43 protein-coding genes and 11 pseudogenes (2 of these 54 only partly in view) are annotated in these 57,191 nt (G+C 68.7%); 27 read left to right on the top strand and 27 right to left on the bottom strand.

The genetic code is table 11. The features are described from left to right. Positions 1–849 (bottom strand): annotated as a pseudogene (pobA, locus tag ABFB10_RS11080) (4-hydroxybenzoate 3-monooxygenase) (it extends 317 nt beyond the left edge of the window). A 53-nt stretch (positions 850–902) separates the two neighbouring features. On the opposite strand from pobA, the pseudogene pcaQ reads away from it, so the two are divergent. Together pcaQ and ABFB10_RS11065 are read left to right on the top strand one after the other, a co-directional pair. Next, a pseudogene (pcaQ, locus tag ABFB10_RS24100) lies at positions 903–1,863 on the top strand (pca operon transcription factor PcaQ). 183 nt (positions 1,864–2,046) lie between these two features. Continuing rightward, on the top strand, positions 2,047–2,547 hold the full coding sequence (locus ABFB10_RS11065; protein WP_023851179.1) for a type III secretion system chaperone family protein: 501 nt from the start codon (positions 2,047–2,049) through the stop codon (positions 2,545–2,547). A 298-nt stretch (positions 2,548–2,845) separates the two neighbouring features. Here ABFB10_RS11065 and ABFB10_RS11060 read toward each other — a convergent pair whose 3' ends face one another. Then, entirely contained in the window at positions 2,846–4,285 is a 1,440-nt protein-coding gene (locus ABFB10_RS11060; RefSeq protein ID WP_347167998.1) for a D-alanyl-D-alanine carboxypeptidase family protein, read from the bottom strand. 319 nt (positions 4,286–4,604) lie between these two features. Continuing rightward, positions 4,605–5,303: pseudogene (locus ABFB10_RS11055) on the bottom strand (HAD family hydrolase). A 140-nt stretch (positions 5,304–5,443) separates the two neighbouring features. On the opposite strand from ABFB10_RS11055, the gene clpS reads away from it, so the two are divergent. The 4 genes and pseudogenes from clpS to hemF all read left to right on the top strand — a co-directional run bounded on the left by clpS (position 5,444) and on the right by hemF (position 8,512). Beyond that, positions 5,444–5,764: an ATP-dependent Clp protease adapter ClpS gene (gene clpS, locus ABFB10_RS11050; protein WP_023851182.1), complete on the top strand. Its 321-nt coding sequence runs from the start codon at positions 5,444–5,446 to the stop codon at positions 5,762–5,764. A 22-nt stretch (positions 5,765–5,786) separates the two neighbouring features. After that, a pseudogene (locus ABFB10_RS24095) lies at positions 5,787–6,771 on the top strand (class I SAM-dependent methyltransferase). Positions 6,772–6,799: 28 nt separating this feature from the next. Beyond that, a complete protein-coding gene (locus ABFB10_RS11030) occupies positions 6,800–7,606 on the top strand; it encodes an SDR family oxidoreductase (protein ID WP_206563120.1) in 807 nt (268 codons plus the stop codon). 26 nt (positions 7,607–7,632) lie between these two features. Next, a pseudogene (hemF, locus tag ABFB10_RS11025) lies at positions 7,633–8,512 on the top strand (oxygen-dependent coproporphyrinogen oxidase). A gap of 224 nt (positions 8,513–8,736) precedes the next feature. On the opposite strand, the gene ABFB10_RS11020 reads toward hemF, so the two are convergent. Next, complete coding sequence (locus tag ABFB10_RS11020; RefSeq protein ID WP_347166567.1) at positions 8,737–9,282, bottom strand: pseudouridine synthase; 546 nt, start codon at positions 9,280–9,282, stop codon at positions 8,737–8,739. Further along, complete coding sequence (locus ABFB10_RS11015; protein ID WP_347166566.1) at positions 9,279–9,728, bottom strand: nucleoside deaminase; 450 nt, start codon at positions 9,726–9,728, stop codon at positions 9,279–9,281. The genes ABFB10_RS11020 and ABFB10_RS11015 overlap by 4 nt, the downstream gene beginning before the upstream one ends. Before the next feature lie 405 nt (positions 9,729–10,133). Between ABFB10_RS11015 and ABFB10_RS11010 the strand changes: the two genes are divergently transcribed. The 7 genes and pseudogenes from ABFB10_RS11010 (at position 10,134) to ABFB10_RS10980 (ending at position 16,964) form a co-directional block, all read left to right on the top strand. After that, a complete protein-coding gene (locus ABFB10_RS11010; protein ID WP_347166565.1) occupies positions 10,134–10,979 on the top strand; it encodes a pseudouridine synthase in 846 nt (281 codons plus the stop codon). Positions 10,980–11,072: 93 nt separating this feature from the next. Further along, a complete protein-coding gene (locus tag ABFB10_RS11005; RefSeq protein WP_347166564.1) occupies positions 11,073–11,273 on the top strand; it encodes a hypothetical protein in 201 nt (66 codons plus the stop codon). After that, positions 11,270–12,115, top strand: a complete 846-nt coding sequence (locus ABFB10_RS11000) for a hypothetical protein (protein WP_347166563.1) — start codon at positions 11,270–11,272, stop codon at positions 12,113–12,115. Before ABFB10_RS11005 ends, ABFB10_RS11000 begins: the two co-directional genes overlap by 4 nt. A 178-nt stretch (positions 12,116–12,293) precedes the next feature. Next, positions 12,294–13,190 (top strand): 5-bromo-4-chloroindolyl phosphate hydrolysis family protein, encoded by an 897-nt coding sequence (locus ABFB10_RS10995; RefSeq protein WP_347166562.1) that lies wholly within the window; start codon positions 12,294–12,296, stop codon positions 13,188–13,190. Between the two features lie 26 nt (positions 13,191–13,216). Beyond that, a complete protein-coding gene (locus tag ABFB10_RS10990; RefSeq protein ID WP_347166561.1) occupies positions 13,217–14,413 on the top strand; it encodes a toxic anion resistance protein in 1,197 nt (398 codons plus the stop codon). Positions 14,414–14,415: 2 nt separating this feature from the next. Then, positions 14,416–15,417 carry a DUF2927 domain-containing protein gene (locus ABFB10_RS10985; RefSeq protein ID WP_347166560.1) on the top strand — a complete coding sequence of 334 codons (1,002 nt, stop codon included), beginning with the start codon at positions 14,416–14,418 and terminating at the stop codon, positions 15,415–15,417. Positions 15,418–15,840: 423 nt separating this feature from the next. After that, positions 15,841–16,964 (top strand): annotated as a pseudogene (locus ABFB10_RS10980) (SPFH domain-containing protein). A 251-nt stretch (positions 16,965–17,215) separates the two neighbouring features. Here ABFB10_RS10980 and ABFB10_RS10975 read toward each other — a convergent pair. Further along, the gene (locus tag ABFB10_RS10975) at positions 17,216–17,464 is read right to left on the bottom strand and encodes a hypothetical protein (protein WP_347166559.1); all 249 of its coding nucleotides are present in this window, start codon (positions 17,462–17,464) and stop codon (positions 17,216–17,218) included. Between the two features lie 50 nt (positions 17,465–17,514). After that, positions 17,515–17,748 carry a hypothetical protein gene (locus tag ABFB10_RS10970; protein WP_347166558.1) on the bottom strand — a complete coding sequence of 78 codons (234 nt, stop codon included), beginning with the start codon at positions 17,746–17,748 and terminating at the stop codon, positions 17,515–17,517. A 141-nt stretch (positions 17,749–17,889) separates the two neighbouring features. On the opposite strand from ABFB10_RS10970, the gene ABFB10_RS10965 reads away from it, so the two are divergent. The 3 genes and pseudogenes from ABFB10_RS10965 to dtd all read left to right on the top strand — a co-directional run bounded on the left by ABFB10_RS10965 (position 17,890) and on the right by dtd (position 20,408). Then, positions 17,890–19,011: a TFIIB-type zinc finger domain-containing protein gene (locus ABFB10_RS10965; RefSeq protein ID WP_347166557.1), complete on the top strand. Its 1,122-nt coding sequence runs from the start codon at positions 17,890–17,892 to the stop codon at positions 19,009–19,011. 58 nt (positions 19,012–19,069) lie between these two features. Further along, positions 19,070–19,951 (top strand): annotated as a pseudogene (locus tag ABFB10_RS10960) (carbohydrate kinase family protein); the annotation flags it as partial. Positions 19,952–19,964: 13 nt separating this feature from the next. After that, complete coding sequence (dtd, locus tag ABFB10_RS10955) at positions 19,965–20,408, top strand: D-aminoacyl-tRNA deacylase (RefSeq protein WP_347167997.1); 444 nt, start codon at positions 19,965–19,967, stop codon at positions 20,406–20,408. 404 nt (positions 20,409–20,812) lie between these two features. Here dtd and ABFB10_RS10950 read toward each other — a convergent pair whose 3' ends face one another. Next, on the bottom strand, positions 20,813–21,784 hold the full coding sequence (locus ABFB10_RS10950) for an MBL fold metallo-hydrolase (RefSeq protein WP_347166556.1): 972 nt from the start codon (positions 21,782–21,784) through the stop codon (positions 20,813–20,815). Beyond that, positions 21,672–23,555: an acyl-CoA dehydrogenase family protein gene (locus ABFB10_RS10945; protein ID WP_347166555.1), complete on the bottom strand. Its 1,884-nt coding sequence runs from the start codon at positions 23,553–23,555 to the stop codon at positions 21,672–21,674. The genes ABFB10_RS10950 and ABFB10_RS10945 overlap by 113 nt, the downstream gene beginning before the upstream one ends. Before the next feature lie 109 nt (positions 23,556–23,664). On the opposite strand from ABFB10_RS10945, the pseudogene ABFB10_RS10940 reads away from it, so the two are divergent. Further along, positions 23,665–24,613: pseudogene (locus ABFB10_RS10940) on the top strand (L-threonylcarbamoyladenylate synthase). 120 nt (positions 24,614–24,733) lie between these two features. Here ABFB10_RS10940 and ABFB10_RS10935 read toward each other — a convergent pair. Beyond that, positions 24,734–25,342, bottom strand: a complete 609-nt coding sequence (locus ABFB10_RS10935; RefSeq protein ID WP_347166554.1) for a YqgE/AlgH family protein — start codon at positions 25,340–25,342, stop codon at positions 24,734–24,736. A 132-nt stretch (positions 25,343–25,474) separates the two neighbouring features. On the opposite strand from ABFB10_RS10935, the gene ABFB10_RS10930 reads away from it, so the two are divergent. Beyond that, positions 25,475–26,284 (top strand): protein-disulfide reductase DsbD domain-containing protein, encoded by an 810-nt coding sequence (locus tag ABFB10_RS10930; RefSeq protein WP_347166553.1) that lies wholly within the window; start codon positions 25,475–25,477, stop codon positions 26,282–26,284. Positions 26,285–26,436: 152 nt separating this feature from the next. Here the strand turns inward: ABFB10_RS10930 and ABFB10_RS10925 are convergent, their stop codons facing one another. The 4 genes from ABFB10_RS10925 to ABFB10_RS10910 all read right to left on the bottom strand — a co-directional run bounded on the left by ABFB10_RS10925 (position 26,437) and on the right by ABFB10_RS10910 (position 32,888). Then, positions 26,437–29,835 carry an efflux RND transporter permease subunit gene (locus ABFB10_RS10925; RefSeq protein ID WP_347166552.1) on the bottom strand — a complete coding sequence of 1,133 codons (3,399 nt, stop codon included), beginning with the start codon at positions 29,833–29,835 and terminating at the stop codon, positions 26,437–26,439. Positions 29,836–29,838: 3 nt separating this feature from the next. Beyond that, positions 29,839–31,293, bottom strand: a complete 1,455-nt coding sequence (locus ABFB10_RS10920) for an efflux RND transporter periplasmic adaptor subunit (RefSeq protein WP_347166551.1) — start codon at positions 31,291–31,293, stop codon at positions 29,839–29,841. A gap of 73 nt (positions 31,294–31,366) precedes the next feature. Continuing rightward, positions 31,367–31,909 (bottom strand): molybdenum cofactor biosynthesis protein B, encoded by a 543-nt coding sequence (gene moaB, locus ABFB10_RS10915; RefSeq protein ID WP_347166550.1) that lies wholly within the window; start codon positions 31,907–31,909, stop codon positions 31,367–31,369. 178 nt (positions 31,910–32,087) lie between these two features. Continuing rightward, positions 32,088–32,888, bottom strand: a complete 801-nt coding sequence (locus ABFB10_RS10910; protein ID WP_347166549.1) for a uracil-DNA glycosylase — start codon at positions 32,886–32,888, stop codon at positions 32,088–32,090. A 251-nt stretch (positions 32,889–33,139) separates the two neighbouring features. Between ABFB10_RS10910 and ABFB10_RS10905 the strand changes: the two genes are divergently transcribed. From ABFB10_RS10905 to plsY, 4 genes are all read left to right on the top strand, one after another. Further along, a complete protein-coding gene (locus tag ABFB10_RS10905) occupies positions 33,140–34,090 on the top strand; it encodes an aspartate carbamoyltransferase catalytic subunit (protein WP_347166548.1) in 951 nt (316 codons plus the stop codon). Between the two features lie 94 nt (positions 34,091–34,184). Then, positions 34,185–34,727, top strand: coding sequence for an aspartate carbamoyltransferase catalytic subunit (locus ABFB10_RS10900; RefSeq protein ID WP_347166547.1), 543 nt, complete (start codon positions 34,185–34,187; stop codon positions 34,725–34,727). Between the two features lie 487 nt (positions 34,728–35,214). Beyond that, positions 35,215–36,534 carry a dihydroorotase gene (gene pyrC, locus ABFB10_RS10895; RefSeq protein WP_347166545.1) on the top strand — a complete coding sequence of 440 codons (1,320 nt, stop codon included), beginning with the start codon at positions 35,215–35,217 and terminating at the stop codon, positions 36,532–36,534. A 19-nt stretch (positions 36,535–36,553) separates the two neighbouring features. Then, positions 36,554–37,156: a glycerol-3-phosphate 1-O-acyltransferase PlsY gene (gene plsY, locus ABFB10_RS10890; protein ID WP_347166544.1), complete on the top strand. Its 603-nt coding sequence runs from the start codon at positions 36,554–36,556 to the stop codon at positions 37,154–37,156. Between the two features lie 361 nt (positions 37,157–37,517). On the opposite strand, the gene ABFB10_RS10885 is transcribed toward plsY, so the two are convergent. Beyond that, positions 37,518–38,318 carry an alpha/beta fold hydrolase gene (locus tag ABFB10_RS10885; protein WP_347166543.1) on the bottom strand — a complete coding sequence of 267 codons (801 nt, stop codon included), beginning with the start codon at positions 38,316–38,318 and terminating at the stop codon, positions 37,518–37,520. Continuing rightward, positions 38,319–38,918 carry a 2-hydroxychromene-2-carboxylate isomerase gene (locus ABFB10_RS10880; protein WP_347166542.1) on the bottom strand — a complete coding sequence of 200 codons (600 nt, stop codon included), beginning with the start codon at positions 38,916–38,918 and terminating at the stop codon, positions 38,319–38,321. A 95-nt stretch (positions 38,919–39,013) separates the two neighbouring features. On the opposite strand from ABFB10_RS10880, the gene ABFB10_RS10875 reads away from it, so the two are divergent. Together ABFB10_RS10875 and ABFB10_RS10870 are read left to right on the top strand one after the other, a co-directional pair. Beyond that, positions 39,014–40,021, top strand: a complete 1,008-nt coding sequence (locus ABFB10_RS10875) for a ribose-phosphate pyrophosphokinase (RefSeq protein ID WP_347166541.1) — start codon at positions 39,014–39,016, stop codon at positions 40,019–40,021. After that, on the top strand, positions 40,018–40,404 hold the full coding sequence (locus ABFB10_RS10870; RefSeq protein ID WP_347166540.1) for a VOC family protein: 387 nt from the start codon (positions 40,018–40,020) through the stop codon (positions 40,402–40,404). The genes ABFB10_RS10875 and ABFB10_RS10870 overlap by 4 nt, the downstream gene beginning before the upstream one ends. A gap of 125 nt (positions 40,405–40,529) precedes the next feature. On the opposite strand, the gene ABFB10_RS10865 is transcribed toward ABFB10_RS10870, so the two are convergent. The 8 genes and pseudogenes from ABFB10_RS10865 to ABFB10_RS10830 form a co-directional block, all read right to left on the bottom strand. Next, positions 40,530–40,880, bottom strand: coding sequence for an H-type lectin domain-containing protein (locus ABFB10_RS10865; protein ID WP_347166539.1), 351 nt, complete (start codon positions 40,878–40,880; stop codon positions 40,530–40,532). Positions 40,881–41,001: 121 nt separating this feature from the next. Beyond that, on the bottom strand, positions 41,002–41,646 hold the full coding sequence (locus ABFB10_RS10860; RefSeq protein WP_347166538.1) for a MarC family protein: 645 nt from the start codon (positions 41,644–41,646) through the stop codon (positions 41,002–41,004). A gap of 286 nt (positions 41,647–41,932) precedes the next feature. Beyond that, on the bottom strand, positions 41,933–42,367 hold the full coding sequence (locus tag ABFB10_RS10855) for a F0F1 ATP synthase subunit epsilon (protein ID WP_347166537.1): 435 nt from the start codon (positions 42,365–42,367) through the stop codon (positions 41,933–41,935). A gap of 92 nt (positions 42,368–42,459) precedes the next feature. Continuing rightward, positions 42,460–43,882 (bottom strand): annotated as a pseudogene (gene atpD, locus ABFB10_RS10850) (F0F1 ATP synthase subunit beta). Between the two features lie 19 nt (positions 43,883–43,901). Then, positions 43,902–44,783 carry a F0F1 ATP synthase subunit gamma gene (locus ABFB10_RS10845; RefSeq protein ID WP_206563085.1) on the bottom strand — a complete coding sequence of 294 codons (882 nt, stop codon included), beginning with the start codon at positions 44,781–44,783 and terminating at the stop codon, positions 43,902–43,904. An 11-nt stretch (positions 44,784–44,794) separates the two neighbouring features. Continuing rightward, positions 44,795–46,333, bottom strand: coding sequence for a F0F1 ATP synthase subunit alpha (atpA, locus tag ABFB10_RS10840; RefSeq protein WP_347166536.1), 1,539 nt, complete (start codon positions 46,331–46,333; stop codon positions 44,795–44,797). Continuing rightward, complete coding sequence (locus ABFB10_RS10835; protein WP_347167996.1) at positions 46,334–46,900, bottom strand: F0F1 ATP synthase subunit delta; 567 nt, start codon at positions 46,898–46,900, stop codon at positions 46,334–46,336. A 368-nt stretch (positions 46,901–47,268) separates the two neighbouring features. Further along, positions 47,269–48,021, bottom strand: coding sequence for a class I SAM-dependent methyltransferase (locus ABFB10_RS10830; RefSeq protein WP_347166535.1), 753 nt, complete (start codon positions 48,019–48,021; stop codon positions 47,269–47,271). 62 nt (positions 48,022–48,083) lie between these two features. On the opposite strand from ABFB10_RS10830, the gene gloB reads away from it, so the two are divergent. Beyond that, positions 48,084–48,845, top strand: a complete 762-nt coding sequence (gene gloB, locus ABFB10_RS10825) for a hydroxyacylglutathione hydrolase (protein WP_347166534.1) — start codon at positions 48,084–48,086, stop codon at positions 48,843–48,845. Between the two features lie 149 nt (positions 48,846–48,994). After that, positions 48,995–51,326: pseudogene (clpA, locus tag ABFB10_RS10820) on the top strand (ATP-dependent Clp protease ATP-binding subunit ClpA). A gap of 198 nt (positions 51,327–51,524) precedes the next feature. Here the strand turns inward: clpA and ABFB10_RS24090 are convergent. From ABFB10_RS24090 to ABFB10_RS10800, 3 genes and pseudogenes are all read right to left on the bottom strand, one after another. Beyond that, positions 51,525–52,075 (bottom strand): annotated as a pseudogene (locus ABFB10_RS24090) (OmpA family protein); the annotation flags it as partial. A 2,275-nt stretch (positions 52,076–54,350) separates the two neighbouring features. Next, positions 54,351–55,526, bottom strand: coding sequence for a biopolymer transporter ExbB (locus ABFB10_RS10805; RefSeq protein WP_347166531.1), 1,176 nt, complete (start codon positions 55,524–55,526; stop codon positions 54,351–54,353). Between the two features lie 130 nt (positions 55,527–55,656). Beyond that, the gene (locus ABFB10_RS10800; RefSeq protein WP_347166530.1) at positions 55,657–56,190 is read right to left on the bottom strand and encodes a gamma-glutamylcyclotransferase; all 534 of its coding nucleotides are present in this window, start codon (positions 56,188–56,190) and stop codon (positions 55,657–55,659) included. A 65-nt stretch (positions 56,191–56,255) separates the two neighbouring features. On the opposite strand from ABFB10_RS10800, the gene ABFB10_RS10795 reads away from it, so the two are divergent. Then, a protein-coding gene (locus tag ABFB10_RS10795) for a DUF2125 domain-containing protein (protein WP_347166529.1) crosses the window boundary here: on the top strand, positions 56,256–57,191 show its 5' portion. It continues 33 nt past the right edge of the window; only the first 936 of its 969 coding nucleotides appear in the window; it begins with the start codon at positions 56,256–56,258; its stop codon lies beyond the right edge, outside the window.

The raw sequence follows: 57,191 nt of genomic DNA, 5'->3' as shown, positions 1-57,191 counted from the left end.
CGCAGAGGAACAGGCGCCCCCAGCGCATCGGTTCGGTCACGAAAGACCGCAGCGGCGCGATGCTTTTCTCGATGGTGGGGCCGGTGACCAGCGCCTCGGCGTGTTCCCCGGGGATGCGGCGCTTCAGTTCCTGCCAGAAGGCGGCATCGGTCCAGTCGGAGGGGCTGTCGGACAGCGAACACTGGATATAGTAGCGGCTGAGGTTGGCATTGCGCATGGAACACAGCGCGAAACCGCGCTCTGACCCGGCGTAGATCAGTTCCTCGTGCACGGGGGCGTTTCCGACAGCACGCCCAGCCAGCCGAAGGGGTAGATCTTTTCGTATTCGCGCCGGGTGCTCAATGGGATCGCCTGACGGCTGACGCCATGGAAACCGTCGCAGCCGGCGATGAAATCGCAGTCGATCCGGTGCTCGGTCCCGTCCTTCACATAGGTCACATGGGCCGCGTCGCTGTCGGCGCCGTGGATCGTGACGCCCTCGGCCTCGTAGACAATCGGCGCTCCGACCGCTTCGCGCGCCTCGTAGAGGTCGCGGGTCATCTCTGTCTGGCCGTAGACCACGACATGGCTGCCGGTGTGCTCGGTGAAGTCGATGCGGAACTGGTCGTCGCCGTAGGAGATCACCGTGCCGTCATGGACAAAGCACTCGCGGTCCATGCGCGCGCCGACACCGGCCTCGCGCATCAGCCCGACGGTGCCGCGTTCGAGGATGCCCGCGCGGATGCGACCGAGGACATAGTCCTTGGTCTTGCGTTCAAGGATGACCGTCTCGATGCCCTGACGGTGCAGAAGCTGGCCCAGAAGCAGCCCGGACGGCCCTCCGCCGATGATACAGACCTGCGTGCGCATGAAGATCTCCTTCCCTTTGCGCCAGTAGATACTGTCTGGAATGCAGATGTAAAATGAGATATCAGGCCACTTACTTAACCAAAATGGAAAGTCAGATGATAGACCGGCGGATCAAGCTGCGGCATGTGGAGTGCTTTCTGGCCATCGCGCGGCTGGGCAGCCTGAAGGCCGCTTGCGCCGAGCTGAACCTGACGCAGCCCGCCGTCTCGAAGACGCTGAAGGAACTGGAGGACCTGCTGGGCGCCGCGCTGATGACCCGGGACCGGGGCGGCGTGCGGCTGACGGCGGAAGGCCGCGTCTTCCATGAGTTCGCCGGGCAGAGCCTTGCCGCCCTGCGGCGCGGGCTGGACGGGGTTGCGGAACTGCGCCGTGGCGGCGGCGAGGCCCTGCGCGTGGGCGCCCTGCCCTCGGTCGCGGCGCGGCTGATGCCCGAGGCGGTGCTGCGGTTCCGCGCCCTGTCGCCCGACACCCGGCTGCACCTGCGCGACGGCGCGCACGGGGCCCTGACCGCGGACCTGCGGGAGGGGCGGCTGGACATGGTGATCGGGCGCATGGGCGCCGCCGAGACGATGCAGGGCGTCTCTTTCATGCAGCTGCACCAGGAGCGGGTGGTGCTGGTCGCGCGCGCGGGCCATCCACTGGAGGGCGCCCCTGACCGCCGAGGCGCTGACCCGCTGGCCGGTGCTTTACCCGCCCGAGGGCGCCGCGATCCTGCCGCTGGTGGACCGCTGGTGCATGGCGCAGGGGCTGACCAGCTTCGCCGACCGGATCGACTGCGTGTCCGGCGCCTTCGGGCGCAGCTACCTGCGCATGACCGACGCGCTGTGGTTCATATCCGAGGGCGTGGTGGCGCAGGACCGCGCCGACGGGCGCCTGACCGCGCTGCCCTTGGACCTTGGCCTGACCGCCGGACCGGTGGGCTTGATGACCCGCCCGGAAGCCGCGCCAAGCCGGTCCCAGCAGCTCTTTGCCCGGGCCCTGAAGGACGCAGCCGAAGCTTTACCCATATCTTGAACACGAATCGGATTGGTCCACAGATTATTGGAGTTATCAACAAAATTTCGCTTTACAGGGCACCTGCGGCACAGGCACCATATCTTGTAAGGGCGCGGGGGAAGCTCCGCAGGCCCTAGAGCAGGCGGCAAGCGCTTGGGGGGTTTGAGCAGCCCTTGCGCTACGAACCAAAGAGGTGAAGGCATGGCCCTGTCCGAGCAGTATCTGACCGAAGACGTGCATCCCATCGACATCGTCGAGCACATCGCCGAGTTCAACGACTGGGAATTCGACCGCATCGCGGACGACCAGATCGCCATGGCGGTCGAGGGGCAGTGGCGCACCTACTCGATCACGCTGGCCTGGTCCGGCGGCGACGAAACCCTGCGCATGATCTGCACCTTCGAGATGGAACCCCCGGTCGAGCGGCTTCCGGCGCTCTACGAGGGGCTGAACGCGGTCAACGACCAGTGCTGGGCCGGTGCCTTCAGCTACTGGGCGGAACCCAAGCTGATGGTCTACAAATACGGGCTGGTGCTGGCGGGCGGCAATATCGCCTCGCCCGAGCAGATCGACACGATGATCAGCGCCGCCGTGATGTCGGCGGAACGCTATTACCCGGCGTTCCAGCTGATGGTCTATACCGACAAGTCGGTGAAGGACGCCCTGCAGATCGCGATCGCCGAGGCCTACGGGCGCGCCTGACGCGGCTTCAGACGGCAGGACGGGGCGCGGCCTGCGTCCCGCCACCCCCGCGCGCAGGCGGATCGATCCTTGCGCCACCGTGACGGGCAGCGCCGCGTTACGCCACCCCCGTGCGCAAGCGGTCCGATCCCAAGAATGCCCCCCCGAGAGGGGCATCCGCCCGACGGCCATGGCCATCCGCCCTACCTGAACGCGGCGACCAGCCCGCTTTACCGGCGCACCATCCCTGATACGCTGACCTGACGCCCGTCGCGGGATCATACCCGCATCAGGCCGCCCTGCCGTTGCACCGGGGGGGTCAGCTCGGCCCGATCATGAAGCAGGTGACCCGGCGCGCCTGAAGCCGTCTGCATGCCAGCTCTGCCGTCTCCCGCGTCAGCCCCATGAAGTTCGCGTCGAAGCCACGGTTGCTATGCACCACTTTGCGCAGCGACCCGTCCAGCGTGGCGGTCTCTGCCAGCGCGGTCTTCAGCAGCACTTTCTCTGCGTGGTAACGGCTGGGGTAGCGGCCAAGGTTGATGCCCCAGTGCCGCCCGCCCGAGGTCGAGACGCGGGTCACCACCTCGGCGGCGCGCGCCGGGGTCGGCGTATCCCGCGGCGGGGGCGCTGCGGCGGCGACCACCGTTTCGGGGCGGCGCACGGGCTTGACCACGCCCATGGGCGCGGCAACGGCGGCCGGAGTCGGGGCCGAGGCCTCTTTTGCCACGACGGCGGCGGTCATGGTGACCTCTTTCAGCACCATGTCGATGTCGTCGCGCACCTCTGCCACCAGAGGCGCCACATCGGCGGCACCGGTCCCGGGGCGCTGTTTCGGGCGCAGGCTGCGCGTCACCGCCGCAGAGGCCACGCGCACCGATTTCGCCCGGGTGCCCGGCGCCGGGTCAGAGTTGTTTGCGACCGCGATGCCCCCGGCCCCGGCGCCACGGCCAAGGTAAGGCGGCTTGCCCGGGGCACGCAGGGCGACCCGGCTGGGCGCCTCGCGGAACCCAAGATCCAGCAGCTCCGCCACCTTGGCATTGCGCGTCGCGGTCGAGCGACCGCCGAAGACCGTGGCGATGACCCGCTGGCTGCCCCGCTCGGCAGAGGCGGTCAGGTTGAAGCCCGCCGCGCTGGTGTAGCCGGTCTTGATGCCGTCGGCGCCCCTGTAGTCCTGCAGCAGCCGACGGTTGGTGTGCGACACGGTGCGCACACCGGCATCCGCGGTCTGGCGGGCGAAGAGGTTGTAATACATCGGGTAGTCGTAGATCACGTGCCGCCCGAGGATCGACATGTCGCGCGCCGTGGACAGGTGCCCCTCTTCGGTCAGGCCGTGGGCATTGCGGAAGGTCGTGCGCGTCATCCCCATGGCCTTGGCCGTGCGGTTCATGCGGCGCGCGAAGGCCGCTTCAGAGCCCTCGATGGCCTCGCCGATGGCGGTGGCGGCATCGTTGGCCGATTTGATCGCCGCAGCCCGCACGAGATAGCGCAACTGGATCTTCTGCCCCTGCTTCAGACCCAGCTTCGACGGCGGCTCTGCCGCAGCATTCTTCGAGATGGTCACATAGGTGTCCATCGACAGCTCGCCGTTCTGCACCGCCTCGAAGGCGATATAGAGCGTCATCATCTTGGTCAGGGAGGCCGGGTGCAGGCGTGTATCCGCGTTCTGCGCGTGCAGGACTTTTCCAGATCGCGCATCCATCACCATGGCCGCATAGGGCGCCGCGAAGGCGCTGAGCGGCAGCATGACCGCAAACCACATGAGCGTGAATAGATAGAGCGCATTGCGCCCGTGCGACTGCCTGCGACGTCCCGTCACGATATTCCGCCTTTCTGCCTCGGACCCCCGGTTTTCCGGGTGGCGTCTTTATTCTCTGCCAGCCGGATCTTCTGCCCAGCTTGGTTCACCGAAGGTTAGCACGACAACGACTTCAAGAGAAGACTGCAATCGGCTGACCAGAAACGGTATTCGCGTAAACTTCGCGTCCAGATGTTGGGCGCTGCCACCCTTCGGGCACCATGGGGGCGAATGTGTCGCGATTGTGTCGAATTGCGGCGAAAATGCGGCGAAGGCCCGCGACTCAGGACAGCGCCTCGACCAGCCCCGGCAAGGCGCCCAGATCGGCGATCTCGCGATAGCGCGGCGCGTCCGGGGCCTCGGCCTCTTCCAGGGCCCAGACCAGCGAAAAGGGCACATGCACGCCCCATGCGCCGACTTCCACCGCGGGCACCACGTCCGATTTCATCGAATTGCCGACCATCATCGCCCCCGTCACCCCGCCGGGCGTGCCGCCGAAGATGCGGGCTTAGGTCTCGGGCCGCTTGTCGGACACGATCTCGACCCCGTCGAAGCGATCCCCGAGGCCAGAGGCCGCCAGCTTGCGCTCCTGGTGCAGCAGGTCGCCCTTGGTGATCAGAACAAGATGGTGGCTTGCGGCCAGCGCCTCGACCGCCTCGGCGGCATGCGGCAAAAGCTCGACCGGATGGTCCAACATCTCGCGCCCGGCGGCGAGGATTTCCGAGATCACGCTGGCGGGCACGCGGCCCCCGGTCACCTCTATGGCGGTCTCGATCATCGACAGGGTGAATCCCTTCACGCCAAATCCATAGCTGCCGATATTGCGCCGCTCTGCCGCGATCAGACGCTCTTGCAGGTGGTCGCCGTCGGCGTGGTCGCGCAGCAGCGACGTGAACAGGGCCTGCGTCATCTCGAAAAACCGCTCGTTGTGCCAGAGCGTATCGTCCGCGTCGAAACCGATTGTCAGGAGTTTGTCCGTCATAATGCCCCCAAAGCCCTTGCCCCCCTTTTCGCCCGGGGCGCATAGGCTATATACTGAGGCCAATTCCGGAAACGCAAAGTGCCAATATCCCCATGACCGATCCACAGACGCCCCGGACCCTATCGTTGACCGTCAGCGCGATGCCGCCCCGCGGCAGCGATGACGACGGGGATGCCTCGATTGCCGTCAAGACCCGCACAAGGACCCAGCGCCCGCCGCTGTACAAGGTGCTGCTGCTGAACGACGACTATACGCCGATGGAATTCGTGGTCCACGTGCTGGAGCGTTTCTTCGGCATGACCCATGCGCAGGCCTTCGAGATCATGCTGACCGTCCACAAGAAGGGCGTCGCTGTGGTCGGCGTCTTCAGCCACGAAATCGCGGAAACCAAGGTGGGGCAGGTGATGGACTTCGCCCGCCGCCACCAGCACCCGCTGCAATGCACGATGGAAAAGGAATAGGCCCCCGCGCCTGCCCTCGGCCATGAGCAGTTCACGCCTCTCCTACGCCGTCGCCTCCGGCGGACTTGTCCTGCCCGACAGCGGCCCGGTCGTTCTGTACGGTGCGCCCGGCGACGCCGACCTGCCGGTCGCGGCAGAGCGCGCCCGGGTCGTGCAGGGCTTCCGCCCCGACGTCGAGGCATGGGAGGCCCGGGGGCTGCCGGCCTCTCCTGCCCTGCCCGACAAGGCCGCCGCCGCCATCGTGACCCTGCCCCGCGCCCGCGATCTGGCAGAGGACCGCATCGCCCGCGCAGCCGCCCTTGCCACCGACCTCGTGGTGGTCGACGGGGCAAAGACCGACGGCATAGAGGCCATCGCGAAGGCCCTGCGCAGCCGGGTGGAAGTGCTGGGTCAGGTCTCCAAGGCCCATGGCAAATGCCTGTGGTTCCGCGCCCCCGGCGCCGCGCAGGCGCTGTCCGGCTGGCGGCGCCCCGACAGGCTCGACACCCCGGACGGCATCACCGCGCCCGGCGTCTTTTCCGCCGACGGGGCCGACCCGGCCTCTGTCGCCCTGGCCGCGGTCCTGCCTGCCACGCTGAAGGGCCGCGTCGCGGATCTTGGCGCGGGCTGGGGCTGGCTCTCGCGCGAGATCCTCGGCCCGGCCCGGCGTCACATCGCTGGACCTTGTCGAGGCCGACCACAGCGCCCTGACCTGCGCCCGGGCCAATGTCACCGATCCGCGCGCGGCCTTCCACTGGGCCGATGCCACCCGCTGGGCGCCCGCCGCGCCGCTGGATGCGGTGATCATGAACCCGCCCTTCCACAGCGGGCGCCGCGCCGACCCGGCCCTCGGCCGCGCCTTCATCGAGGCCGCCGCCCGCGTTCTTGCCCCGCACGGGCAGCTTTGGCTTGTGGCCAACCGCCACCTGCCATACGAGACCGCGCTGGACACGCTGTTCCGTGACACGACCGAGATCGGCGGCGACGCCCGCTTCAAGATCCTGCACGCAGCGCGCAAGCGGCGCTGACCCACCCTAGCGGCGAAAGGCCCCTCGCATGAGCTTCTCCATCGCAGGCAAGACCGCCATCATCACCGGCGCGGCCAATGGCGTCGGCCTCGCCATCGCGCGGCACTTCGCGAACAAGGGCGCCAACGTCATGCTGGCGGACATCGACGAAGAGCGCCTGTCGCAGGAATGCGACAATGCGGACGAAGACAGCCAGATCCGCTATTACGCCGGCGACCTGCGCGAAAAGCTGACCATGGCGAACCTGCTGTCGGCGACGCTGGACGCCTTTGACCGGGTCGACATCCTGGTCAACGGCTCGCGGCAGATGCTGCCCTCGGACCCGCTGGACTGCAGCGACGACACGGTGATGCAGCTGCTGAACCAGAACCTGATGACCGCCTACCGCATGTCGCAGCTGGTGGCCCGGCGGATGATCAAGCAGGCCGAGAAACAGGACGGCGACGACGGTCAGCTCGGCGCCATCGTCAACCTGTCGTCCATCGCCGCGCGGCGCACGCACCCCGACCTGCTGGGCTACTCGGTCAGCTGCGCGGCGCTGGACCAGATGACACGCTCCATGGCCGTGGCGCTGGCGCCGGAACGCATCCGGGTGAACGCCGTGGCCTTCGGCTCGGTCATGTCGGCCAGCCTCAAGGATTCCCTGAAGACCCACAAGACCTACCGCTCGGACATCGAGGACCACACGCCGCTGGGCCGCATCGCCGCACCGCGAGAGCTGGCCGAGGCGGTGCAGTTCCTGTCCTGCGACGGGGCGGGCTTCGTCACCGGGCAGATCATCACCGTGGACGGCGGGCGCACCCTGCTCGACCCGGTCGCCGCCCCCGCGCATTGAAGAAGGAGGCGCCCGTGACCGCACCCATGGCAGAGGAAAAGGCCCGCGCAAGCGCGTGGTTCAGCACCCTGCGCGACCAGATCGTCGCCGCCTTCGAGGGGCTGGAGGACAGCCACCACAGGGGCCCGCTCCGCGACCTCGCCCCCGGGCGCTTCGACGTCAGCGAAACCACCCGCCACGCCGACGACGGTGCGGACGCGGGCGGCGGGCTGATGAGCGTCATGCGCGACGGGCGGGTCTTCGAGAAGGTCGGCGTGAACGTCTCGACGGTCTACGGCACGCTGGGCGCGGCGGCGCAGCAGGCCATGGCGGCGCGCGGCGTGCCGGGCATCGCCGAGGACCCGCGCTTCTGGGCCTCGGGCATCAGCCTCGTCGCCCATATGCAGAACCCGCATTGCCCCGCCGTCCACATGAACACGCGGATGTTCTGGACCCCGGGGGCCTGGTGGTTCGGCGGCGGATCCGACCTGAACCCCTGCCTCGAATACGCCGAGGACACCGCGCATTTCCACGCCACGCAAGAGGCGCATCTGGCGCCCCACGGCGCCGACCTCTACCCGCGCCTCAAGGAATGGGCGGACGAATACTTCTACATCCCGCACCGCAAGCGCGCCCGGGGCGTCGGCGGCATCTTCATGGACGACCGCAATTCCGGCGACTGGGAGGCCGACTTCGCCCTGACGCAGGACATCGAGCCGCGCCTTCCTGCCCGCCTTCCTGCCGCTGATCGAGAAACGCCGCCCCCTGCCCTTCGGCAAGCCCGAACGCGAGGCCCAGCTGGTGCACCGCGGCCTCTACGCGGAATACAACCTCGTCTACGACCGCGGCACGAAATTCGGCCTCGCCACCGGCCATGACGCCAACGCCGTCCTCATGAGCCTGCCGCCTCTGGCAAAATGGGTCTGACCCCCGGGCCAGGCGCCTGGGCCCTGCCTCTTCTGTCCGCAAATATCCCGGGGGAGCCGCAGGCGGGGGCAGAGCCCCCCTCTTCGCGGCCCAGCCGCGCCCGGCCCGCCCGCTGCGCGCCACACCCCTGCGCCTGAAACATCCAACCGCGCGGCTGGCGTCACGGACAGCGGCCCCGCTCCCCGGTCTTGCCGGTCACCGCGACAGTCGCAGGCCCCGGCGCCTCAGGCGTCCCGCCATGTCCCCGGCGCCAGCCCCTCCAGCGTCCAGTCGCCGACCGACCAGCGCACCAGCCGCAGGCAGGGCAGGCCGACATGGGCCGTCATCCGCCGCACCTGCCGGTTCCTGCCCTCGCGGATCGTCAGCGACAGCCAGGAATCCGGCACCGTCTTGCGGAAGCGCACCGGCGGATCGCGCTGCCACAGGCCGGGCGGGTCGATCTGCTCGCATGTCGCGGGCAGGGTCTTGCCGTCCTTCAGCACCACCCCCGCCCGCAGGTCCGCCAGCTGGCGGTCGTCCGGGATGCCCTCGACCTGCACGAGGTAGGTCTTGGGCTGCTTGAATTTCGGCGCCGCGATGCGCGCCTGAAGACGCCCGTTGTCGGTCAGAACAAGCAGCCCTTCGGAATCGCGGTCCAGCCGCCCGGCCGGGTAGACGCCCGGCACATCGACAAATCCCGACAGGGTCGGGCGCGGGCTGCCTTCGGTGCCCTTGTCGGTGAACTGCGACAGCACGCCGAAGGGCTTGTTGAACAGGATCACCCGTGTCATCGCCGCGCCTCGAAGAAAGCCTTCAGCAGCCGCGCGGCCTCTTCCGCGCCGATGCCGTCGTAGACCTCGGGGCAGTGATGGGCCTGCGGATGGCTGAAGACCCGCGGCCCCTGCGCGACGCCGCCGGACTTGGGATCGGCGGCGCCGTAGTACAGCCGCCGGATGCGCGCGAAGGAAATCGCGGCGGCGCACATCGGGCAGGGCTCCAGCGTGACGTAAAGGTCATGGTCGGGCAGCCGTTCCGCCCCCGCCACCCGGCAGGCTTCGCGGATGGCGAGGATCTCGGCATGGGCGGTGGGGTCGTTGGTCTCGCGCGTGCGGTTGCCCGCCTGCGCGATCACCGCCCCGGAGGCAGAGACCACGACGGCACCCACCGGCACCTCGCCGCGGGCGGCGGCGGCCCGGGCCTCGGCAAGGGCGGTCTGCATGTGGCTGCGAAAGGTCATGGGCGCTCCGGTCTCGCGTCGCGCCCTGATAGCGGATCCTCTCCGGAACCGGAACAGGCAAGACCGCCGCCCGCCGGGGCCGCTCGGAGAATCCGCAGGCCGGGGCGGCGCAATCGCCGCGCCAGCCCGGCGCGCAGGCATGGGCCTGCCCCGGTCCTGTGCCGGCTTGCCGGGTTTCCTGCGCCCCGCCGAAGATCGCGGCCATGCGGTGACATCGATGCCCCAGAGCTGCCCTCTTTGCAATTTCGCGGGGTGAAGGCCGGGTTCTTTCGCGCAATCTGCACCGTCTCACCGGAATCGCGAAGGCGGTCGGGCGAGGCAGCGCCGCAAATACCGTGGCGCCTGCGCGCGCCGGGTCGCGTTGCCCTGTTCCCACGCCCCGCACAATCGGCTATGGCCGGGGCCATGAGCACCAAACCCACCCCCGAGGGCGACCGCATCGCCAAGGTCATCGCCCGCGCCGGACTTGCCAGCCGCCGCGAGGCAGAGCGCATGATCGAAGAGGGCCGCGTCGCGGTCAACGGGGCGGTCATCGACCGCGCCGCCCTCAACGTGACCGATCGCGACCGGATCGAGGTGGACGGCAAGCCGCTCGACGCGCCCGAAGCCGCGCGGATCTGGCTGTATCACAAGCCCGCGGGCCTTGTGACGACCACGAAGGACGAGCAGGGCCGCCCGACGATCTTCGACGACCTGCCGGACGACCTGCCCCGGGTCATGAGCGTGGGACGGCTGGACCTCAACTCGGAAGGGCTGTTGCTGCTGACCAACGACGGTGCCGTGAAGCGCAAGCTGGAGCTGCCCTCGACCGGCTGGCTGCGGCGCTACCGGGTGCGCGTCAATGGCCGCCCCACGGACGCCATGCTGACGCCGCTGCGCGAGGGCCTGACCATCGACGGCCAGACCTTCCAGCCGATGACCGTAGCCATCGACCGCCAGCAAGGCGCCAACGCCTGGCTGACGGTCAGCCTGCGCGAGGGCAAGAACCGCGAGGTCCGGCGGGCGATGGCCGACATCGGGCTGACCGTGAACCGCCTGATTCGCCTGTCCTACGGGCCGTTCCAGCTGGGCCAGATGAAGCCCGGCGAGGTGCAGGAGGTGCGTGGCCGGATCGTGCGCGACCAGCTGGGCCTGCCCTCGCCCGCGCAGGAGACGCCGGCACGCCCCGGACCTTCGGGCAAGGCAGGCAAGGGCAAGGCGGGCAAACCCGGCCCCGCCAAGCCCCGGAACGTGACGCGCAAGCGGCGCTGAGGGGCCCCGCGCCTTTTACCCAGCGTTAAGCCTTCCCGAAAATTCCCGCTGCTTGCCGCGATTTCGCCCCGTTCCGGCGGAATCCTCGCAGGCATGATGATCACGCTCATTGCCTTTTCCATCCTGGCCGGCTCCGCCCTTGTCGCGGTGGGCAGCCTGCGCATGGTCACCCGGGACACGCTGTCGGTGGTGACCGGCTGCACCACCCGCGCCCGCGCCTCGGGAACGCTTCACAGGCGGCTGGCCTTCGTCGCCCTCTGGTTCCTGATCTTCGGCCTCAGCTACACGGTATGACGACGATGACCCGCCCGGACCACAACCTTCCCAGCGGCTTCTCCGACCTCCGGCCCCTCGATTCCGGCCTGAGCATCCTGTTTCTTGCCGCCCTGCCGTTGCTGCTGTGGGTCTTCCAGGGGTCGTTTACCGGGATCGCCACCGGCCTTGCGATGATCTGGCTGCTGTCGGTGGCCCTGCGGCTGATCGCGGTAGGGCAACGCATCCACCGCGATTACGACCTTGCCCGCGATGCCCGCAGCCCCCGCCTGCCGCGCAAGATCCTCGGCTCTGCCCTGCTGGGCCTCGTGGCCTTCGTCCTTGCCGGGCACCGATTCGACGCCCTGCTTCTGCCGATTGCCTGCGGGGTTCTGGCGACCGCCCTCAGCCTGATCGCCTTCGGCACGGACCCGCTGATCGACAAGGCCAGTCCCGGTGCCGAACCCTCGCGGGACGACACCGAGACACGTCAGGCGCAGACCCTCGACGACCGCCTGCTCGCCGTCTCGGACCTGCTTGACCCGCTGGCCGACGCCGAGCTGCTGCGCCGCGCAGAGGCCCTGCGCCTGTCCGTGGCCCGGCAGCTGGCCGCCGCATTCGGGCAGGAGCACCGCTTCGACCGGGTTCTGGCGCTTTCCGACCGGATCGCCGTGCTGCTCGAAACCGAGACCCCGCGCCTGCTGACCGCGCAGGGCGGCCCCGGCTACAGCTTTGCCCGCCGCCGTTTCCTCGCGAAGGTCGAGACGCTCTCCGAAACCTTCGACAGCCGCGCCCTGAAGCTGGCCGGCCCCTCCCGCACCGATGCCTTCGACGAAGAAGCCCGGCGCCTGCTGGACCGGATGCCCCGCGAATCCGCCGCCTGAGCGAAAGCCCGCCTGCTTCCCCCTAGCAAGCGCAGCATTTTGCCCTTAAGTTCCAACCGGAAGGGTAAAGGGACAGGGGTCCGTCATGTCCGCAAACGCCTTGCAGAAGGTCTGTTACGTCCTCTTGATCGTGCTTCTGTTCGGAGTGGCGACCGGCTGGCTCGGGGGGCTCTGAGCCATGGCGCAGCGCTTTGGCGGCAAGTACAGCCCCGACGGATCATCCGACCCGCAGACGCCCGACTGCACCCCCGCCTACAAGGGCGCGCAGGTGACGCCGGTGGGCGCCCGCTCGAACGTCATGTTCATCCCCGGCATCGTGCTGGCCGCCCTGTCGCTGGGCGGCGGTGCCCTTGGGCTGGCCATGGGACTGGCCGGGGCCGGGATGCTCATCCTCGGGGCCTGGCTGCTGCGCGACGGGCTGAAGGCGCAGGCCGCCTATGACGCCCGCAAGATCGCCCGCCGCCCCGCCATCCCGCGCAAGCTCTTCGCCGCCGTGGCCTGTGGCATCGGCACCGCGATCGCCGCCTGGACCTCGGAGCCCGGCCTTCTGGCGCCGCTGATCTTCGGCACCGCCGCCGGGGTTCTGCACATCGGCGCCTTTGGCATCGATCCGATGAAGAACAAGGGCATGGAGGGCGTCGACACCTTCCAGCAGGATCGCGTCGCCCGCGTCGTGGACGAGGCCGAAAAATACCTCGCCGCGATGAAAGACGCCGTGCGCCGCGCCGACGACCGGCAGGTCGAGGCCCGGGTCGAACGCTTCACCGTCAAGGTGCGCGAGATGATCCGCACGGTCGAGGAAGACCCCCGCGACCTGACCGCCGCCAAGAAATTCCTCGGCGTCTACCTGATGGGCGCCCGCGACGCGGCGGTGAAGTTCTCGGACATCAACGCCCGCAAACCCGACCGGGCCGCCAAGAGCGACTTCATGATGCTGCTCACCGATCTCGAAGAGACCTTCGACAAGAAGATCGACAAGCTGCTTCTGGACAACAACGCCGACCTTTCCGTGGAAATCGAGGTCCTGCGCGACCGTTTGCGGCGCGAAGGCGTGCATCTCGACACCACGGGTTAAGACTTTCCAAAAGGGATACCGAAATCATGTCTGAACAGACCCGCCAGGAAGCCGAGAAGACCGTTGCCTTGGTCGACGAGGTCAACGCCGTTGTCCTGCCCGACCCGCAAGAGGCCAGTGCCGTGGTGCCGCTGAAACAGGCCGACCCGGCGCTGTCCGAGGAAATCCGCACCCGGATGGAAGAGCTGGACATGTCCGACACGAATTCCATCGTGTCCTTCGGCTCTGCCGCGCAGGCGGAATTGCAGACGATTTCCCAGGCGATGCTGACGGATGTGCGCAACAAGGACGTGGGCCCGGCGGGCGATTCCCTGCGCAACATCGTCACCACGATCCGCGGCTTTTCGGTGTCCGAGCTGGACGTGCGCCGCGAACGCTCGTGGTGGGAAAAGCTCTTGGGCCGCGCCGCGCCCTTCGCCAAGTTCACCGCGCGTTTCGAGGATGTGCAGGGCCAGATCGACCGGATCACCGACGATCTGCTGAAGCACGAGCACACGCTGCTGAAGGACATCAAGTCGCTCGATATGCTCTATGAAAAGACGCTGCAGTTCTACGACGAGCTGGCGCTTTACATCTCGGCGGGCGAGGAAAAGCTCGAAGAGCTGGACACCGTGACGATCCCCGCCAAAGAGGCCGAGGTCGGCGCCGCCCCCGAAGGCGATCAGGTGATGAAGGCGCAGGAGCTGCGCGACCTGCGCGCCGCCCGCGACGATCTGGAACGCCGCGTGCACGACCTGAAGCTGACGCGGCAGGTGACGATGCAATCCCTGCCCTCCATCCGGCTGGTGCAGGAAAACGACAAGAGCCTGGTGACCAAGATCAACTCGACGCTTGTGAACACCGTGCCCCTATGGGAAACGCAGCTTGCGCAGGCGGTGACGATTCAGCGGTCCGAGGCGGCGGCGGCGGCGGTGCGCGACGCCAACGACCTGACCAACGAATTGTTGACGTCGAACGCGGCGAATTTGCGGGAAAGCAACAAGGTGATCCGCGAAGAGATGGAGCGGGGCGTGTTCGACATCGAGGCCGTCAAGCAGGCCAACGCCGACCTGATCGGCACGATCCAGGAAAGCCTCCAGATCGCGGACGAAGGCAAGGCGCGGCGCGCCAGGGCCGAAGAGGAACTGAAGAAGATGGAAACGGAACTGCGCGACACCCTGGCCTCTGCGAAGGCCCGCCGCGACGGCACCGGCGAGAATGCCGGCGGCTCGGTTCCGGCCTGATCATGGCAAAGCGGGGCCTGTGGACAGCCGCCACGGCGGCGCTGGTCGGACTCGTTGGCCTTGCGGCCTGCGACAGCAATGCGCTTGCCCCGCGGGCCTCTGCGGTCAAACCCGCTGCCCGGCCCGACTCTGTCGGGCCGAAGCCCGAGACGGTGACCCCTGCGGCGATGCCCGCCCCCACGCCCAGTGCCCCCTCCGAGAACAGCCTCGCCCTGCAACGCTACTACGGCAAGGTGCAGCGCGACCTGCTGGCGCGCGGGCTTCTGCGCACCGACGGCGGCGGCGAGGACACCCCCCTCACAGACACCATGCTGGTGCGCAATTTCGTCAAGATCGCCCTCGAAGAGGAATACGTGCGCGGCGAAGGGCTGCGCCCCTCCGCGGGCGGCGCCAGCGCGATCAAGAAATGGACCCAGCCGGTGCGCATGGCGGTCGAGTTCGGCCCCAATGTGCCGCGCGACCAGATCGACTGGGACCGCGCGCAGGTCAAATCCTACGCGGCGCGGCTGGCGCGGGTTTCCGGCCATCCGATCCAGATGGTCGACAGCGGCGCGAACTTCCACGTGCTGTTCATGAGCGAGGACGACACCGACCTCATCGCGCCGCGCATCCGCCAGCTGGTGCCCGACGTGAACCCCTCGTCCCTGCGTCTGTTCAACTCCCTGCCGCGCAGCATCCACTGCCTTGTCGTGGCCTTCTCTGACACGCCCGGAGGCTACAACTACGGCACCGCCATCGCGGTGATCCGCTCGGAACACCCCGATCTCCTGCGCCAGTCCTGCATCCACGAAGAGGTGGCGCAGGGCATGGGGCTGGGCAACGACGATCCGCGCGCCCGCCCCTCGATCTTCAACGACGACGACGAATTCGCCCTGCTGACGCGCCAGGACGAGATGCTGCTGAAGATCCTCTACGACCCGGCCCTGACCCCCGGCATGACCGCCCGCGAGGCCCTGCCCGTGGTCCAGAAGCGCGCCGGCGAAATGCTCGGCGGGCCGTCCTGACAACCGGACATCCTTGGGCCCGTGAAGACGGGCCCCGGATCGCGCCCCTGCCCGATCGCCTCAAGCCCCGCTGCACCGCGCCGGAGGGGACCGGGCGACCCGCACAACAGGCCGCATAGCACGCCCCGCTCTTCTTCTGTCTGAAAATATCCCGGTGGGGTCCGGGGAGGCAGAGCCTCCCCGGTCGGTCGCCTGCCCGGGCAGGCGAAACCCGACCGCCACTGCCCCCGCCCCCGCCGCCCGGCGCCCGGCGATGCATGCCGCCCCCTTTTCCCCCTGCCACCGGGGCGATTGCACCCTTGGCCTGCGCGAGCATCGTTGTTACCTCTTTTGGCAATCAGCCTGCCGGATACCCCGGACCACGCGGGCCGCCGCAAGGCCCCGCGCGTCCGGACCGGCAGGCATCCGGCCAAGGAGGGCGCCATGGGCATTTGGGATTTTCTCAGCGGACAATTCATCGACGTCATCCACTGGACCGACGACACCCGCGACACGCTGGTCTACAGGTTCGAGCGTGAGGGCCACGAGATCAAATACGGGGCCAAGCTGACGGTACGCGAGGGGCAGGCCGCCGTCTTCGTTCACGAGGGCCAGCTGGCGGATGTCTTCACCCCCGGTCTCTACATGCTCGAGACCAACAACATGCCGATCATGACCTCGCTGCAGCACTGGGACCACGCCTTCCAGTCGCCCTTCAAATCCGAGATCTACTTCGTCAACACCAACCGCTTCACCAATCTGAAGTGGGGCACCAAGAACCCGATCATGCTGCGCGACCCGGAATTCGGGCCGACCCGCATCCGCGCCTTCGGCACCTATTCGATCAAGGTGGTGGACCCGGCGCTCTTCATGTCGGAAATCGTCGGCACCGACGGCGAGTTCACCATGGACGAGATCTCTTTCCAGATCCGCAACATCATTGTGCAGGAGTTTTCCAAGGACATCGCCAGGTCGGGCATCCCGGTTCTGGACATGGCCGCCAATACCGGCGAGGTCGGCGCGCTGATCGCCAAGGCCATCGACCCGGTGATCGCACAATATGGCCTGTCCCTGCCCGAGCTTTACATCGAGAACATCTCGCTGCCGCCGGCGGTGGAAAAGGCGCTGGACGCGCGCACCTCGCGCGGGCTGGCGGGCAATCTCGACGATCACATGAAGTGGAAGGCCGCCGAGGCCATGGGTCAGGGCGGCGCGATGGACCAGTCCATGGGCATGGGCTTCGGCGCCGGGATGGGCATGCAGATGGCCAATGCCATGGGCCAGCAGGGGCCCCGGGGGCCGCACCCGCGCAACCCGCCCCCGCCGCCGCGCCCATGGCCCCGCCGCCGCCGCCCCCGGTAGAACATGTCTGGCACATCGCCAAGGACGGCCAGACCTCCGGCCCCTTCAGCCGCGCCGACCTTGGCAAGATGGTCGCGACACAGGAGTTGACCCGCGAGACCCACGTCTGGACGCAGGGGCAGGACGGCTGGAAGAAGGCGGGCGCGGTGGTCGAACTGGCGCAGCTTTTCACCGTCATGCCGCCGCCCCCGCCGCCGGGCGTCTGATAAGCGCCCCTATCCGGCGATCGACCCTATTGAGCGCCTTCGGCGCGCATTCCATCCCGGGGGCTGCGCCCCGGACCCCCATTTCGGGGCTCTGCCCCGAGCCCCGGGATATTTTCCGGACAGAAGAAGGGGGGCCGGGCGCACTCATGGCCGGGCGGGCGCGGCAGCTGAGGGTCTGTGCGCTTGGCGGTGCGGTCGTTTTGCCACCGGTTTTGCCGCAATCCACTCCGTCGGGTCGCGGACGGACCGGGTCAGTCTGCCAGCAGGCTGAGCAGGTCCGGGCCGCGGCAGGCATCGCGCGGGAAGTCGAACCCCGGGGCGGGAGAGACCGGGAAGGGCCGGTAGGGGTCGACCTGGCTTTCGACGATCAGCGCGCCGTCCAGGCAGATGTCCTGCGCCGCGTTGCCGATATTGAAGCCGAAGCCCCCTGCGCCGCAGTCGGTGCCGAAGCCGTCCATGTTCCAGGCCTGCGGCATGTCGACGCCTTCGCCCTCGACCACGAAGGCCGGGCGGGCGGGATCGAAGGTCAGCCTCCACGAGGTGTCCTCTGTCAGGTCGCCCGGGGCCCAGCGGTACCGATGGGGTCGCCGTCCTTCAGCCCCTCGATGACAAAGCAGGTCAGTTCATCCTCGCGCAGGATCTCGCCGGTGCCGAAAAACGCGTCGTAGGACAGGGCGCCGCGCAGCGCATAGCCGCCTGCGCCCTGCCAGTGGAAGCTGTAGCTCAGTTCGGAGGCCTGCACCGGGGCGGCGAGGCAGAGGGCGAGGATGGTGGCGCGGATCATGCGGGCGCTCCTGTTGCTGCGCTGCGGAAGATAGCGGCGCGGGCGCGGGTCTCAAGTGGGGAAAACCCGCCGGACCGCCTGCCTTGACCCCGGATGGCGCAGCGGGAACACTCGCGCCGAAGCGACCCGAGGGAGAACCGCATGACCACTCTGCCCCCGCCCCCGGCGGCCACGGACCCCGAGGAAGAGCACCGCTTTCCCTGCGACAACTGCGGGTCCGACCTGCGCTTCGACCCGGATGTGGGCAAGCTGGTCTGCGATCACTGCGGCAATACCGAGGAGATGGTTCAGGCAGGTCCCCGGGACGGCGGTGTCAGGGAACTGGATTTCCGCGCGGCGATCGACAACCTGCTGCCCCTGCAGGAGATGGAAGAGACCCGCGTCGCGCAATGCCCCAATTGCGGCGCGCAGGTGGAGTTCGACCCCGACGTCCATGCCTCGGAATGCCCCTTCTGCGCCACGCCCGTGGTCACCGACACCGGCACACACCGCCATATCAAGCCGCGCGGCCTTCTGCCCTTCGCCATGGACGAGGCGCAGGCGCGCGCCGCCATGGTCGACTGGCTGGGCAAGCTCTGGTTCGCGCCGAACGGGTTGCAGGACTATGCCCGCAAGGGGCGCAAGCTGACCGGGATCTACGTGCCCTACTGGACCTTCGACGCCGATACGACCTCGGATTATCGCGGCGAGCGCGGCACCATCTACTACGAGACCCGCACCGTGATGCGCGACGGAAAACCCACGCAGCAGCAGGTGCAGAAGATCCGCTGGCGCGGGGTCTCGGGGCGGGTGACGCGCTTCTTCGACGATGTGCTGGTGCTGGCCTCGAAGGCGCTGCCCAAGCGTTATACCGACGCGCTGGAGCCACGGGACCTGTCCGCGATGGAGCCCTACCGCCCCGAGTTCCTGGCCGGGTTCCGGGCCGAGGGCTATCAGGTCGATCTGGACGAGGGCTTTCAGGAGGCACGGGTCAAGATGGACCGCGTCATCCAGCGCGACGTGAAGTTCGACATCGGCGGCGACCGCCAGCGCATCCACCACGTCGAGACCGAGTTGCGCGACGTGACCTTCAAGCATGTGCTGCTGCCGGTCTGGATGGCCGCCTACAAGTATCGCGACAAGAGCTATCGTTTCGTCGTCAACGGGCGCACGGGCCGCGTGCAGGGGGAACGCCCGTGGTCGGCGGCGAAGATCGCCATTGCCGTGGTGCTGGGCCTGATCCTGGCGGGCGGGCTTGGCTACCTGATCGCGCAGAACCAGTGAGGATTGCCTTTGCCGGGCAGCTAGCGCAAACACGGGGCCACCAGAGGGAGGTCCGGCCATGATCCTGTGTTGCGGCGAAGCGCTGATCGACATGTTGCCGCGCGAGAGCGCCGGTGGAGAGCCGGCCTTCGCGCCCTACGCGGGGGGCGCGGTCTTCAACACCGCCATCGCGCTGGGGCGGCTGGGGGCGCCCTCGGGCTATTTCGGCGGGCTGTCCTCGGACCTCTTCGGGCGGATGCTGGTCGCCGAGCTGGAGGCCTCCGGCGTCGACCACCACTTCTGCCCGCGCTCGGCCCGACCCACGACGCTGGCCTTCGTGACGCTGACGGGCGGCCATGCGCAATATGCCTTTTACGACGAGAACACGGCGGGGCGGATGCTGACCGAGGCAGAGCTGCCGCTGCAGGCCCCGGGCATCGATGCGCTGTTCTTCGGGGGGATTTCCCCGGTGTCCGAGCCGCAGGCCGAAAGCTACGCGGCCTTCTGCGCGCAGGCCGGGGATCGCCCGGTGATGATCGACCCGAACATCCGCCCCGGCTTCATCACCGACGAGGCGCGCTATCGCGCCCGGCTGGAAGGCATGCTGGGACGGGCCGATATCGTCAAGGTCTCCGACGAGGACATGGACTGGCTGGGCACCGCGCCCGAGGCGCTGCTGACCGGCGGCGCGGCGCTGGTGGCGGTGACGCGTGGCGCCGAGGGCGTGGACCTTGTCACGCGCGCCGGCACGCGGCGGGTCGCGGCACGCCGGGTGACGGTGGTCGATACGGTCGGCGCGGGCGATACCTTCAACGCCGGTCTCCTGGCAGGGCTGCACAAGGCAGGGCTGTTGTCGCGGCAGGCTCTGGCTTCGGCACCGCTGGACGCGCTGGAGGCGGCGGCAGAGCTGGGCGTCGCCGCGGCGGCGGTGACGGTTGGCCGCGCGGGCGCCAATCCCCCTGGGCCGACGAGCTGTGAGGGCGCTGATCCAGCGCGTCACGCAGGCGCGGGTCGCGGTCGAGGGCGCGGTCATCGGAGAGATCGGGCCGGGGCTGCTGATCCTGATCTGCGCCATGCAGGGCGACACCGAGGCCGAGGCCGAGCGGCTGGCCAGCAAGATTTCCAAGCTGCGGATCTTCCGCGACGAGGAGGGGCGGATGAACCGTTCGGTGCTCGATGTCGGCGGAGCCGCGCTGGTGGTGAGCCAGTTCACCTTGGCGGCGGATACCGCGCGCGGGAACCGGCCCGGGTTTTCCACCGCCGCGCCCCCGGCAGAGGGCGAGCGGCTGTACGAATACTTTGCCGCGCAGATGCAGGCGCAGGGGCTGGCCGTCGCCACCGGGCGGTTCGGCGCGGATATGGCGGTGTCTCTGGTCAATGACGGGCCGGTGACGATCTGGATGGACACCGCCGATTAAGCGCAGGCGCTGCGGCGGCGGCTGCCTGGCTCCGGGATATTTGAACCAAGAAGAAGCGCGGAGGCTGCGCCCCGGGGGCAACGCGGGGTGCGATGGTGCGACGCCGCCCTGCCGCGGGCGGAATGGTCGTGGCCACGGCGTGCAGAGGTATTTGGACCAAGAAGAAACACAAGGGGAGCGCCCCGGGGGCGGCGTGGGGTGCCTTGTGCGACGCCACCCTACCGCAGGCGGCGTGGTCGTGGCGGCGGGGGCGCAGCGGTGTTTGGACCAGGAAGAGGCACAGGGGGCTGCGCGAGGGGCAGGCCGTGATGTGACCGCGCCCTGTTTCCGACCGGGTGGTGGCAGAGAGGGTGCGCCGGGGTATTGGGGCCCCGGGCGCCGCGCGGGGGCCTGGGGGCTGGGCCCTAGCGGGCGCGGAAGAGCCAGGCGCCGTCGGCGCGTCTTTCGCGGCTGGCGCGGCCCTGGTGCCAGAGGTGCAGGCAATGCGCCATGGCCTCGACCAGCGCGAGGCCGTATTCGCCCGCGCCGATCTTGCGCTTGAAGAGCGGCGGGAAGCAGTCTCCGGCGGTTCTGGGCGTGTCGAGGAAGCCATGCAGGCGGTCGAGCGCGCCGTGGTGGTTGTCGATCAGCTGCGCCATGCGGGCGGGCAGGCCGGTGAAGGGCAGCTTGTGGCCGCCCAGCACGAGGTGATCGGCACGGGCCAGTGTGGCGAGCCTTTCACAGGCCTCCAGCCAGTCGCCCACCGGGTCGGCCTCTGGCTCGGTGGCGTAGACGCCCAGGTTGGAGCTGATCGAGGCGATGATCTGGTCGCCGGAGAGCACGAGATTGTCGTCTTGGGACCAGAGCGTCGCATGGTCCGGCGCGTGGCCGTTGCCGATATGGACCGCCCGGGAGCGGCCCGCCGCGCGGATCCTGTCGCCCTGACGGATGCGGGTGAAACCCAGCGGCATCGGCGCCACGCAATCGGCAAAGTTGAAGGGGCGCTCTGCCAGCCGCTGCTCGAGGATCTCGGGCGCCATGCCCGCCGCCTTCCAGTAGGCCACCGTTTCGGGCGCGGGCCGGTCCTGCACGTCCAGCGTCAGCATCCGCGCAAAGAGCCAGGCGGTGCGGGTGGTGACCAGTTCGGCGCCGTGGTCGGTCTGGAACCAGCCGGCAAGGCCGATGTGGTCGGGGTGGTGATGCGTGGCGATGACGCGGCGCACCGGCTTGCCCTTCAGCGGGCCGGCGAGGGCCTGCTGCCAGATCGCGCGGCTCTTGCGGGTGTCAAAGCCGGTGTCGACCAGCGTCCAGCCGTCGCCGTCGTCCAGCGCGTAGACATTGACATGGTCCAGCTTCATCGGCAGCGGCTGGCGCAGCCAGAGCACGCCCTCGGCCACTTCGACGGCCTCGCCCGGCGCCGGAGGCGCATCGAAGGGATAGGCGATGGGAGAGCGGCCGCCGTCCATCACGCCGCCAGATCGTCGTACCGTGATCTGCATGACCGCGTCCGAACCGGCCCGGGCCTCGGACCAGCAGGCCCGTGTGTTCCGGCAGCAGGCGTTCGATGTAGAAGCGGGCCAGCCGCGCGGCGCCGCCCTCGGGCTGGGCCATGGCGGCGCGCAGGTGGAAATAGCCGCCCAGCACCCGGGCGAAACCGCGCAGGTAGGGCACCGCCCCGGCGAAGCGGTCCGCGACCTCGGTCGCCACCAGCGCCTCTGTGGTCTCGCGCAGCGATTCGGCGGCCTCCCAGACCCGGGTGGCAAGCTCGGGCATCTGGCCGCGCGCGGTTTCGGCGAAGCCCTCGATCTCGTCGAGCAGGCGGTAGGCCGCCTCGCCGCCGTCCATCATCTTGCGGCCCACGAGGTCCATGGCCTGAATGCCGTTGGTGCCCTCGTAGATCGCCGTCACCCGGACGTCGCGCAGGAACTGCGCCGCGCCGGTTTCCTCGATGTAGCCCATGCCGCCGTGCACCTGCACGCCCATGTCCGCCACCGCGATGCCGGTGTCGGTGCCGAAGGCCTTGGTGATCGGGGTCAAGAGCGCCGCGCGGGCCTGCCAGTCGGCCTCGCCGGTGGCGCGGCCCATGTCGATGGCCACCGCCTGCGCCAGCGCGATGGCGCGGGCGGCGAAGGTATCGGCGCGCATGGTGGCCAGCATCCGGCGCACGTCGGCGTGGCCGATGATGGTGCCCTCGGGCGTGCGGCCCTGCCTGCGCTCCTGCGCATAGGCCAGCGCCGCCTGCGTCGCGGCCTCTGCGATGGCCACGCCCTGCACGCCCACGCCGAGGCGGGCGTTGTTCATCATGGTGAACATGGCGCGCATGCCCCCGCCCTCTTTGCCGACCAGCCAGCCCCCGGCACCGTCGTATTGCATCACGCAGGTCGGAGAGCCGTGCATCCCCAGCTTGTGTTCGAGGCTGACCACCTTGAGGTCGTTCGCCACACCCGGGTTGCCGTCCGCGTCGGGGATGTTGCGCGGCACGAGGAAGAGCGAGATGCCCTTGGTCCCCGGCACCGCGTCGGGCAGCCGCGCCAGCACCAGATGGCAGACGTTTTCCGTAAAGTCGTTGTCGCCCCAGGTGATGTAGATCTTCTGCCCGGTGATGGCATAGGTGCCATCCTCCAGCGGTTCGGCCCGGGTCGACAGCGCGCCCACGTCCGACCCGGCCTGCGGCTCTGTCAGGTTCATGGTGCCCTGCCATTCGCCGGTCACCAGCTTGGGCAGGTACAGCGCCTTGAGCTCGTCACTGGCGTGGTGCTCCAGCGCCTCGATCTGGCCCTGGGTCATCAGCGGGTTCAGTTGCAGCGCCAGGCAGGCAGAGCCCATCATGTCGTTCACGCAGGTGGTGACCGCCATGGGCAGACCCATGCCGCCGCTTTCGGGTGCGGCGGAGATTGCCACCCAGCCGCCCTCGGCAATCGCCTTGTAGCCCTCGGCAAAGCCCCTGGGCGTGCGCATGCGTCCGTTTTCCAGCCGCGCCGGGTCCAGATCGCCATTGCGGTTCAGCGGCGCCAGCACCTCTTCGCACATCTTCCCGGCCTCGGTCAGGACGGCCTCGACCGTCTCCATCCCGGCCTCGACGTAGAGATCGGTGCCGGAGACCTGCTCGTATCCCACCACATCCGTCAGGATCCGGCGGAAATCCTCCAAAGGCGCGCGATAGGGCATGGGGCCTCCCTTGTTCTTGGCAATGCACTGTGTCTCTTGTAGCAAACCTTTACGAAAGGGTAAGCGCTTGCCGCAACCTGCCCAGCGAAACGCCGCGTCACGAGGGGACATGGTCGAGATCACCACCGAACATCTGAGCGCCAGCGCGCGGGACCTGTCGCGCGCCGCCGACCTGCTGGCACGGGGCGGGCTTGTCGCCTTTCCCACGGAAACCGTCTACGGGCTGGGCGCCGATGCGGGCAACGACCGCGCCGTCGCCCGGATCTTCGAGGCCAAGAGCCGGCCCAGCTTCAACCCGCTGATCGTGCATCTGGCCGATCTGGAAGAGGTCAAGGCGCTGGTGAAGTGGAACCATCTTGCCGAGCGCGTGGCAGAGGCCTTCTGGCCCGGCCCCCTGACGCTGGTGCTGCCGCTGCGGGATGGCGCGCCGGTGTCGAAGCTGGTGACGGCCGGTCTGGATACGCTGGCGGTGCGGATGCCCGCGGCACCCGTTGCGCAGGCGCTGCTGCGCGAGATCGGCGGGCCGGTGGCGGCGCCCTCGGCGAACCTGTCGGGACAGATCAGCCCGACGCGCGCCCGCCATGTGCTGGAGGGGCTGACCGTACCGGATCGAGGCGGTGGTGGATGGCGGCCCCTGTGCGGTCGGGCTGGAATCGACAATCCTCGGACTGGCCGGGCCGCCGACGCTGCTGCGGCCCGGCGGCGTGCCGATGGACGATCTGGCCGAGGTGCTGAACACCCGCGTCGCCACCCGGCGCGAGACCGACCACATCAGCGCCCCCGGGCAGACGCGCTCGCATTACGCGCCGCGTGCGCGGGTGCGGCTGAACGCGGTGGATTTCGAGGAGGGCGAGGCGCGGCTGGGTTTCGGGGACACCGACTGCGACCTGAACCTGTCCGTAACCGAGGACCTGACAGAGGCGGCGGCCAACCTGTTCGAATACCTGCACCGGCTGGACGCGCAGGGCGCACGGGTGATCGCCGTGGCGCCGATCCCGCATCTGGGGCTTGGCGTGGCGATCAACGACCGCCTGAGCCGGGCGGCGGCGGACCGCTAGGGCAGCGGCAGCCGCTGCGCCCGTCGAGAGGGCCGGAACGAGGGGCGCCGCCCCTCGCGCTCCCCGAGGGTATTTGATCCAAGAAGAAGATGGGCGGTCCGGGCGGGGCGCCGTCGCCGGTCAGGCGCGGCCGCCCTCGGAGGACAGCGCCACCGGCGCCACGCCGATGGACTGCAGCGCGGCGGTCCACTTGTCCATGTCACCCGCGTCGAAGACCAGCCCCGTCGAGGCCTCGCAGACCAGCCAGCCGTTCTCGGCGATCTCGCGCTCCAGCTGGCCCGGGCCCCAGCCCGCGTAGCCCAGCAGCATCAGCCATTTGTCCGGGCCGTCGCCGCGGCCCAGATCCTCGAGCACGTCGAGCGTGGCGGTCATGTGGATGTCGTCGCGGACCTCCAGCGTCGTCACCACCGATCTGTAATCCGGCGTGTGCAGCACGAAGCCGCGCCCCATCTCGACCGGGCCGCCGAAATGCACCTGCCGCCCGGCAAGGTCGGCATCGACGGCGATATCCAGCTGCTCCAGCAGGGCCTTCATCTCGATGTCGGTATTGGGCTTGTTCACGATCAGCCCCATCGCGCCCTCGTCAGAGTGGTCGCAGAGAAACACCACGCTCTGTTCGAAACGCGGGTCTCCCATGCCCGGCATGGCGATCAGCATATGCCCGGTCAGGTTGGTCGGCGCCGTTGTCTTCATGGCTGCGCTGCCCCGCGCCTCTTGCAGTCTTGTCATGCTTCAAACATGGCGACCCGCGCGCAGACTGACAAGGGTGGCCGTGTCCGTCATGCCACCGCCCTGCCCGGACACGGCAGCATCGCCAAAGCGTGACTTTTCATTTCAGCCCCGACTCGCCATCTGAAAGGGATGACACGCCTTCTGACCCTTTTCGCAATGCTGCTGAGCCTTGCGGCCATGACCGCCCCGGCGCGGGCCGAAAGTTATGACAACGTCGTGCAGGCCGAGCTGCGCCCCGGCTGGCGCCTGCCGAACGGCGATCACATGGCCGCCCTGCACCTGCGCCTTGCGCCCGGCTGGAAGACCTACTGGCGCAGCCCCGGAGAAGCGGGCATTCCACCGGAATTCCAATGGCGCGGCACCCGCAACACGCGGGCCATCACGCCGCAATGGCCGGCGCCGGTGGTCTTCTGGCAATCCGGCATGCGCTCGATCGGCTACAAGGGAGAGCTGGTGCTGCCCCTGCGCGTCTCGCTGAAGGACGCGCGCGGCGACGCGCGGCTGGGCGGCGTGGTCGATATCGGCATCTGCAAGGATGTCTGCATGCCGCACCGGGTCCGCGTATCCGTCGACCTGCCCGCCAAGGCGACCCGGCCGGACCCGGTGATCGCCGCCGCCCTTGCCAACCTGCCCTTCTCGGGCGCCGAGGCCGGGGTGCGCGGCGTCTCCTGCCGGATTGCCCCGGCGAAGAAGGGCGTGGGTCTGGAGGTCGCCATCGACATGCCGCGCGGCACCGGGCGCGAGGAAACGGTGATCGAAACGCGGGACCCGGCGCTTTGGGTCGCCGACCCGGACACCGGCTGGAGCGGCGGGCGCCTTGTGGCCCGGACCACCGTGCGGCACGCCTCTGGCGGGGCCATCGCGCTGGACCGCTCGGCGCTGCGCATCACCGTTCTGGGCGGCAGCATGCCGGTGGAGATCAAGGGCTGCGCGGGCTGATCCCCGGCGCTCGCGGCGCGGGCCGGGGCGCTGAGGGCCCGGCTTGCGATCCGTCTCTGACCCTTGTTGCAGGCCGCCCGCGCGGGCCCGGCATATCCGCTCCGCCCCTTTGTGCCGACAACCGCGCCCCTGTCCGTGGGGACAATCCAGCCTCAGGCCGCCTTCTGCCGCCGCGGGCGCCCCGAGGCCGGGGCCAGCGCCCCTGCCCCGTAGAGCACCGCCACCAGCGCCGCGACGCCGCCCGCAAAAAGCAAGAGCGCCGCGTTCAGCGCCCCGGCCCCCGCCAGCGCACCGCCCTGCAACATCTGCGGCAGCGCGCCGGTCACCGCCACATGGCCCAGGGTGGCCGCCAGCCAGCCCAGCACCGCCAGCGCCGCAAGCCCCATCAGCGCCCGCACGCGACCGACGCGAAAGCGCAGGCCCCGCCGGGCCGAAGCGCCGAAGCGCGCAAGGTCGTGCTGCACCGCGACCAGCGCGGGCACCACCAGCAGCACCAGCAGCATGCCGAAGCCCAGCCCGTAGACCAGCGTGATCACCGTGGGCTTCAGGAACTGCGCATCGGCAGAGCCTTCGTAGAGCAGCGGCGCCAGCCCCAGCACCGTGGTGGCGGTGGTCAGGAAGACCGGCCTCAGCCGGTCCGCCGCCCCGTCGATGATCGAGGGGATCAGCCCCCTTTCGCGGGCGTATTCGTCGATCTGCGTCACCAGCACGATGGAATCGTTGATGATGATCCCCGTCATGCCCAGCAGGCCTACCACCGTGAACATGCTCATCGGCACGTCCCAGAGATTATGGCCGTAGATGGTGCCCACCAATCCGAAGGGGATGATCGCCATGACCACGAAGGGCCGCGTCCAGCTGGCAAAGACCCAGGCCAGCACGAGGTAGATGCCCAGCAGCACCAGCGTCAGCCCCATGCGCGCGTCGTTCAGGAAGCGGTCTTCCTGCTCGGACAGGCCCGACAGAAGGTAATCCACCTGACGGCGCGCCGCGATGGCGGGCAGGATTTCCTCCTGCAGGGCGGTCATGACCTCGGTCGCGCGGGCCGGATCATCCTCGGAGATGTCGCCGGTGACAGAGATCAGCCGCACGCCGTTCTCGCGCCGCACGGTGGAAAAACCGGTGCGCTGCTGGACGCTGACGATATCGGCCAGCGGCACATAGGCCCCGTCCGGCGTGCGCATCAGCGTGGTTTCGAGGAAATCCGCCTTCAGCTCGTCCTCGGGCAGTTCGACGCGGATCTCGGCGCTGCGTGGCCCGTCGGGATAGGTCGCCGCCTCGATGCCGTTCAGCCGGTTGCGCAGCACGCGGCCCAGACCGTCGGTGTCGAAGCCAAGCGCCTGCCCCTGCGGCGTCAGTTCGAGGATCATCTCGTCCTTGTCGTAGGACAGGTTGTCCTCGACCGCCGAAACCTCGGGAAATCGGGCCATGGCCTCTTTCAGGTCTTCCGAGGCGCGTTTCAGCACCTCTGCCGAGGCGCCGAAGAACTGCACGTCCAGCGCGTCGCCGCCCGGCCCGCCGCGCCAGCCCCGGAAGGAAATCGTCTCGACCATGGGGTGCCGTTCCACCCTCTCCTGCAACTCGCCGACGAAGGCGAAAGAGGAATAGGGGCGCAGGTCCGCCTCGATCAGCTCTATCGAGATGCCGCCCAGCTGCCAGCTTTCCTTGGTGTCGGTCCCGGCCAGCCCGCGACCGGAGTTGCCCCCGATTTCCGCCATGACATAGGTCAGCGGGCTGAGGCCGTAGCGGTCCTGATACTCGGCGGCCAGCTCGTCCGTCGCCTGCTGCAACAGCCGCATCTGGGCAATGGTATCCGCGCGCGTGGCCCCGGGGGCCATGGCGAAGTTGCCCGAGACCGAGGGCTGTTCCGGCGAGTTGAAGAAGCGCCACGGCACGTCGCCCCGGATCAGCAGCGCCGCATTCGCCGCCAGCAGCACCACCGCCCCGGCCAGCACGACGTAACGTCCGGCGATCACCAGCCGCATGAAGGGGCGGAAGAGCGTCTCGCGCACCCGGACGAAACCCCGGTTCACCAGCCGCGAGGGCAGGTCGTACCAATGTTCATGCGCCGAATGCCTGACCGCGTGGGCCATGTGGTTGGGCAGGATCAGGAAGCATTCGACGAGGCTGGCCAGCAGGACCACGATCACCGTGAAGGGGATATCGGCGATCATCTCGCCGAAGCGGCCAGAGATGGCGGTCAGCCCGAAGAAGGCGATCACCGTGGTCAGCGTGGCCGAGAAGACCGGCAGCGCCATGCGCCGGGCCGCCGTTTCCGCCGCGTCGTAGCTGTCCAGCCCCCTGCGGGCGAGGTGGTCGGTGTGCTCGCCCACCACGATGGCGTCGTCCACCACGATGCCCAGCGTGATGATCAGCGCAAAAAGCGAAATCATGTTGATCGTCAGCCCAAAGGCATACATCAGCGCGATCGCCGCCAGCATCGCGGTCGGGATGCCTGCCGCCACCCAGAAGGCGGTCCGCGTGTTCAGGAAGAGAAACAGCAGCACCACCACCAGCAGCAGGCCAGAGGCCGCGTTGTCCAGCAGCGTGTTCAGCCGCCCGGTGATCGCGTCGGCCCGCGTGCGGATCAGGTCAATGGTCACCCCCTCGGGCAGCGAGGCCTGATAGCGGCGCGCGACCTCCTCGACGGTGCGCTGAATGCCGATGGCATCGCCGCGCGCCGAACGGTCGACCCGGATCGAGATGGCCGGATTGTCGCCGACGAAATAGCTGCGGTCGCGGTCGACGCCCTCGACCCGGATATGCGCCACCTCGCCCACGGTCAGCTTGGAGCCGTCCGGGTTCGAGCGCAGCACGATCCCCGCGATGTCGTCGGCAGAGCGTTTCTCGACCCCGGTGCGCACCCGCGCCCCGCCGCCGCCCACGTCGCCCGCCGGATCGGCGTCGACCTCGGCGGCGATGGCGTCGGAAATCTCGGCCAGCGTGACGTCGAAGCCCACGAGGTTCTGCGAGGGCACCTCGACCACCGTGCGCGGCGCCGCAAGGCCCCGGATCGTCGTCTGCGTCACGCCTTCGGCAAACAGCTGCACGATCAGCTCGTCCGAGAAGCGGGCCAGCTGGTCCACCCCCACCGGCCCGGTGATCACCAGATCGGTGACCCGGTCGCTCCAGCCGCCGCGGCTGACGCGCGGATCGTCTGCCTCTTCGGGCAAGGTGGTCAGCGCGTCCACCGCCTGCTGCACGTCGTCCACGGCGCGGGCGATGTCCCAGCCGGGCTCGAACTCCAGCGCCACGCGGGCCGATCCCTCGCGCGAGGTGGCCTCTGACGCCTCGACGCCCTCGACCGCCAGAAGCGCCGGTTCCAGCACCTGCACGATGGCGCTGTCGACATCCTCGGCCCCGGCGCCGTCCCAGCTGACCGAAACCTGCACCTCGTCCACCACCACGTCGGGAAAGAACTGCGCCCGCATGTTGGGGATCGCCATGGCGCCCGAGGTCAGAAGGATCACCAGCAGCAGGTTGGCTAGTGTCGGGTGACGGGTGAAATAGCCGAAGACACCGCCGGCGGCCCGGTTCAGGGGGCGCACCACGGCCTAGCCCCCCATCCGCTGCTCGATGCGCGCCACCGTCTCGGCGGGCACCTCGGGCTGCGCCAGTTGCGCCAGCAGACGGCTGCGCGCCTCTTCGGGCATGCGGCTATTGGCCTCGACGAAGGCCACCAGCCGGGCGCGCCGCTCGTCCGACAGCGCGATCATGGCGGGGGCCTCTGCCACGGCGGCGGCTTCGCCCACCGGCTCTACCCTGATGCCCGCGCCCAGCAGCGGCGTGCGCTCGGCCACCACCTGCCGCCCCTCCAGCGCGGCGGACCGCACCAGCACCGCGTCGCCCTGCCTGCGCACGAGGTCGACGGTCATCGCCTCCAGCCGCGCGCCCTCGCCCAGCACCAGCACCTGACTGGCGGCATTGAGCGCCGTGGCAGGCAGGCGGATCACGTCGCGCACCTCGGGCTCTTCGATGGCGACGGTGACGAAATCGCCGGGCTTGAAACCGCGCGGCGCGTCCAGCGTCGCGAACAGCAGCCGCCCGGTCTGCCCCTCGCCCACCGCCGCCCCATCGCGCGAGACATGGCCCGTCGCCGCCAGATTGGTGCCGAAGACGTCCAGCGTCGCGGTCACCGGCATTTCCTGCACCCGGCCCGCATCGCTCAGAAGCCGCGCATATTGCTGGGTGGACACGCGAAAGGCCACCTCCAGCGCCTGCGGGTCGACCAGCTGCGCCAGCTGCTCGTTGGCCGAAACCAGCCGCCCCGCCACCACCGTCACATCCGACAGCGTTCCGGCGAAGGCCGCGCGCACCTCGGTGTCGTCCAGCGCGCGCTGCGCCTCGGCGACGGCGATCTCGCCGCGCCGCAGGGCCGTCGCGGCCTGATCGATCCGCGCCTCGGCGGTGGCCACCGCCTGCCGCCTTGTCAGCACCGACTGCCGCGCCGAGGACAGCGCCAGTTCCGCATCCTCCACCGTGGCCGCCGTGCCGACGCGCCGGTCCAGCAGGCCCTGCGCCCGCTCCAGCGCCTGCGCCCGCAGGGCCACCTGCTCTTCGGCGGCGGTCAGCTCGTCGCGGGCCAGCACGATGGCGCGCTCGGCCTCGCGCTGCTCGGCGCGGGCGTCCAGCAGGTCGCTTTCGGCCCGGTCCAGCGCCAGCTGCGCGCCGGCCGGATCGATGCGCGCCAGCAGCTGCCCCGCCACGACCTGCCCGCCCTCGACGAAATCCGGCGCTAGATCCACAAGCGCGCCAGAGGCCGCCGCCCGCAGTTCCAGCGTGCGGCGGCTTTGCACCTCGCCGAAGGCCTGCAGGATCGGGCGCAGCGCCTCGGGCCGCGCCTCGACGACATTGACGGTAAAAACCCGCTCGCGGGCGTTGGGCATCCGCGGCTCCTGGGTCATGGCGTGCTGCACCGCGTCGCGCACCAGGACGCCCGCATAGACCAGAAGGCCCAGCGTCAGGGATAGCAGGAACAGCCCGGTCAGGCTCTTTCGCAGAAATCGCATCGGCATCCTCCGCCCGGCCCCCGCCGGGAACCGGACCTCTTCCATAACCTACGCGATGATACGCGCCTGCGGATCATTTCCGTCGCTTGTGTTCCTCAAGCCGCGGCATGATCTCGACGAAGTTGCAGGGCCGGTGGCGATAGTCCAGCTGCAGCGACAGGATCTCGTCCCAGGCGTCCCTGCAGGCCCCGGTAGAGCCGGGCAGCGCAAAGAGATAGGTGCCCCCGGCGACGCCGCCCGTGGCCCGGCTCTGCACCGCGCTGGTGCCGATTTTCTGCATGGAAACATGGGTGAAGACGGTGCCGAAGGCGTCGATCTCCTTCTCGTAGACGTCGCGGTGCGCCTCGACGGTGACATCCCGCCCGGTCAGCCCGGTGCCGCCGGTCGAGATCACCACGTCGATCGCCGGATCGGCGATCCAGCGGCGCAGCACGGCGGCGATCCCGTCGCGCTCGTCCTTCACGATCTCGCGAGCGGCCAGACGATGCCCCGCCGCCTCCAGCCGGTCCACCAGCGTCTGGCCGGACCGGTCCTCCGCCATGGACCGCGTGTCCGACACCGTCAGGACGGCGATCCGGACCGGGATGAACTCTCTCGTTTCGTCGATGCGGGACATGGGGCCTCTCTCGCGGGTGTCACTCGGCAAAGCCTAGCGCCCCGCCCCGCCCCCGGAAAGGGCACAGAGAGCCGCAGAGGTGGCCGCCCCGCCCCCTGTGCCAGCAGGCCTGCGCAGGGGAGGGAACACTGCCACGGCCCGGGGCTCCGCCCGGTCCCACCGCGCGCCGCCCAGGGCGTCAGCCCGGCGCGGACAGGTCGCGCAGCCGCGCCTTCAGCGACAGAAGGTCCGCCCAGCTCTCGCGCTTGGCCAGCGGCTGGCGCAACAGGTAGGCGGGATGAAGCATCGGCAGGGCGGGCCGCCCCTCGGCCTCTGTCCACTGGCCGCGCAGCCGCGTGATGCCGCGCCGCCCCAGCAGCGCCTGGCAGGAAATATTGCCCACGATCACCAGCAGCGCCGGATCGACCAGCGCGATATGCCGCCTGAGGAAGGGCAGCATCATTGCGATCTCCTCGGGGCGCGGGTCGCGATTCTGCGGCGGCCGCCACGGCAAGACATTGGTGATATAGACGCTTTCGGCGCGCGACAGCTGCACCGCCGCCAGCATCCGGTCCAGCAACTGCCCGGCGCGCCCGACAAAGGGCCGCCCCTCGATATCCTCGTCGCGGCCCGGGGCCTCGCCCACCACCATGACCCGCGCCGTGGCCACGCCATCGGCAAAGACCAGCCGCCGCGCGCCGCGCTTCAGCTGGCAATGGTCGAAACCCTCCATCGCCGCCCGCAGTGCCGGCAGATCGACCGCCGCGCGCGCCAGCGCCTCGGCTTCGGCGACCGGATCCACCGCGGCCTGCCGCACCGGCGCCGCGGCCCGCGCCGGGGCCGCCTCGCGCTGCGCCGCAGCCTCGCGCGCCGCCGCCTCGACGGCAAAGCGGTCGACGGGCGCCTCTGCCAGCGCCTCGTCCACCCCCATCTCGAGCTGCCATTCCAGCAAAGCCCGTGCCACGTGCCAGTCCAGCGCCATGCCGTCCTCCGATTCCATGGCCCTTACCCTACGCCCCGCGCCGCCGATGCAAAACCACCCTCGCGCAAATCCCCCGAACCCGCCGCCACATCACGCACCACGCCGCCCTTCTCTTGCCCCCCGTGCTTCTTCTTGGTCCAAGCACCTCTGTGCTCCGCAACCACAGGCGCCCCGCCACCAACCCGCGCGCTCCGCCCGCCGCGCGCACCGCCCTTGCCCCCGGAAGCCCCGCTTCCTATGAAAGCCACAACCGACCCAAGGGGACGCCCATGCGCTTCGACCAACGCCACCTGCTGGGGATCGAACCCCTGCGCCCGGACGAGATCACCACCGTCCTCGACCTTGCCGACCGCTATGCCGCCCATGGCCGCCGCCGCGAGAAACACGGCGCCGCGCTGGCCGGTCTGACCCAGATTAACATGTTCTTCGAGAATTCCACCCGCACGCAGGCCAGTTTCGAACTGGCCGGCAAGCGGCTGGGCGCGGACGTGATGAACATGTCGATGCAGGCCAGCAGCATCAAGAAGGGCGAGACGCTGATCGACACCGCCATGACGCTGAACGCCATGCACCCCGACCTGCTGGTGGTCCGTCATCCGCATTCGGGCGCCGTCGATCTTCTGGCGCAAAAGGTCAACTGCGCGGTGCTGAACGCCGGTGACGGGCGGCACGAACACCCCACGCAGGCGCTGCTGGACGCGCTGACCATCCGCCGTGCCAAGGGTCGCCTGCACCGCCTGAACATCGCGATTTGCGGCGACATCGCGCATTCCCGCGTGGCCCGCTCGAACATCCTGCTGCTGGGCAAGATGGAGAACCGCATCCGCCTCGTCGGCCCCGCCACGCTGATGCCCGCGGGCATCGCCGACTTCGGCGTCGAGGTCTACGACGACATGCGCAAGGGGCTGGAGGGCGTCGATGTGGTCATGATGCTGCGCCTGCAAAAGGAACGTATGGACGGCGGCTTCATCCCCTCGGAGCGCGAGTATTTCTACCGCTACGGGCTGGACGCCGAGAAACTGGCCTGCGCCGCCCCCGACGCCATCGTCATGCACCCCGGGCCGATGAACCGCGGGGTCGAGATCGACGGCACCATCGCCGACGACATCAACCGCTCGGTCATTCAGGACCAGGTGGAAATGGGTGTTGCCGTGCGCATGGCCGCCATGGACCTTCTTGCCCGCAACCTGCGCGCGCATCCCAAAGAGGTCATGGCCTGAGGACGTTTCCGCGCGTCAAGACATGCGCGGGAACCTTTCCCGGTTCTGCCACGATAGTCTACCAAGACCCCTTTCCAATGCCCTGAGGGACCGCATGACACAGGTCGAGATCAACGGCTCGGACACAGAGACCCTGCACCTGTTTCACCTCGACCTGCCACCCGAGGCGGTCGAACGGTTCACCACCATGGCCGGCACCGGCGAATGGCCGCTGAAATACGCGCTGGGGGCCACGGCGCTGCGGCCTGCCTTCGTCGAGACCCTGCGCATCGGCGATCTGGGGCCGATGCCGCTGTCGCGCTACCTGGCAGAGGCGCACAATCTGCCCGAAGAGGCGCTGGCGGCGGATCGTGCGACGCTCGACGCGCTGACCGGGCACGTGGTGATCCTGCCGCCGCAGGCCTTCGACAATACCTCGCAACGCCTGTCGCCCGCCGCACCGCTGTCCCATGTCGGCGCCTATGGCGCGCATCCCGCGCCGGGGCGCGGCGCCCCTCTGCGCAGCGATGCCGCCCGGGGGCAGCTTGCGCAGGGCGCCCCCGACGCCTCGGGCCGGGGCGGCTCGACCCTGCTGAAACTGCTGCTGGCGGGCCTTGGGGTCCTGATCCTGCTGGTCGTCCTGCTGGCGCTGCGATGACACCGCGACCCGGCAGGGGCGGCATCCTAGATCCCGGCGCGACGGTCTGGCAGCGCCGCCCGGACCACGCCCCCGCCTTCCGCCCATAGCGCCCGCGACAGGGCGTCATCCGGGGGATCCTGACGGTTTTCCCGACCCTCCGGCACGAAACGGGCCTATGGACCACCGGCGCCGCCCCCCGGAACGACGCGGGCGGCACAGGGGCGAGCCGCCCGGCTCAAACCCCGCGAAGCCGCCGCAACGGGGCGGCGACAGGGACGGCGCAGGGCAAGCCCACCGCAGGCCCCCTCTGTCCGCGTTGAAGCGGCCTCGCGGCACTCTGGCGGCGACCTGCGCAGGATCCCGCCCCGGCCCGCGCGGGCCACACCGCGGGGCCTTTCCGGCGCGGTGTCCCGCGCGGGTCGTGCGCTGCGGCTTTTCCCGGTCGCCGTTATGCCCTAGAGGAAGGGGGAACCGCGCCGAACCGCAGCCGATTTCCGGACCTCACATGACCCAGACAGCCTTCCTGAATGCCCGCCTGATCGACCCCGAAGCAGATCGCGTGGTCGAGGGGGCGGCGGTGCTTGTCGCCGATGGCGTGATCCGGGAGGTCTTTGCAGAGGCCGCAGCGCTTGAACGCCAGCTCGCCGCCGAGGGCGCGGGCGGACCGCGCGCGGAGCTGATCCGCGTGGACTGTGGCGGCAAGTGCCTTGCCCCGGGGATCGTGGATATCGGCGTCAAGGTCGGAGAGCCCGGCGAGCGCCACAAGGAAAGCTATGGCACCGCCGGGGCCGCTGCGGCGGCGGGTGGGGTCACGACCATCGTGACGCGGCCCGACACCCAGCCCTGCATCGACACCCCCGAGTCGCTGGACTACATCCGCCGCCGCGCGGTGGACGAGGCGCCGGTGCATGTGCTGCCCATGGCCGCCCTGACCAAGGGCCGCGACGGGCGCGAGATGACCGAGCTGGGCTTCCTGATGGACGCGGGCGCCGTGGCCTTCACCGATTGCGACCGGGTGGTGCGCGATACCAAGGTTCTGTCCCGTGCCCTGACCTACGCGCGCTCGCTGGGCGCGCTGGTGATCGGCCACCCGCAGGAGCCGGGGCTGTCTGCCGGGGCGGCGGCGACCTCGGGCAAGTTCGCCTCGCTGCGCGGGCTGCCCGCGGTCTCGCCCATGGCCGAGCGCATGGGGCTGGACCGCGATATCGCGCTGGTCGAGATGACGGGCGTGCGCTACCACGCCGACCAGATCACCACGGTGCGCGCCCTTCCGGCGCTGGAGCGGGCCAAGGCCAACGGCTTCGACGTGACGGCGGGCACCTCGATGCACCACCTGACGCTGAACGAGATGGATCTCGCCGACTACCGGACCTTCTTCAAGGTCACGCCGCCGCTGCGCTCGGAGGACGACCGCAAGGCGGTGGTCGAGGCCCTGCGCACCGGGTTGATCGACATCGTCGGCAGCTTTCACACCCCGCAGGACGAGGAATCCAAGCGCCTGCCCTTCGAAGAGGCGGCCTCGGGCGCGGTGGGGCTGGAGACCATGCTGCCGGTGCTTCTGCGCCTGTATCACGCCGACGAGCTGAGCCTGCCCTGCCTGTTCCGGGCGCTGGCGCTGAACCCGGCGAAGCGGCTGGGGCTGGGCGCCGGGCGGATGGCCGCGGGCGCGCCCGCCGACCTGGTGCTTTTCGACCCGGACAAGCCGGTGGTGCTGGACCGCTTCGCGCTGCGCTCGAAGTCGAGGAACACGCCGTTCGACAATGCCCGCCTGCAGGGCAAGGTGCTGGGGACATGGGTTTCCGGCACCCGCGTCTTCGAAGCCTGAGAAGCCTGAGGAGGGCAGGATGTTCGACACTCCGCTGCTGATCGCCGGAACCTGGGTGGTGCTGGGCTACCTCATGGGGTCGGTGCCCTTCGGCATCCTGATCACCCGGACCATGGGGCTGGGCGACCTGCGCAGCATCGGGTCGGGCAATATCGGCGCAACCAATGTGCTGCGCACCGGAAACAAGGCGGCGGCGGCGGCGACGCTGCTGCTGGACGGGGTCAAGGGCGCGCTGGCGGTGCTGCTGGCAGGCTGGGTGACCGGCGACAGCGGCGCCATGCAGATCGCGGGACTGGCGGCCTTCATCGGCCATTGCTACCCGGTCTGGCTGCGCTTCCGGGGCGGCAAGGGCGTGGCGACCTTCCTTGGCGTCGTGCTGGCGCTGAGCTGGCCCGTCGGACTGGCCTGCTGCGCGATGTGGCTGCTGGCGGCGCTGGTGACGCGGATTTCCTCGGTGGGCGCGCTGGTAGGCGCGGCCTCTTCGACGGTCTGGATGTTTGCCTTCGCGCGCTGGGACCTGCTGCTGACCGGCACCCTCCTGACGGTGCTGGTCTTCTGGCGGCACCGGGAGAACCTGAAGCGGCTGAAGGCCGGGACGGAACCCCGGATCGGACAGAAGTAACGGCTTCGCTGACGGGGCTGGCCGGATGGGCCTGCCCTGTGACGGCCCCTGCGGGGCCATGGCGCGGGGTTTCGCGCGCTGACGCGCGCGACCGGCGCGCCCTTCGCGCGCGGTGACGGGTGTTTCTCCGCCCGGGTGCCCTGCGTGGCGCGGGCGCAGGGGGGCTCTGCCCCCCGGCCTGCGGCCACCCCCCGAGGGTATTTGCCAGACCGAAGAAGGGCGGACGGGGCCTGCCGCACGGGCCGGGCGCCCCGGGGCCTCAGGCGCAGGGCTGTCCCGGCCAAGGGGTTCCGGATTGGACCAGAGGCAGGGATAGCCTTCATCTCGGCGGCGTTCCCGGCGCAGGCTGGTCAGGGACCGGTCAGGAAAACCCCGCCATGCCGGAGATCGCGGCGGCCACGTCTTTCGGGTGGGTCAGGGGCACCATGTGGCCGGCGCCGGGGATCGTGATATCGCGGGCCCTTGGCAGGCGGGAGGCGAGGCCCGCGTGGATCGCGGCGATGACGGGAACGGTCCCGGCGCCGCGGATCAGGGCGACCGGGCAGTTGAGGGCTTCGAGCCGCCCGGGCGCGAGCATGGCCTGGCTGTCCTGCCAGAGGCTGGGCTCTGTCGCGGCGACAAAGGGCATGCGCGCGGCCATGTCCTGCCGCGCCTTCTCGGGGAAGCTGTGCCGGGGCATCCCGCCGCCCCAGAGGTGGTTGAAGCAGCGAGCCGCTTCGATCATGTCACCGCTTGCGAAGGTATCGAGGAAGGCCTGTTCCTGCGCCCGGTGACTGTCGTGCAGCGGGTGGCCCCGGGCCGCGGCGAAGAAGACAGGCTCTATCAGGGTGAGCGAGGCGGGTGGTTCCGGCGCCTCGAGCGCGAGGCGCAGGGCAACGGTGGCGCCGAAGCTGTGCCCGACGAGATGCATGCCCGGCGCCAGAAAGGGCCGCAGGGCCTGCGTGGCGACATCATGCACATCGCGGCCTTCCGGGAAGGCGCCGCTGCGGCCATGGCCCGGCAGGTCCGGGGCGATGAGGGTCGCCAGCGACGCTAGCTCTGCCGCCACGGCTTTCCACATGCCGGACTGCCCGAGACCGCAATGCAGGGCCAGAACCCGCGCCGCACCGCCGTCGAAGCTGCGGTGGAAGATCGGCGGCAGGGCCGCCTCGTCACGCGGCATTCAGAGATCCCCGGAGAGATGCGCGTCGAGATCCGCCAGCCGGTCCTGCCCCCAGAACCGCTGGTCCCTGTCGGTGATGTAGAAGGGCGCGCCGAAGACGCCGCGCTCGACCGCCTCTTCGAGGTTGCGGGCGTAGGTCTCGGCGCCCAGCAGAAGGCCGCTGTCGGCCAGCGCCGGATCGAAGCCGGCACTGGCGAGGCAGGCGCGGATCACCGCATCGTCGGCGGCGTCTTTTTCCTCTGCCCAGCAGGCGCGCAGGATGCCATGCACCAGAGCGCCCATGTCGCCGCCGCCCGCCTGTTGCGCCGCGATCACCGCGTAGGACGAGGGCGCGGCGTTGAAGGGCCAGAAGGCGGGCTTCAGATTGAACGGCATCCCAGTCTTCTTCGCCAGCCGGGTCAGTTCCTGCGCACGATAGTCCATCCGCGAGGGGTGGCGCTGCGCCGGGGGCGTGCCGCCGGTCCGCGCGAAGAGGGCGAGGATATCCAGCGGCTTGTAGGTGACCGTGGCGCCGTGGCGGGCGGCGATCTCTTCCAGACCGGTGCCCGCAAAATAGGTGAACGGCGACAGGGTCGCGAAATAATAGTCGATATGGGCCATCTGTCGCGCGTCCTGCTGTGTTGCTGGTCTGCACGTTAAGGCCATGCTAACGGGGCTGCAACGTCACGAATCCGTCACTCACCGGAGCCCCTCCTATGCCCACCGTCATCGAACCCAAGCTGATTTCCGGCAATGCCAACAAGCCGCTTGCCCAGGCCATCGCGCGGCGGATGTCGCTGTATCGTGGCATGTCCGTGGGTCTGGTGGACGCCCGGGTCGAGCGGTTCAACGACAGCGAGATCTTCGTCGAGGTCTACGAGAACGTGCGCGGCGAGGACATGTTCATCATCCAGCCGACCTCGAACCCCGCCAACGACAACCTGATGGAACTGCTGATCATGGCCGACGCGCTGCGCCGGTCCTCGGCGGCGCGGATCACCGCGGTAATCCCCTACTTCGGCTATGCCCGGCAGGACCGTCGCACCAAGGCGCGCACGCCGATCTCCGCAAAGCTGGTGGCCAACATGATGGTCACCGCCGGGATCGAGCGGGTGCTGACGCTGGACCTGCACGCGGCGCAGATCCAGGGCTTCTTCGATATCCCGGTCGACAACCTATACGCCTCGCCGATCTTCGCGCTGGACGTACAGAAGCAGTTCGACGACCTGTCGGACGTGCTGGTGATCTCGCCCGACGTGGGCGGCGTGGCCCGCGCGCGCGAACTGGCCAAGCGGATCAACGCGCCGCTGGCCATCGTCGACAAGCGCCGCGAGAAGCCGGGCGAAGTGGCCGAGATGACGGTGATCGGCGATGTGACCGGCAAGCGCTGCATCATCGTGGACGACATGTGCGACACGGCGGGCACGCTCTGCAAGGCGGCAGAGGTCATCATGGACCACGGCGCGACCGAGGTGCATGCCTATATCTCGCACGGGGTCATGTCGGGCCCGGCGGTCGAGCGGATCACGAAATCGGTGCTCAAGACGCTGGTGCTGACCGATTCGATCCAGCCCACCGGGCCGGTCTCGGACGCGCCGAACATCCGCGTGCTGCCGACCGCGCCGATGTTCGCGCAGTCGATCCTGAACATCTGGAACGGCACCTCCGTGTCTTCCCTCTTCGAGACGGAAACGCTGGGACCGATCTACGAAGGCATCCTGTGACACCCGGGCTGCGCGTCGCCCGCCCGTCGGCGGATCTGGACGCGCTGCTGCCCTTCTACGTCGAAGGGCTGGGGCTGGAGGTGCTGACGCGCTTCACAGGGCACGACGGCTTTGACGGACTGATGCTGGGGCATGCAAAGGCGCCCCGGCACCTGGAGTTCACCCGCTCGGAGCACCCTGCCCCACGCGTGCCAAGCCGCGACAACCTGCTGGTGCTGTACCTGCCCGATGGGGCCGAATGGCGGGCCGCCGTTGCGCGGATGCGGGCGGCGGGCTTTGCCCCGGTCGCCGCGCTCAACCCCTATTGGGATCGGCAGGGCGCGACCTTCGAAGACCCCGAAGGCTGGCGCGTGGTCTTGCAGAACGATGGCTGGGACCTGTGACCGCGACGCGCGGGCGGGCGGCGGCTTAAGGGGCTTCGGGTCCACCGGGCGGCGCGCAGACCCGGCCCCCGAGCATTCCCGGGGCATCTCCAGTCTAAGAAACGGCGCGCCAGACCTGAGATGCTCTAGTAGAGCGTCCAGTCGTCCTCTGACGCGACTTCCCCGATGGCCAGCCAGTTCATGCGCACCCGGGCGACGCGGGTGTCCGACCAGGTGCGGAAGGCAAGGTCGAATCCGGTTGTGGTGACGTTCTCGGCGGCGATATCGGCGCGCACGTTGGCGCCCTGATCCATGTCCCACAGCGACAGCGCGACCTGCACGGCGGGCGGTGTGCGGAAGGGTTCGGCGAAGCGGATCGCCTTGCGCCGTTCCCGTGCGCCCGAGCCGGTCCACATCTCGCCGCCAGAGGCAAAATCCGAGAACAGTTCCTCGTTGCCCTGTGCGACCCCGATCAGCGCGCCCGTGAATTTCCGCATCTGCCCCTCTTGGCCGTTTTCCTGCCTATAGCCCATGCAACCCGGGCGTGCAGCCCTTAAAGCAGCGGGCCCAGGCCATGGCATCCGGAACCCATATCGCGCTTCGGCTCAGGCCCCGCGGCTACAGCGGCCCGCTGCTGCCGTCGACCGACAGCACGCCCACCGCGTTCAGGCCGCCGAGAATGGCGTCGACCGCGACGGTGGCCAGGATGATGCCCATGACCCGGCTGACAACGCCCGCGCCGGTATTGCCCAGCACGCGCTTCAGCGGCGCGGCGGCCAGCAGCAGCAGCAGCGTCAGGACCAGCACCAGCGTCAGCAGGCCCGCCGTGACCAGTTGCTCGGATACGGAATGGCGGTGGTTGTCGGTCAGCACCACGATGGCCAGCATGGCACCGGGCGAGGCGATCGAGGGCATCGCCAGCGGGAAGACCGCGCCCGAGAGGTGATCGCGTTCCGCCTCTGCCATTTCGCGCTCGGGCTTACTATCGCCGAAGATCATGGTCAGCGCGAAGAGGAACAGGATCACCCCGCCCGCGATCTGGAACGACCCGAAGCGCAGGCCAAGCCCTTCCAGCAGGATCTGCCCCCCGACCAGGAAGGCCATGAGCACGATCCACGCGACGATCACCGCGCGCAGGGCGAACTTCCAGTGCAGCGCCGCCGGGACCGAGGCGGTGGCGAAATAGAACACCGGCAAAGAGCCGATCGGGTCGATGACCACGAACAACGTCACGAGTTCACGCAGAAGGGCAGTGAGGTCCAAGGGCGCAATCCTTGCGTCAGAAGGCCGATTCAGGGGGTGCGTCCGTGGTAACGCGGGACGCCTATGGATGAAATGGGTTATGCTGGCAAAGTTGGCAAGAGCGGCGAAGGGCCGCTGCCGCGCGGGGCGTCTTGCCCCGCAGGGAAACGGCGCGCCTGCCGGTACGCCCCGGTGGGCGTTCCCCGGCGCGGGCCAGCGGGGACCAAGCCGGACACGCCCGCCCGGAACGCGAAAGCCCCGCCGAAGGGGCGGGGCTTTCAGAAAGTCTTGTGGTCCGGCTTAGCCGTCAGATCGACGGCTGTTTCGGATCCAGACCGATGTGCGTGCCGACGGCAACCATGTCCATCAGCAGCTTCACCGCTTCGTCGACGGGGCCCGGCTCGTTCGGGAAGGCCTCTTTGGTCTTCTCGTAGGCGGCGTGGGCCTCGTCCACCATGGACTCGTAGGTGGCCTGATCCACGTCGCCACGCGGCAGGGCGCGTTCGGCGAGAACCGAAAGCGAGTCACCGATCTCGGCGAAACCGCCGGTCACGACGAACTCTTCGGTGCCGTTTTCGGTCTCCACGGTCAGGATGCCCGGACGCAGCGTGGTGATCGTCGGCGCGTGGTTCGGCATGGCGGTCATGTCGCCAGCCGCTCCGGGGATCTGCACCGATTTGACCTGCGCCGAGAGCAGCTTGCGCTCGGGCGAGACGAGGTCGAATTGCATCGTATCTGCCATGTGAACTCCTTGGTCGTGCGCGGCGGGTCAGGCCCGCCCCGCACGGTATGGCAGGCGCGGGACGGGTCCGTGACCCACCCCGCTGCCCGGGTTTACGCGGCTTCGGCGGCCAGCTTCTCGGCCTTGGCCTTCACTTCCTCGATGCCGCCGACCATGTAGAAGGCCGCCTCGGGGAGGTGGTCGTATTCACCGGCCACAACAGCCTTGAACGACGAGATCGTGTCTTCCAGCGGGACCTGAACGCCGTCCGAGCCGGTGAAGACCTTTGCCACGTCGAAGGGCTGCGACAGGAAGCGCTGGATCTTGCGGGCACGGGCCACGGTCAGCTTGTCCTCTTCGGACAGTTCGTCCATCCCGAGGATGGCGATGATGTCCTGAAGCGACTTGTAGCGCTGCAGGATCCCCTGCACGTCGCGCGCCACCTGATAGTGCTCTTCACCGACGATCTGCGGGTCCATGAGACGCGAGGACGAGTCCAGCGGGTCCACGGCCGGGTAGATGCCCAGCTCCGAAATCGCACGCGACAGAACGGTCGTGGCGTCGAGGTGGGCGAAGGTCGTGGCAGGCGCCGGGTCGGTCAGGTCGTCCGCGGGAACGTAGACGGCACTGGATCGAGGTGATCGAGCCGTTCTTCGTCGAGGTGATGCGTTCCTGCATCGCGCCCATGTCGGTGGCCAGCGTCGGCTGGTAGCCCACCGCCGAAGGGATACGGCCCAGAAGTGCGGACACCTCGGAACCGGCCTGCGTGAAGCGGAAGATGTTGTCCACGAAGAACAGAACGTCGGTACCGGACTGGTCGCGGAACTGTTCGGCCAGCGTCAGGCCGGTCAGGGCGACACGGGCACGCGCACCCGGAGGCTCGTTCATCTGACCGTAAACAAGCGCCACCTGGCTCTCCGCCAGGTTGTCGGGCTTGATGACGTTGGATTCGATCATCTCGTGGTAGAGGTCGTTGCCCTCACGGGTCCGTTCACCAACACCGGCGAACACGGAGAAGCCCGAGTGCACCTTTGCGATGTTGTTGATCAGTTCCATGATGAGAACGGTCTTGCCCACGCCGGCACCGCCGAAGAGGCCGATCTTGCCGCCCTTCGAGTAGGGGGCCAGCAGGTCGACGACCTTGATGCCGGTCACGAGGATCTCGGACTCGGTCGACTGCTCCTGGAAGGCGGGGGCAGGTGCGTGGATCGGGCGGTACTCGTCCGCGCTGATCGGCTCGCCCTCGTCCACCGGCTCGCCGATGACGTTGAGAATGCGGCCCAGCGTGGCGTTGCCGACCGGCACCGAGATCGGCGCGCCGGTGTCGACCACTTCCTGACCACGGACCAGACCTTCGGTCGCGTCCATGGCGATGGTGCGGACGGTGTTCTCGCCGAGGTGCTGAGCGACTTCGAGCACCAGCTTCTTGCCGTTGTTCTCGGTGTTCAGCGCGTTGAGGATTTCCGGCAGGTGGTCGTCGAACTGCACGTCGACCACGGCGCCAATCACCTGGGTGATCTTGCCTTGTGCTGTCATGGGTTTCGTCTCCGGTTCCTTAGAGCGCCTCGGCGCCCGAAATGATTTCGATCAGCTCGTTGGTGATGACGGCCTGACGCGAACGGTTGTACTCGATCGTCAGCTTGTCGATCATGTCGCCGGCGTTGCGGGTCGCGTTGTCCATGGCGGACATCCGCGCGCCCTGCTCCGAGGCGGCGTTTTCCAGCAGAGCCGCGAAGATCTGCGTTGCCACTCCGCGCGGCAGCAGGTCCGCGAGGATCGCCTCTTCGTCGGGTTCGTAGTCGTAGAGCGTCGATGCGCCCTCTTCCTCGGAACCGGTCGACTCGTAGGCGGCGGGCACGATCTGCAGGGCCGTCGGGTCCTGGCTGATGACCGAGTTGAACTTGGCGAAGAAGATCGTCGCCACGTCGAACTCACCGGCATCGAAGCGGCCCAGCACGTCGCGCGCGATGTCCTGCGCGTTGTTGTAGCCCAGACGCTTGACCTCGGACAGGTCAACGTGACCCACGAAGAGGTCGCCGTTGTCCCGCTTCAGCTGCTCGCGGCCCTTCTTGCCGACGGTGAGGATCTTCACCGTCTTGCCTTCGCCTTTCAGCTTGGCAATGCGCGCGCGGGCCAGTTTCACGATGTTCGAGTTGAAGCCGCCGCACAGCCCGCGTTCGGCGGTCATGACCACCAGCAGGTGCACGTCGTCCTTGCCGGTCCCCGCCAGAAGGCGGGGCGCCGACGCGCTGTCTCCGACCGAGGCGGCAAGCGACGCCATCACACCGTTGAAGCGTTCCGCGTAGGGGCGGGCCGCTTCGGCCGCATCCTGGGCGCGGCGCAGTTTTGCGGCCGCGACCATCTGCATGGCCTTGGTGATCTTGCGGGTCGACTTGACCGACGCGATCCTGTTTTTCAGGTCCTTGAGGTTGGGCATGTTTCCCCCTCTTACGCGAAGTTCTTGGCGAATTCGTCGATGGCTGCCTTGAGCTTGTCGGCTGCGTCACCCTTGATCTTGGGATCTTCGTTGGTGATCCAGTCCATGATGTCGGACTTGTTGGTGTGCATGAAGCTCAGCAGTTCGGATTCGAAGCGCTTCACGTCCGACAGCGGCAGCTTGTCGAGGAAGCCGTTGGTGCCCGCGAAGATGACCACGACGATCTCGGCGTTGGTCAGCGGCGAGTACTGCGGCTGCTTCATCAGCTCGGTCAGGCGCGAACCACGGGCCAGCAGGCGCTGGGTGGCGGCGTCGAGGTCCGAACCGAACTGGGCGAAGGCCGCCATCTCGCGGTACTGGGCGAGCGACAGTTTCACCGGACCGGCAACCGAGGACATCGCCTTGGTCTGGGCCGAGGAGCCCACGCGCGAAACCGACAGACCGGTGTTCACGGCGGGGCGGATGCCCTGGTAGAACAGTTCGGTTTCAAGGAAGATCTGGCCGTCGGTGATCGAGATCACGTTGGTCGGAATGAAGGCCGACACGTCGCCGCCCTGCGTTTCGATGATCGGCAGGGCCGTCAGCGAGCCCGCACCGTTGTCCTCGTTCAGCTTGGCCGAACGCTCCAGCAGGCGCGAGTGAAGGTAGAAAACGTCGCCCGGGTAGGCTTCGCGGCCCGGCGGGCGGCGCAGCAGCAGGGACATCTGGCGGTAGGACACGGCCTGCTTGGACAGGTCATCGTAGATGATCAGCGCGTGCTTGCCGTTGTCGCGGAAGTACTCGGCCATGGCGGTCGCGGCGTAGGGCGCCGGGAACTGCATGGGGGCCGGGTCCGAGGCGGTTGCCGCCACGACGATCGAGTATTCGATGGCGCCGGTCTCTTCGAGCTTCTTCACCAGCTGCGCCACGGTCGAGCGCTTCTGGCCGATGGCGACATAGACGCAGAACAGCTTCTTGCTTTCGTCGTCGCCGGCGGCATCGTTGTAGGACTTCTGGTTCAGGATGGTGTCCAGCGCCAGCGCGGTCTTGCCGGTCTGACGGTCACCGATGATCAGCTCGCGCTGGCCGCGGCCAACCGGGATCATGGCGTCGACGGCCTTCAGGCCGGTCGCCATGGGCTCGTGCACGGATTTACGCGGGATGATGCCCGGTGCCTTGACGTCGGCGATCCGGCGCTCTTCGAACTGGATCGGGCCCTTGCCGTCCAGCGGGTTGCCCAGACCGTCGACGACGCGACCCAGCAGGCCGGGGCCCGCGGGAACGTCCACGATCGAGTTCGTGCGCTTGACGGTGTCGCCTTCCTTGATGTCCCGGTCGGAGCCGAAGATCACGATACCGACGTTGTCGGTCTCGAGGTTCAGCGCCATCCCCATGATGCCACCCGGGAACTCGACCATTTCACCCGCCTGGATGTTGTCGAGGCCGTGGACGCGGGCGATGCCGTCACCCACCGAGAGCACGCGACCGATCTCGGCGACTTCGGCTTCCTCGCCGAAGTTCTTGATCTGGTCCTTCAGGATCGCGGAGATTTCCGCTGCTTGGATACCCATTTATCCGACCTCTTTCATTGCATTCTGGAGGGAGTTGAGCTTCGAGCGGATCGAGGTGTCGATCATCTTCGAGCCCACCTTGACGACAAGACCGCCGATGAGGCTTTCATCGACGGTCGTATTGATCTTCACGTCCTTGCCGAACTTGGACTTGATGGTGTCGGCCAGCTGCTGGCGCTGCGCGGCGCTCAGCTCGGTCGCCGAGGTCACCTCCGCGGTCACTTCGCCCTTGGCGTCGGCAATCATGGCGCGCAGGCGCGTCACCATATGCGGCACCACGAAGAGGCGGCGCTTGGATGCCATCAGGCCCAGCGTGTTCCGCAGCACGGTGGTCAGGCCCATCTTCTCCGCGACGGCGGTGATGGCGGCCTGCTGCTCGGCGCGCGAGTAAGCGGGGTTGGCCAGCAGATCGCGCAGCTCGGGGCTGTCGGCGATTGCGGCAGAAAGATCGTCGAGATTGGACTCGAGCGCGGCAAGCTCGTTATTTTCTTTCACGATCTCGAAGACGGCAGTGGCATAGCGTTCGGCTATGCCAGAGGAAATCGATGCTGATTCAGACACGTCCACCCTTCCGATATGCGGCCCCCGTGACGCGGGGCGATGCTGCCGGGCGTCCGAGGGCATGTGCTGACCTTGATTGGTGCCAAGGCTTATGGATCGCGGCGGATGTAGCAGAGCCTCCCGAACCTCGCAACATCTTCAAGAACAAATACCGTTGGCGGTAAACGTCCGATTTTCAGGGGGTTGCGGCGGGTGCGACCATCTGCGCCCAAAGTAAAGGCATGAAAAATGTCACTTTTCCGCAGCTTTCCGCGATTCCCCTCTCTGCGGCGGGCCAAAGACGGCCCGATTTGCCCCCGGGCGGGTCGATCCGGCCCCTGCACGGGATCGCCCGCGCGGCCCCCGGAACGCCGGTTTTCGCGCCGTTTCGGCGGTCAGACCGGCTTGGCGCGGCCGGCGGTGGGCTTCGGGGTCAGCACGTCCAGCGGGTTCAGGACGCGGGCGGCCCGTCCGACACCGCGCCGCGTCGGCGGATGCTTCTTCGAGGCCAGCACCATCATCACGCCGCCCGCCATGACCGCCGGGATCGCGCGGCCCACCTTCTCCCAGACCGGGCCGGTCTTCATCCAGAACCGCCGGGTAGAGGGCGGCTGGAACAGCACCGAAACCTGCGCTTCGGGCACGAAGTCGTGGCGCTTCAGCTGCGCTTCGAGCTGGCCCAGCGAATAGGGCCTGCCGTAGCCGAAGGGCGTCCAGTCGGCCCGCGCCCACAGGCCGGTGCGGTTGGGCACGACAAAGACCGCCTCGCCGCCCGGACCCAGCACGCGGTAGGCCTCGTCCAGAAGCTCCGAGGGCCGCTCCGAGGTCTCCAGCCCGTGCATCACCACCAGCCGGTCCACATGCCCGGTTTCCAGCGGCCAGAGCGTTTCCTCGCAGAGCACCGACACGTTCGGCAGACCGGCGGGCCAGGACATGACCCCCTGCGGCGCGGGCATCAACCCGATCACCCGGCGCGATTCCGTCAGGTAGGGGCGCAGCAGCGGCGTGGCGAAACCGTAGCCCACCACCGTGTGCCCCTTTGCCACCGGCCAGAAGGTCTCTAGCTGATCGCGCACGATTTTCTGCGCGGCGCGCCCCAGCGCGCTGCGGTAATAGAAATCGCGCAACACCTGCACATCCAGATGCATTGCTGTCTCCCGGTGGATGCGTCAGTCTGGCCGCATCCTGTCAAAGCCTTGAAGGAAATGCCATGGCCCTCGAGATCGTCACCGTCCCCTGTCTCTCGGACAACTACGCCTATATCGCCAAGGGCCCGGACGGTGTCTGCCTGATCGACGCCCCCGAGGCCGGGCCGATCATCGACGCGCTGGACCGGCGCGGCTGGTCGCTGGGCACGATCCTGATCACCCACCACCACCCCGACCACGTACAGGGCGTCGAGGAGTTGCGCGCCAGATACGGCTGCAAGGTCATGGGTCCGCGCGCCGAAGAACACAAGCTGCCGCCGCTGGACATGGCGCTGGAGGAAGGCATGAACGGCGGCGAGGGCGTGGGCTACACCGAGCCGCTGCACGTGCCCGGCCATACGCTGGGGCACATGGCCTTCCATTTCCCGCGCGCCAAGGCGGTCTTTACCGCCGACAGCCTGATGGCTTTGGGCTGCGGTCGGCTGTTCGAGGGCACGCCCGAAATGATGTGGGACAGCCTGTCCAAGCTGGCCGCCCTGCCGCCCGAGACCATGGTCTACTCGGGCCACGAATACACCACCTCGAACGCGGCCTTCGCGTTGACCATTGAACCCGGCAACAATGCGCTTATCTCTCGTGCAGAGGCGATCGCGAAGGCCCGCGCCAAGGGCGAGCCAACCGCCCAGGTTCCACTGTCCCTTGAACTTGACACGAACCCCTTCCTGCGCGCCGGTCATCCGGACGTCAAAGCCGCCGTCGGCATGCCCGATGCCAGCGACGTTCAGGTGTTTGCCGAAATCCGGAAACGGAAGGACAACTTCTGACCAACCTCACGGCAGGTTGCGGTGCTTTGGTGATTTGTGATGTGGGTCATTCCAGAAAAAACTTGAAGACTGGCCCTAATCGACCAAACCTTAACCCTATGAGGCAATGCTGATCCTCAGGGAACAGCGCAGACAAGAGGAGCACTCCCGTGCCGTCATTTTCGAACACTCTTGAGCAGGCCATTCACTCTGCGCTGGCGCTGGCCAACTCGCGCAGCCACGAATTCGCAACGCTGGAACACCTGCTTCTGGCGCTGATCGACGAACCGGACGCCGCCCGGGTGATGAAGGCCTGTTCCGTCGACACCGAAGAGTTGCGCGGCACCCTCGTCGATTTCATCGACGAAGACCTGTCCAACCTCGTGACCGACATCGAAGGGTCAGAGGCGGTGCCCACCGCCGCCTTCCAGCGCGTCATCCAGCGCGCCGCGATCCACGTGCAGTCCTCTGGCCGGACCGAGGTGACGGGCGCCAATGTGCTGGTCGCCATGTTCGCCGAGCGCGAGTCGAACGCCGCCTACTTCCTTCAGGAACAGGACATGACCCGCTACGACGCGGTGAACTTCATCGCCCACGGCGTGGCCAAGAACCCCGCCTATGGCGAGGCGCGCCCGGTGCAGGGCTCGACCGACGCGGAGGAAGACGCGCAACCGGCAGAGGCCGCGGCCCCCGGCAGCGACAAGGAATCGGCCCCGGGCAAGTACTGCGTGGATCTGAACGCGAAGGCGGAGAAGGGCGAGGTCGATCCGTTGATCGAGCCGCGCGCTCGAGGTCGAGCGCTGCATCCAGGTGCTGTGCCGCCGCCGCAAGAACAACCCGCTTCTGGTGGGCGACCCGGGCGTCGGCAAGACCGCCATCGCCGAGGGGCTGGCCCGCAAGATCGTCACCGGCGAGGTACCCGAGGTGCTGTCGCAGACCACGATCTACTCGCTCGACATGGGCGCGCTGCTGGCTGGCACCCGCTACCGCGGCGATTTCGAAGAGCGGCTGAAGGCCGTGGTGACAGAGCTTGAGGAACACCCCGACGCGGTGCTCTTCATCGACGAGATCCACACCGTGATCGGCGCCGGCGCGACCTCTGGCGGCGCCATGGATGCGTCGAACCTGCTGAAGCCCGCGCTTCAGGGCGGCAAGCTGCGCACCATGGGCTCGACCACCTACAAGGAGTTCCGCCAGCACTTCGAGAAGGACCGCGCCCTGTCGCGCCGTTTCCAGAAGATCGACGTGAACGAGCCGACGGTCGAGGACACGATCAAGATCCTCAAGGGCCTGAAGCCCTATTTCGAGGATCACCACGGCGTGAAATACACCGCCGAGGCGGTGAAGACCGCGGTGGAGCTTTCGGCGCGCTACATCAACGACCGCAAGCTGCCGGACAAGGCCATCGACGTCATCGACGAGGCCGGTGCGGCCCAGCATCTGGTTGTCGAAAGCAAGCGCCGCAAGACCATCGGCACCAAGGAGATCGAGGCCGTCGTGGCCAAGATCGCCCGCATTCCGCCGAAGAACGTGTCCAAGGACGACGCAGAGGTGCTGAAGGATCTCGAGGTCACGCTGAAGCGCGTGGTCTTCGGGCAGGATCCGGCGATCACCGCCCTGTCCAGCGCGATCAAGCTGGCCCGCGCCGGTCTGCGCGAGCCCGAGAAGCCCATCGGCAACTACCTGTTTGCGGGTCCGACCGGCGTCGGCAAGACCGAGGTGGCCAAGCAGCTGGCCTCCACCACGGGGGTTGAACTGCTGCGCTTCGACATGTCCGAGTACATGGAGAAGCACGCCGTCAGCCGCCTGATCGGTGCGCCTCCGGGCTATGTCGGTTTCGACCAGGGCGGCCAGCTGACCGATGGCGTGGACCAGCATCCGCACTGCGTGCTCCTGCTCGACGAGATCGAGAAGGCGCACCCGGACGTGTTCAACATCCTGTTGCAGGTGATGGACCACGGCACGCTGACCGATCACAACGGGCGGTCCGTGGATTTCCGCAACGTGATCCTGATCATGACCTCGAACGCGGGCGCCGCCGACATGGCCAAGGCCGCCATCGGCTTCGGTCGCGACCGCCGCGAGGGCGAGGATACCGCCGCCATCGAGCGGACCTTCACGCCGGAATTCCGCAACCGTCTGGACGCGGTGATCAGCTTCCAGCCGCTGCCCAAGGACACGATCCTGCAGGTGGTCGAGAAGTTCGTGCTGCAACTCGAAGCGCAGCTGATGGACCGCAACGTGACCATCGAACTGACCAAACCGGCGGCCGAATGGCTGGCCGAGCGCGGCTACGACGAGAAGATGGGCGCCCGCCCGCTGGGCCGCGTGATCGAGGAAAACATCAAGAAGCCGCTGGCAGAGGAACTGCTCTTCGGCAAGCTGACCAAGGGCGGCGTCGTCAAGGTTGCCGTCAAGGACGGCGAGCTGGTGCTGAACCTAGAAGGACCGGACAACCCGCGCCTCAGCTCGAAGAAGCCACCGCTGCTGACGGCGGACTGATCCCGACCTTTTCAGAAAGGGGCGCCTTCCGGGGCGCCCCTTTTCCTTTGCGGCGACTTCCTTTGCGGCGACGCTGTCACGCTGCCCGCAGAGGTCCGCGAAACAGGGGCCCCTGCGCCGCGCCCTGCCCTGCCGTGCCCACGCCGCCGCCCTGCCCTGCCCGCCGGCAGGCAAGAACCCGGGCCGGTCCGCGTTCTGTCAGCGTTCTGTCAGCTTCAACTCGATCCTGCGGTTCTGGGCGCGGGCCCCGGCACTGCTGCCCTCGGCCACCGGCTGCCACTGGCCAAAGCCGTTCGCCGCCAGCCGACGCGGGTCGATGCCGTAGCTGTCGATCATGTCGCGCACCACCGACAGGGCGCGCGCCTGCGACAGCTCCCAGTTGTCACTGGAAATCGCCACCGGGGCGCAGGGGAAGGTCGTCCGTATGGCCGTCGACCCGGATCACCCAATCGATGCCCTCGGGGATGTCAGAGGCGATGGCACGCAGGATATTCGCCACCTTGGCAATCTCGCGCCGCCCCGCCGCGGACAGGTCGGCAGAGCCCTGCTCAAACAGCACCTCGGAGGAAAACACGAAGCGGTCGCCACTGGATCTGCAGGCCCTCGCGGTCGCCCACCACCTCGCGCAGCCGCCCGAAGAACTCCGAGCGATAGCGTTCGAGGTCGCGCTTTTCCTCTTCCAGCCGCCGGGCACGTTCCTCTTCCAGCTGGCGGCGGCGGCGCTCTTCCTGTGCGACGCGGGCAATGGCCGCGTTCAGTTCCGACCCGAGGTTCTCCAGCCGCACCTTGGCAGCCGCGTCGCGGGCCTGCGCATCGTCCAGAAGCGCCTGCAACTGGCCAAGCTGGCCGCGCAGTTCCGACACGTTCCGGTTCAGCGCCTCGACCTGCAACTCCGCCTTGGTCGCGCGTTCGGAGGATTGCGCCAGCTTCTCGCGCGCCTCTGCCAGCAACACCTGCCGCGCCTCGGCGCGCTCCAGCCGGTCTTCGGCGGCGACCTCTGCCGCCTTCTGCGCGGCCAGCGCGGCGGTCAGGTCGTCGCGCACGGTCTGGGCATCGGTTTCGGCGGCCAGCCGCGCCGCAAGGGCCGAGGCAAGCTGTTCCTCCAATGACCGGCTGTCGTCGGCATTGGCGCTGGCGCGGGCCTCGGCCTCGGCCAGGCGCTGGCGCAGGTCGGCCACCAGCCCGTCGCGCCGCGCGTCGCGATCGCGCAGGCCGTCGACCTCTTCCTGCAGCTCGGCCAGCCGTGTGCGCGAAGCCTCCAGCGCGGACTTCACCGCCTCCTGTTCCGCCTCGGCGCCCCCCATGCGGGCAAGATCGGTAGAGCAGCGCGTCGTTCTGCGCCTGCAGCCGTTCGATCCGCGCGCCGCGATCCTCGGCCCGCTTCTGCGTGGCGTCGAGCTGCGCGCGCAGACGGGCCGCCTCGCCGCGCAGCGCCTCTATGCGGTCGCTTTGCGCACCCTCGCGGTCGTCACCCGCGGAAAGCTGCGCGGTCAGCCCCGCGATCCTGTCCTGCGCGGTCTCGGCCTCGGCGCGGGCATCGGCCAGCGCGCCGCGCACCACGCCCAACTGGCTGTCCAGCCGGTCGCGCTCTGCCCTCAGGTCCTCCAGCAGGGTGGCGCGGTCAGCGGCCTGTCCCTCGGCGTTCGACAGGCGGGTGACAAGCGCCGCGTTGCGGGCGCGCAAGGCCTCCAGTTCGGTCTCCAGCGCCTCTGCCTCGGCAATCCGCGCCAGGACCTGCGCCAGTTGCGCCGAAAGGTCGGTCAGCCGGGTTTCGCGCGATTCCGCATCGGTGCGCAGGGCGGCCAGATCGCGCTCGGACGCCGCCCGCGCGCGGGTCTCGGCGGCAAGCTCGGCCTCGACGGCGCGCTGTCCGGCGCGGGCCGCTTCCAGTTCCGAGCGCAGGTCCGACATCCGCTCATCCGCCACCGCCCCTTCGGAGCGGGCATCGGCCAGCGTGGCCTCCAGCGTGATGATCCGGGCGGTCGCCCCGTCCAGTTGCGTCTGAAGGTCCTGCGCCTCGGCCTCGCCCTCCTCCAGCGTATCCGCCAGCCGGGCATTGGCCTCGGCCTCGGCACGGCGGGCCTGGGCCAGCTCTGCCTCCAGTGCGTCGATGCGCGATTGCAGGGCGGTGCCCTCCTGCTGGCCCGCCAGAAGCGCGGCGGCCAGCTGCGCATTCAGGTCGTCCTCGGCCTCGCGGGCGGCGGCCAGCAGGGTCAGCGTCTCTTCCGCCCGCGCCCGCTCTTCCTCCAGCGCCATGGTCATGGCGGTCAGTTCGGCATTCGCGTCCTGAAGCCTTGCGCGCAGGGCCTTGGCGGCCTCGGCCTCGGCCAGCCGCTGCGCTTCCTCCTCGGTCAGGTCGGCCTGAAGGTCATCGACCTCTGCACTCAACGCGCCGATGCGGGCCTCGCGGTCGGCGTTCCGGGCGCGCAGGTCGGCAACCAGCGCATCCAGCGCCTTGCGGCGCGCGGCGGCAAGGGCCGCGGCCTCTTCCTGCGCGTCGATTTCCCCCTGTGCCTGCTCCAACGCCGCATTCAGCGAGTCGCGCTCGGTGGCCAGCGCATCGCGGGCGGCGGCGGCATCGGCAAGGTCGGCCTGCGCGCTGTCGCGTTCCACCAGCAGGGCCGCGACGCGGGCCTCGTAGTCGTCGATCCGCGCCGAGGCCGCATCCAGTTCCGCCGCCTGCCGGTCGCGCGTCGCGGTCAGCGCGGCGATCAGGCTTTCGGCCTCGGTCAGCCGCGTGTCGCGGTCGTCCAGCGTCGATTGCAGGCTGCCCAGTTCCGAGCTCAGCGCGGAATTGCGCCGTTCCTGCACGCCCAGCGCCTCTGCCAGAGCGGCCAGTTCGTCGGACAGGGAATTCAGCTCGTTTTCCTGCCCCGAGATCGTCTCGTTCAGGACGAACTGGATCACCATGAAGATCGACAGCACGAAGGTCAGGACCAGCAGCAGCCCTGTCATCGCATCGACGAAGCCCGGCCAGATATTGGCCTGAAAGCGCGCGCCGGTGCGTCGGGACAGGGCCATGGCCTACCCCTCTCCGCGGGGACGCATGTTCCGGGTGACCCCCAGCGCGCGCGTCAGCGCCGCGATGTCGGTGCGCAGTTCGGCCATGCTTTCCTGCCGGTAGGCGCTGATTTCCTCGAGGATGCGCAGCATCTGCACATCGATGGACCGCAGGCGCATGCGGCTTTCCGCATCCAGCCCCTCGGTCGATTCCTTCTCGCGGATGGCATCGGCAAGGTTTTCCTGCCCGTCCGCGATCCGCGCCAGAGAGGCGGCAGAGGGCGCGGTCGCCTCGATCCGCTCGGTCAGGCGCTCGACGCTGTCGGCCAGCTGGGCAAGCCGTTCGTCAACCTCGGCCCGGCCCTGCTGGCTTTCGACGAACAGCGATTGCAGGCGTTCCATCTGCTCGGCCATCTGGTCCAGCACGATGCCCGCCGCGCCAAGATCCGGCCCCTCGGTATCGGACGAAAAGCCCAGCTTGGTGATCGAGGACAGCCATTCCTCCAGCTCGCGGTAGAACCGGTTCTGCCCGTGACCGGCGAACAGTTCCAGAAGGCCCACGACCAGCGAACAGGCAAGGCCCAGCAGCGACGAGGCGAAGGCCACGCCCATGCCGCCAAGCTGGCTTTCCAGCCCGGTCATCAGGCGCCCGAAGACCGCAACGCCGCTTTCGCCCTCTGACGGCGCCAGCGACTGGATGGTTTCGACCAGCGCGGGGACGGTGGTCGCCAGCCCGTAGAAGGTGCCCAGAAGGCCAAGGAAGATCAGCAGCGAGACGATGTAGCGCGTGACGTCGCGCGCCTCGTCGATGCGGGTGGCGACGGAATCGAGGATCGACCGGGTCGAGGTGGTGTTGATCTGCATCCGCTTGTCGCGGCGCCGCCCCAGCAGGGCCGCCAGCGGCGCCAGCATGGTCGGCGCCTCGGCCCGCACGCCCTGATCGCCCTTGGCGGTGAAGCGCTCGATCCAGCGGACCGAATGGATCAGCTGCACGACCTGCCAGAAGCAGGCCAGCACACCCAGGGCGAAGACGAAGAGGATGAAGCCGTTCAGGTAGGGGTTCGCTTCAAAGACCGGCAGCACGCTGGGCAGGGCAAGGAAGGCGCCAAGACCCGACAGCCCGATCACGGCCAGCATCAGGACGACCTGGCGCACGGGTTGGCTGAAATGCGGCGCGGCCTCGCGGTCGGGCAGGTCCATCGCGTCCCTAGTCCTGTGGTTTCGCTGTCTCATCCCTACGGGTTTGGCACCGCAGAGCCAAGGCGTTATGCGGATCTCCGCCCCGCCAGCGGGCAGATGCCGCGAATTTGATACAGCCCCTGCGCGGCGCTCAGCCCGGGGCGGTCAGGGCGCGCACCTCGCGCACCAGCCAGCGCAGGTCGGCATCCGGCACGCCCATCTCTTCCAGGTGCTGCGCGGTGTTGTAGAGGTATTCGGTATTCGGCCCGCGCCCGCCGTGGGCGCGCGCGATCAGCCGCGCCTGTTCCTCCAGCGGCAGATCGCAATATTGCACGTGATGCGGGTCGATCACATAGGCCACCGCCTCGACCCGCCGCCGGTCGTTCAGCGCCAGCGGCACGGTTTGCTCCAGATAGGCCGAGGAAACCAGTTCGCGGTCGCGCAGGTAGGCCAGCGCCTCGGCCTCGGTTCCGGCTTCGGCGCGCAGGGCAAGGCCGTCGCAATGCTCGCCCTCGTGCGGGTCAAGCGCCAGCACCAGGCCCGGCTGGGCCTCCGTGCCCCGGTGGTGGATCGAATACATGCAGAAACTGCGGCGAAAGCCGTGCAGCCGCGCGGGCACGGTCTCGGCCACGGCAAAGCCGGGGTTCCACAAGAGAGAGGCGTATCCGAACACCCAAAGCGTCATGGCTGGTCCTTTCCGGGTGCCGCCTGTAAACACCAGACCGTGCGGCAGCGAAAGGGGCGCAGGGCATGAAACGGCTGATCGGCGCTTGTCTTCTGGCGGCCCTGGGCTGGGCGGGCTTCTGGTTCTGGCAGGCCTCGGCGATCCGCGCCGACCTGCGCGGCTGGTTCGAGGCGCGCGCCGAAGAAGGCTGGCAGGCGGACTACGCCGCGATCCGCGTGCGCGGCTTTCCCAGCCGCCTCGACGTGACCATCGAGGAACCGCGCCTGGGCAACCCCGAAACCGGCTTCGGCTGGCAGGCGCCCTTCCTGCAGATCCTCGGGCTGACCTATCAGCCCGGCCACCACATCCTGGCCTTTGCCGACGAACAGCGCTGGCAGACGCCCGACGGCCCCGTGACGGTGACCTCCCAGGGCCTGCGCGCCTCGGTGATCCACGATCCCGCCGACGGGGCGCTGCTGCGCGCCAATGCCGAGGCCGAGGTGCTGAACATCGCCGGGCCGGAGACGGCGCTTGCGCTGGCCGGGCTGACCGCCGGCCTGCACCGGGCCGAAAGCCCGACGGACCAGCGCCTCGCCATCCAGGTGGAAAGCGTCGCAGGCCGCGACGGCCCGCTCACCGACGGCAGGCTCGAGGCGGTCGCGGTTCAGGCCCTGCTGAACTTCGCAGAGCCGCTGCGGCTGGCCGACCTCGCCGGGCCTGCGCCGATGCCGCGCGCGATCGACCTCGCCCGGGCCGAATACCGGGTCGAGGGGCTCGAACTGCACGCCGCCGGACACGTCACCGTGGACGATGCGGGCCGCCTCGACGGCACCATGACGCTGCGCGCGGTGAACTGGCGCAGCCTCATCGACCGCGCCCGCGCGGCGGGGATGCTGCCCGACAGCTTCACCGATGCCGTCGAGGACGCCCTGTCCCTCGCCGCAGGCCTGTCCGGGCGCCCCGACACGCTCGACATTCCGCTGACCATCGACCGGGGCCAGATGCGCTTCGGCATGATCCCT

This window comes from Ponticoccus litoralis (genome assembly GCF_039769985.1).
Taxonomy (GTDB): domain Bacteria; phylum Pseudomonadota; class Alphaproteobacteria; order Rhodobacterales; family Rhodobacteraceae; genus Ponticoccus; species Ponticoccus litoralis.
This window is presented reverse-complemented; position numbering and strand designations above follow the sequence as displayed.

Bases quoted from the DNA above. Each gene is read 5' to 3' on its own strand.
- gloB (WP_347166534.1), top strand. From the start codon at position 48,084: ATGGCCCTCGAGATCGTCACCGTCCCCTGTCTCTCGGACAACTACGCC.
- ABFB10_RS10800 (WP_347166530.1), bottom strand. From the start codon at position 56,190: ATGACGCTTTGGGTGTTCGGATACGCCTCTCTCTTGTGGAACCCCGGC.
- ABFB10_RS10930 (WP_347166553.1), top strand. From the start codon at position 25,475: ATGACACGCCTTCTGACCCTTTTCGCAATGCTGCTGAGCCTTGCGGCC.
- ABFB10_RS10910 (WP_347166549.1), bottom strand. From the start codon at position 32,888: ATGGAATCGGAGGACGGCATGGCGCTGGACTGGCACGTGGCACGGGCT.
- ABFB10_RS10805 (WP_347166531.1), bottom strand. From the start codon at position 55,526: ATGGACCTGCCCGACCGCGAGGCCGCGCCGCATTTCAGCCAACCCGTG.
- ABFB10_RS11010 (WP_347166565.1), top strand. From the start codon at position 10,134: ATGAGCACCAAACCCACCCCCGAGGGCGACCGCATCGCCAAGGTCATC.
- ABFB10_RS10995 (WP_347166562.1), top strand. From the start codon at position 12,294: ATGGCGCAGCGCTTTGGCGGCAAGTACAGCCCCGACGGATCATCCGAC.
- ABFB10_RS11065 (WP_023851179.1), top strand. From the start codon at position 2,047: ATGGCCCTGTCCGAGCAGTATCTGACCGAAGACGTGCATCCCATCGAC.
- ABFB10_RS11030 (WP_206563120.1), top strand. From the start codon at position 6,800: ATGAGCTTCTCCATCGCAGGCAAGACCGCCATCATCACCGGCGCGGCC.
- ABFB10_RS10865 (WP_347166539.1), bottom strand. From the start codon at position 40,880: ATGCGGAAATTCACGGGCGCGCTGATCGGGGTCGCACAGGGCAACGAG.
- ABFB10_RS10845 (WP_206563085.1), bottom strand. From the start codon at position 44,783: ATGCCCAACCTCAAGGACCTGAAAAACAGGATCGCGTCGGTCAAGTCG.
- ABFB10_RS11060 (WP_347167998.1), bottom strand. From the start codon at position 4,285: ATGTGGTTTGCGGTCATGCTGCCGCTCAGCGCCTTCGCGGCGCCCTAT.
- ABFB10_RS10855 (WP_347166537.1), bottom strand. From the start codon at position 42,367: ATGGCAGATACGATGCAATTCGACCTCGTCTCGCCCGAGCGCAAGCTG.
- ABFB10_RS10885 (WP_347166543.1), bottom strand. From the start codon at position 38,318: ATGCCGCGTGACGAGGCGGCCCTGCCGCCGATCTTCCACCGCAGCTTC.
- ABFB10_RS11015 (WP_347166566.1), bottom strand. From the start codon at position 9,728: ATGACCTTTCGCAGCCACATGCAGACCGCCCTTGCCGAGGCCCGGGCC.
- ABFB10_RS10945 (WP_347166555.1), bottom strand. From the start codon at position 23,555: ATGCCCTATCGCGCGCCTTTGGAGGATTTCCGCCGGATCCTGACGGAT.
- moaB (WP_347166550.1), bottom strand. From the start codon at position 31,909: ATGTCCCGCATCGACGAAACGAGAGAGTTCATCCCGGTCCGGATCGCC.
- ABFB10_RS10900 (WP_347166547.1), top strand. From the start codon at position 34,185: ATGACACAGGTCGAGATCAACGGCTCGGACACAGAGACCCTGCACCTG.
- ABFB10_RS10875 (WP_347166541.1), top strand. From the start codon at position 39,014: ATGCCCACCGTCATCGAACCCAAGCTGATTTCCGGCAATGCCAACAAG.
- ABFB10_RS10935 (WP_347166554.1), bottom strand. From the start codon at position 25,342: ATGACAAGACTGCAAGAGGCGCGGGGCAGCGCAGCCATGAAGACAACG.
- ABFB10_RS10920 (WP_347166551.1), bottom strand. From the start codon at position 31,293: ATGCGATTTCTGCGAAAGAGCCTGACCGGGCTGTTCCTGCTATCCCTG.
- ABFB10_RS10985 (WP_347166560.1), top strand. From the start codon at position 14,416: ATGGCAAAGCGGGGCCTGTGGACAGCCGCCACGGCGGCGCTGGTCGGA.
- ABFB10_RS10990 (WP_347166561.1), top strand. From the start codon at position 13,217: ATGTCTGAACAGACCCGCCAGGAAGCCGAGAAGACCGTTGCCTTGGTC.
- clpS (WP_023851182.1), top strand. From the start codon at position 5,444: ATGCCGCCCCGCGGCAGCGATGACGACGGGGATGCCTCGATTGCCGTC.
- pyrC (WP_347166545.1), top strand. From the start codon at position 35,215: ATGACCCAGACAGCCTTCCTGAATGCCCGCCTGATCGACCCCGAAGCA.
- ABFB10_RS10830 (WP_347166535.1), bottom strand. From the start codon at position 48,021: ATGCATCTGGATGTGCAGGTGTTGCGCGATTTCTATTACCGCAGCGCG.
- atpA (WP_347166536.1), bottom strand. From the start codon at position 46,333: ATGGGTATCCAAGCAGCGGAAATCTCCGCGATCCTGAAGGACCAGATC.
- plsY (WP_347166544.1), top strand. From the start codon at position 36,554: ATGTTCGACACTCCGCTGCTGATCGCCGGAACCTGGGTGGTGCTGGGC.
- ABFB10_RS10880 (WP_347166542.1), bottom strand. From the start codon at position 38,918: ATGGCCCATATCGACTATTATTTCGCGACCCTGTCGCCGTTCACCTAT.
- ABFB10_RS10905 (WP_347166548.1), top strand. From the start codon at position 33,140: ATGCGCTTCGACCAACGCCACCTGCTGGGGATCGAACCCCTGCGCCCG.
- ABFB10_RS11020 (WP_347166567.1), bottom strand. From the start codon at position 9,282: ATGACACGGGTGATCCTGTTCAACAAGCCCTTCGGCGTGCTGTCGCAG.
- ABFB10_RS10965 (WP_347166557.1), top strand. From the start codon at position 17,890: ATGACCACTCTGCCCCCGCCCCCGGCGGCCACGGACCCCGAGGAAGAG.
- ABFB10_RS11005 (WP_347166564.1), top strand. From the start codon at position 11,073: ATGATGATCACGCTCATTGCCTTTTCCATCCTGGCCGGCTCCGCCCTT.
- ABFB10_RS11000 (WP_347166563.1), top strand. From the start codon at position 11,270: ATGACGACGATGACCCGCCCGGACCACAACCTTCCCAGCGGCTTCTCC.
- ABFB10_RS10970 (WP_347166558.1), bottom strand. From the start codon at position 17,748: ATGATCCGCGCCACCATCCTCGCCCTCTGCCTCGCCGCCCCGGTGCAG.